Source organism: Streptomyces sp. NPDC001156, assembly GCF_053598275.1.
This window is the reverse complement of sequence record NZ_JBSFJX010000002.1, coordinates 1-57,671: the sequence shown is the minus strand read 5'-3', so window position 1 is coordinate 57,671 and position 57,671 is coordinate 1. Positions and strand designations below refer to the sequence as shown.

Genomic DNA, 57,671 nt, shown 5'->3' with positions numbered 1-57,671 from the left:
GCAGGGTGGAGTACGGCGTGAACGAGGTGCGCTGGGCGCTGGACGTCTCCGAGCACGTCCCGGTCATCGTCTTCGACGCCCGGGAGCGCGGCTCGGTGCGCGACGCGCTGCTCGTGGTGCTGGAGCAGGCGCTGGCCCGCAGCGAGGGATGACACAGCGCGGCGGGGCCCGGGAATCGTGGATTCCCGGGCCCCCGGTCGTTCCGTCAGGCGCTCCGGCGCACGCCCTGCGACACCGCGAAGCGCCCGGCCGCCCAGAACAGTCCGAGCGTCGCGAGCGCCATGGCGGCCACCAGCGTGGCGCCGCCCACCACCTTCTCGTAGTTCCTCTGGTAGAGGCCGTCGATGATGTACCGGCCGAGGCCGCCGAGGCCCAGGTACGCGGCGATGGTCGCCGTCGAGACGATCTGGATGGCGGCCGAGCGTAGACCGCTGAGGATCAGCGGGAGCGCGACGGGGAGTTCCACCTGGAACAGGATGCGCGACTCCTGCATTCCCATGCCGCGGGCCGCGTCCACCGGGGACGGGTCGACGGAGCGGACGGCCTCGTAGGTGGTGACCAGAATCGGCGGGACCGCGAGGACGACCAGCGGGATCATCACGGGCAGCAGACTGAACCCGAGCAGGATGACCATCAGCACCAGCAGGCCGAAACTGGGCAGGGCCCGGGCGGCGGTGGCGATCAGGGCGAGGGCGTTGCCGCCGCGCCCGAAGTGGCCGGTGACCAGCCCGACCGGCAGCCCGATCGCGGCGGCGACGACGAGCGCCTCCAGGGAGTACTGGAGGTGCTCCCACAGGCGCGTGGGGATGCCGTCGTAACCGTGCCAGTGAGCACTGTCGTTGAAGAAGGCGCTGACGAAATTGAGTACGTTCACCGGGCGGCGTCCTCCAGGACGGGCACGGCCGCATCGGGCCGGGCCGCGGCGGCCTTGGGCTTCGGGCGGCGCGCGCCGCTCGGCATCCAGGGGGTTAGCAGAACGCGGACGAGGACCAGCACGGCATCGGCGAGGATGGCCAGGACCGCCGTGGTGAGCACGGAGTTCCAGGCGAGTTCGGGCCGGTGGTAGATGTTCGCGTCGTTGAGCAGGTTTCCGAGCGCGCCCTGGTTGCCGATCAGCATGCCGACGCTGACCAGGCTGATGCTGGACACGGTGGCCACCCGCAACCCGGCGATGATGGCGGGCACGGCGATCGGCAACTGGACCTGGAGGTAACGGCGTACGGGTCCGAAGCCCATCGCGGTGGCCGCTGCGAGCGTCTCCTGCGGTACGGAGCGGACGCCGTCCACGATCGCGGGGACGAGCACGACCAGGCTGTAGACGGCGAGCGGGATCATCACCGTGGTCTCGGTCTGGCCGGTGTAGTCGATGAGGACGACGAAGAAGGCCAGCGAGGGGATGGCGTAGAGCACGGTCGTCACCCACAGCACCGGCGGATACAGCCAGCGGAACCGCACACAGAGCTGACCGACGGGCAGCGCGACCAGCAGACCCACCAGGACCGGGAGCAGGGACTCCCTCAAGTGCAGGCCGATCAGGCCGAGATAGCTGCTCTGCAGGTCGCTCGGGATGTCGAAGAACCTGTTCATCCGGCGACCTTCTCGTCCGGGTGCTCCTCGGCATGGGCGCTGCGGATGGCGTCGCCGACGGTCTGCTGCGACACGACCCCGACCACCCGGCCGTCGCCGTCCACGGCGACGGACCAGCCGGTGGGCGACAGCACCGCGCCGTCGAGCGCCGCGCGCAGCGAGTCCTTGCCGTACACGAACGGCCGTCCGTACGGCAGCAGTCGCTCCGGTGCGATGTCCCCGGCGACGAGGTCCCCGGCCTCGCTCCAGCCGAGCGGCTTGCCGTCGAGGTCCGTGACGAGCAGGTACGGCACGTCGGACGCTGCGCGGGAGGCGATCTGCTCGGCGGTGGAGTCGACGGCGACGATGGCCGTCTTCTTCAGCTCAAGGCCCTCGGTGGTGAAGAACGACAGCCGCCGGATGCCGCGGTCCGTGCCGAGGAAGTCCTCCACGAACGCGTCGGCCGGGGAGGACAGAAGCTCCGCCGGCGGCGCGAACTGGGCGAGTCTGCCACCGGTCCGCATGACGGCGACCATGGTGCCGAGCCGGATGGCCTCGTCGATGTCATGGGTGACGAAGACGATGGTCTTGCCCAGCTCCTCCTGGATACGGAGCAGTTCCTCCTGCAGGCCCTTGCGCACGATCGGGTCGACGGCGGAGAACGGCTCGTCCATGAGGAGCACCGGCGGGTCCGCGGCGAGTGCGCGCGCCACACCGACGCGCTGTTGCTGCCCGCCGGAGAGCTGGTACGGGTACCGCTTGGCCAGCGAGGCGTCGAGTCCGACCCGGTCCATCAACTCCCGCGCCCTGGCCCGGGCCCGGTCCTTGCTCCAGCCGAGCAGCCGGGGCACGGTCGCGATGTTGTCGACGATCGTGCGGTGCTGGAAGAGCCCGGCGTTCTGGATGACGTACCCCATCGACCGGCGCAGCGAGTTCACGGGCTGCTTGCCGATGTCGACGCCGTCGAGCGTGATCGTGCCCTCGGTCGGCTCGATCATCCGGTTGATCATGCGGAGGGTCGTCGTCTTGCCGCAGCCCGAGGGGCCGACGAAGACGGTGATCGAGCGGTCCGGTATCTCCAATGACAACCGGTCGACCGCCACCGTGCCGTCCGGGTACCGCTTGGTGACTGAATCTATCCGTATCAAAGCGCCGAATACCCTTCGGGTGTGGCAGGAGCGGCCTGATCCCGGCCGGTGTCGCAAGGGCCGTTGCGGGGAGAGTGTAGACGGCGCATGTTGCGGCTCCATGGCGGGTGACCTGCCGGTCGGACCACGGCGGTGCGCCCGGCATGCGAAATCGGGGCGGAGATGGCCAGGTTGCTGCCCCATATGGCCGCCCTTTCTTATGGGGTCCCCACATATGCCGTCCCATGCCTCCTTTGCCTAACGTGTCGCCGCACCGAGGAGCGTCGGGCACACGTCGGCAAGGGGGACAGGACATGCGGTACAGACATGGCCGTGCGGGCCGGTGGCGGCTTCTGCTCGCCCTCCTGATGGCGGTGGTGGCCGGACTGCCGGCCACCGGCGGCACCGCGTACGCCGCCGAGCCGCCTTCGTATCTCACTCTCGAGGCAACCTACGGGGCCGGTGTCGTCACCAACGGCTGGGAGCGCGTGGAGCGTTACCTCGACACCACCACCGGGTTCCGCACCGAGGGCTACCCGCCGGACGGCCGCGGTGACCAGGACGGCAAGCGGGTGACCTACTTCGGCGGCGTCTCGCGCCCGTACTCCGGCCGCTTCCTGCTCTACTCGGCCCCCGGCTGGAACACCGGGACCAACACCACGCCGGTCCTGCTCGTCCATGGCGCGAACGACACCGCGGACCGCGCCTGGGCCAATCCGGGTGAGGCGGGCGGCTACGGCTGCGGCGCCCTGTCCTGCCCGTCCACCGGGCTGATGCAGTATCTGTCGGGGCGTGGACACCGCGTCTTCGCCGTCGGCTTCGCGCACAAGCAGGGTGAGAACCTGATGCAGGCGCAGATCGTCGGCGACGCGATCGCGGTCATCAAGGCGAAGCTGGGCGTCACCAAGGTCGACCTCGTCGGCTGGAGCAAGGGCGAGATGTCGGCCCGCGCGTATGTGTCGTCCCTGAAGCCGAGTTGGGGACGGGCCTACGCCGGTGACGTCCGCAGGCTGATCACCGTCGGCGGGCCCAACGGCGGCTACGACTATCCGTACGCCCACGGCTGGGCGCACGACTTCTCCATCTGGCCCGAGTGCGGAGGCACGGTCAACGCCCCGTCCCCGCACTCGTACATGACGTGCTACGGCCAGTACACCTCGCACCCCGAGTTCTCCATGACGCCCGCCGGCGGCTACGACGACTATCCCGGTCAGCGCCAGATGCTGGCGCGCTGGGACGGGGTGTTCGGGGTCGACGGCTCCGCGCAGGACTGGTACACGACGTACTATGGCGGCCAGGGCTACTACACCGCGGGCAGTGGCATCCAGGCCGCCATCAACGCCGGCTCACTGATCACGCCCCTGCACAACGCCGGAGTACCCGCCTCCGTCACCACCTATCTGCTGGCCGGCGGTTCCGCGGACGTCGTCGGCATCTTCAACGAGAACCGCGGGCCCAGCGACGGTGTCGTCTTCATCGCGAGCGCGCTCGACACCACCGGTATCCCCACGGTCGGCGGCACGGCCACCGTGGTCGGCGCCAACCACCTCGAGCTGGGCTGGAACAGCTCGGCCGCCGCCCAGATCGCCACCTGGCTCTCCTGAAGGACCGCCCATGAGCACCAGCAGCATCCGCACCCGACGAGTTCCCACCGACCGGCTCACCGTCGGGGTCACCGACATCCGGGACGAGGGCGAACCGGTCGTCTTCGTCCACGGAAACGTCTCCTCCTCCGCCTTCTGGCGCACCACCCTGCCGCTGCTTCCGGAGCGGTACCGCCCCCTCGCACCGGACCTGCGGGGGTTCGGCGACACCGACCCGCTGCCCATCGACGCGACGCGCGGCCTGCGCGACCACGCCGACGACCTCGCCGCGCTGCTGGCGGCCCTCGGGCTCGACCGGGTACACCTGGTGGGCTGGTCGATGGGCGGGGGCGTCGTCCTGCAGTACCTGTGCGACCATCCGGCCGCGGTGCGCTCGGTGACCCTGGTCAACCCCGTCTCCCCGTACGGCTTCGGCGGCACCCAGGGGGTGGACGGAACCCTCAACTCCGAGGACGGGGCGGGCGCGGGCGGCGGCACCGCCAACCCCGAGTTCGTCACGCGGCTCGCGAAGGGCGACCGCGGTGAGGACTCCCCACTCTCCCCCCGGTCCGTCCTGGCGAACTGCTACGTCAAGCCGCCCCTGCGCCCCGAGCACGAGGACGAGTACGTCGAGTCCATGCTCACCACCCGCACAGGGGACGACCACTACCCGGGCGACAGCGTGGCGTCCCCCGCCTGGCCGGGCGTCGCACCCGGTACCCGCGGGGTCCTCAACTGCCTCTCACCGCTGGTCTTCCGTGTCGACGAGCTGCATCTGCTCGACCCGAAGCCGCCGGTGCTGTGGATACGCGGCGAGGACGACGTGATCGTCTCGGACACCTCGCTGTTCGACCTGGCGCACCTGGGCTCGATCGGCGCGGTGCCGGGCTGGGACGGGACGCCCGCCCAGCCGATGGTGGCGCAGACCCGCCACGTCCTGGACCGCTACGCGTCGGCCGGCGGCACGGTACGCGAGGTCGCCGTCCCGGGCGCCGGGCACGCCGTGCACCTGGAACGCCCCGAGGAGTTCGGTGCGGCTCTGCTGGAGGTCCTGTCGGCCTGACGGTGTGCGCCACCGAGCAGGCCTCTTCGCGGGGCGGCGTGGCGTCCTTCCCGGACGCCCGCCGCCCCGCCCTTCGGCCGGTCAGCCCTCGTTCGGCGCCAGACGCAGCGAGATCGAGTTGATGCAGTACCGCTGGTCCGTCGGGGTCGGGTAGCCCTCGCCCTCGAAGACGTGCCCGAGGTGCGAGCCGCAGCGGGCGCAGCGCACCTCCGTGCGGACCATTCCGTGGGAGCGGTCCTCGATCAGTTCCACGGCGTCACTGTCCTTCGGGTCGAAGAAGGACGGCCAGCCGCAGTGGGACTCGAACTTGGTGTCCGAGGTGAACAGCTCGGCGCCGCAGGCACGACAGGAGTAGACGCCCTGGGTCTTGGTGTCGGTGTACTCACCGGTGAAGGCGGGCTCCGTGCCCGCCTGGCGCAGGACGGCATACTCCGCCGGGGTCAGCTCCGTGCGCCACTGCTCGTCCGGCTTGTCGATGTCGTACGACATGAAGGCCAACCCCTTTACTTCTGTGCGAGACGGTCCAGGATCCGGGGGCCGAGGTCCGTGACGTCCCCGGCGCCCATGGTGAGAACGAGATCTCCGGGCTCCGTCATTCCCGCCACGACCGCGGGGACATCGGCCTTGTCGTGGACGGCCTGGACGTCCGCGCCCGCCGCCCGGGCCGCCTCGATGATCAGCTCGCTCGTCACACCCGGGATCGGGTCCTCGCGGGCCGGGTAGATGTCCAGGACGACCGAGGAGTCGGCCAGGCCGAGGGCCTCGCCCATCTCCTTGCCCAGCTCCTGGGTGCGGGAGAAGAGGTGGGGCTGGAAGACCACCAGGATGCGGGAGTCGCCGGCCGCGGCCCGCATCGCCTCCAGGTCCGCCGTCATCTCCGTCGGGTGGTGCGCATAGGAGTCGATGACCTGGACGCCGGCCTCCTCGCCCTTGAGCTGGAGGCGGCGCTTCACGCCCGTGTACGCCGCCAGAGCCGGGGCCAGCTCCGCCGCCGGGACGCCCAGCGCCGCACCCGCCGCCAGCGCCGCCACCGCGTTGTGCGCGTAGTGACGGCCGGGGACGGAGACGGTGAAGGTCAGCTCCGTGCCGTCCAGCACCACCGTCACCTCGCTCTTGAGGCCCTGCGGGACGACGGAGAGGATGCGCACATCGGCGTCCCGCGACTCGCCGTACGTCACCGTCCGCACCGAGCCCCCCAGCCGCCGCGTCAGCTCGCGTGCGCCCTCGTGGTCCGCCGAGACCACCAGCGTGCCGTCGGGCACGATCCGGCCCGCGAACGCCTCGAAGGAGTCGTAGATCTCCTCCATGGAGGCGTAGTTGGCGTGGTGGTCGAGTTCGACGTTGAGGACGATCGCCACCTCGGGCGCGTACTTGTGGAAGCTGCGGTCGCTCTCGTCGGCCTCGGCGACGAAGATCTCGCCCTCGCCGTGCAGGGCGTTGGAGCCGGGTGCGTCGAGATCGCCGCCGATCGCGTACGACGGGGCGAGACCCAGCTCGGTGAGGGAGACCGCCAGCATCGACGTCGTGGTCGTCTTGCCGTGGGTGCCGGCGACCGCGATCGGACGCAGGCCGTCCATCAGCCGGGCCAGCGCGTCCGAGCGGTGGACCACGGGGATGCCCAGCTCCGCCGCCCGGGCCAGCTCGGGGTTGTCCGCCCGGATGGCGGAGGAGACGACGACGCAGCTGGCGTCGTCGGCGAGGTGCTCGGCCGCGTGACCGAGGTGCACGGTCACGCCCAGCGCGCGCAGCGCCTCGGCGGTCGGGGAGTCCTTGACATCACTGCCCGCCACCTTGGCGCCACGCTGCGCGAGGATCTTCGCGATTCCCGACATTCCGGCGCCGCCGATGCCGATGAAGTGCGGTCGGTCCATGGCGGTGGGGAGGCCGGGTGCCATGCGTGTCTCCTGGATGCTGGTACGGCGTGCGTTCAGCGCCCCAGCCTATGCGGTATCGCGCGCGCCCAGTGACACCGACCGGTCACTGGCTCTTGCTGTGCGAGAACAGCTTGAGCACCGGTACGCCCACCTTGTGCCGGGCTCTCGAGGCCCAGTCGCGGTGGAAGAACTCCTCCACGTAGTGGGGGTCGGTCAGCACGATGACCTCGTCCGCGCCGACCTCGTCGACGAGCTTCTTGAGCGCGTCGAGCGGGTGGTCCTCGATGAGCCTGCCCTCCGCCTCGCTCCCCGCCCCGTGCAGCGCGGACAGGGAGACCTCCAGGGCCTGCTGCCCCAGCGCCACGGCGTCCTTGCCCTCCGGGGTCTCCCGCTCGTGCGCCGCCTCGTCCAGCTCGCCGAGGGCGATGTCGTCGATGGCGCGCAGCAGACGGTCGGCCTGGTCGCCGCGGGGCTGCAGCAGGACGTGGAAGGACACCGTTTCGTCACCATGCAGAGTGGTGACGAACTCCACGTCCGCCGATGTGAGGGCCTTCTCGATCATCAGTACGCTCGTGAACACGACGGGCGCCCCTTCTTTTCCGAGTCCGTCGAGGACCCCCGAGGGGCCTCTCCTCCGTGGGCCTCCAAGGCCCTGCGGAAACCATCCTGCCCCGTGATCGCACAGAGACCGCCTGATTTAGTGCGCCCATCCGGGGTCGCACGGAACAGGTGATTCCACAAAAATCCGGCTCAAGGCACGGGAACACACACAGCCCCGTGGCTCAGCTCCGGTGGTAGCGACTGAACAGGAATCCCTCTTCCTCCAGCAGCGACACGAGCGTAAACCGCCTGGGTACGGCCACCGACGGCCCCCCGGCGATCCGCTGCGCGTCACCCGCCGTGAGCATGGGGGACACCGTCAGGCACAGCTCGTCCAGCACGCCTGCCGCGACCAGCTGGCCCAGCAGCCGCGGCCCGCCCTCGGTGAGCAGCCGGGTCAGACCGAGATCCGCGAGGGCGCGTACGGCGCGGGCCGGGTCCACGCCCATGCCGTCCCCGGCGGTCACCACCCGGGCGCCCGCCTTCTCGGCGGCGGCCACCCGGTCCGGCGCCGCCGCGGCCCCGGTCAGCACCAGTGTGGGCACCAGCGGCGAGGTGAAGAGCGGCCATGAGAAGTCCAGCTCGAGACTCGCGCTGACGACCGCGATCGCGGGCACGGGCCCCTGCCCGGCCGCCGTGCGCAGCGCCGCGAAGGCCTCTCGCTCGCGGGCCGGACGGTATCCCTCCTGCCGTACCGTCTCAGCCCCCACGATCACGACATCGGCGAGCCCCCGCAGAGTGCCGAAGATCCGCATGTCGGCGGCGCCGGAGATGGGCTGGGAGCGCCCGTCGTGCTGGGCGGCGCCGTCCAGGGTGGAGACCATGTTGGCGCGCAGCCAGGGCTCCCGTCCGCCCGGCCCCGCCTCCGGATACGCGTACGCCGCGGCCAGCTCCTCCAGGCTCCACTCACGGTCGGCCTGGCCGGCACCGGGGAGCCCGCCGGCTGGACCCGCGCCCGCCGCCTGCCCGTCATCGGGGGCCGTGTCACCCGGCCGGGTCGCTGTCTCGTCGGTCACAGGGAACAGGCGTCGCATGTCGAGCAGTGTGGCACGGCCTTTAGAGTGGTGAACCGTGTCGTCCTCCACCGCCGCCTCAGGGATCGATCCGATAGCCGAGGCGGCCCCGCTGTCGCTCTGTTCCCGCGAGCCGTACGTCCCCGCCGACCGACTCGTCGCCGAGATGGTGCCGCCGCCGCGCTTCGACTCGGTCCGCTTCGCCACCTACATCCCGGACCCGAACCAGCCGAGCCAGAACGAGGCGGTCCGCGTCCTCGAGGGCTTCGCCGACGGCCTCGGCGGCGCCCACGCCGTCTCCGCCAAGCGCCCGTTCTTCGGCTTCGGCAAGGCGAAGTCCGCCAAGGTCCCGTCGGGCCCCCGCGGCGTCTACCTCGACGGCGGCTACGGCGTCGGCAAGACCCATCTGCTCGCCTCCCTGTGGCACGCGACCCCGGCGGCGCCCTCTCTCAAGGCCTTCGGCACCTTCGTGGAACTGACCAACCTGGTCGGCGCGCTCGGCTTCCAGCAGACGGTCCAGACGCTCTCCGAGCACCGTCTTCTCTGCATCGACGAGTTCGAGCTCGACGATCCGGGCGACACCGTCCTCGTCTCCACCCTGCTCGGCAAGCTGGTCGAGGCGGGCGTCGCACTCGCCGCCACCTCCAACACGCTGCCGGGCAAGCTCGGCGAGGGCCGCTTCGCCGCCGTCGACTTCCTGCGCGAGATCCAGGGCCTGTCCGCCCACTTCCGCACGCTGCGCATCGACGGCGAGGACTACCGCCACCGCGGGCTGCCCGAGGCTCCGGCGCCGTACAGCGACGAGCAGGTGACGAAGGCGGCGTACGCCACCGCGGGCGCCTCGCTCGACGACTTCCCGCACCTGCTCGACCACCTCGCGCGCGTCCACCCCAGCCGGTACGGCGCTCTGGCCGACGGGGTGCACGCCGTGTGCCTGACCGACGTCCGGCCCGTGCCGGACCAGTCGACGGCCCTGCGCCTCGTGGTGCTCGCGGACCGGCTCTACGACCGCGAGGTCCCGGTGCTCGCCTCCGGACTGCCGTTCGACAAGCTGTTCAGCGAGGAGATGCTGAAGGGCGGCTACCGCAAGAAGTACTTCCGTGCGATCTCCCGCCTCACGGCCCTCGCCCGTGACGCGCAGGGTCTCGTGAAGGAGTAACAACCCCAAACGGTCGTGCGCCGCCGCCGTGGACCCGATGCGCAGGGGTCCGCGCGCCCAGTAAGACAGGGAGCTGATGGCGCAGGGCGCCGGGAACGCGATCTGCGGGCTGCTCGGCAAGCTGCCGATGACCGCGGTGATCGTCCGCAGCGCGGCCGACGTCCCGGCGGGCGCCAGGACCAAGGCGTCCCCGGCGTTGCACTTCGCCGGCAAGGGGGCGGGCCTCGTCGAGGCCCGGCAGTCGGGCAACGCGACGCTTCTGCGGCTGCCGAGGATCCTCGACGGCCTGGAGGCACTGCCCCAGGACCGGCCGGTCGAACGGGACCTGTGACCGGGCTGCCACCTGGACCACGCCTGCCGTACGGCCCTGGAGAGCTGGGCGGAGCGGCACAGCGCGGCCGGGACGGAACCGGTGCGGATGGCATCCCGCGGCTGACCGCACGGGGCCACCGGGCTCGTCACGGGCGAGCGTCTGCCGGTGGGCCGGTCGGCCCTCGCTTGGTGGACACCGGCGGAATTATGGTGGCAGTGCAGACATATCGGGCCTCTCGACGAGGAGGTCGTCATGATCCAGGAGCTGGTGGGTGCCTTGGTGGCGGCGGGTGCCGCTGGACTCGTGTGCCTCGCCTCGGCAGCACGGATCGTCAAGCAGTACGAACGCGGAGTGGTCTTCCGCTTCGGACGGGTCCTGGGGTCGCCCCGGTCGCCGGGTCTGACCCTGATCGTTCCGATGGTGGACCGGCTGACCAAGGTCAACATGCAGATCGTGACGCTGCCCATCCCCGCACAGGAGGGCATCACACGGGACAACGTGACCGTGCGCGTGGACGCCGTCGTCTACTTCAAGGTGATGGACGCGACGAACGCGCTCATCCAGGTGGAGGACTACCGGTTCGCGGTCTCGCAAATGGCTCAGACGTCGCTGCGCTCGATCATCGGCAAGAGCGATCTGGACGACCTGCTCTCCAACCGCGAGAAGCTCAACCAGGGCCTCGAACTCATGATCGACAGCCCGGCCGTGGGCTGGGGCGTGCAGATCGACCGGGTCGAGATCAAGGACGTGTCCCTGCCGGACACGATGAAGCGGTCGATGGCCCGCCAGGCGGAGGCGGACCGCGAGCGCCGGGCGCGCATCATCAACGCGGACGCCGAGCTCCAGGCCTCGAAGAAGCTGGCGGAGGCTGCCGGGGTGATGTCGGACCAGCCCGCCGCGCTCCAGCTGCGGCTGCTGCAGACCGTGGTGGCGGTCGCGGCCGAGAAGAACTCCACACTCGTGCTGCCCTTCCCGGTGGAGCTGCTGCGGTTCCTGGAGCGGGCGGCGCCACAGGAGGTGACGCCCGGCCATGACGGCGCACGGCCGCCGTCGGCCACGGCAAAGCCCGCCCCGGAAGCCCTGGAGGAGGCTGCGGCAGGCCCGCTGCCGGAAGCCGCGCCACCCGTGCCGGAGTCCGCGCAGGAAGCCGCACCGGAGCCCGCAGCATCCGTGCAGGAAGCCGCACCGGAGCCCGCAGCATCCGTGCAGGAATCCGCACCGGAGCCCGCAGCATCCGTGCAGGAATCCGCACCGGAGCCCGCGGCACCCGTGCCGGAAACCGCGACGGCGGTGCCCACGCGAGAAGCCGCACCGAGCCCCACCCCCACACCCCCTTCGGAGCTGTGGGCCGACCCCTCACCGGAAGGCACACCGTCGCCTTCCCCGTAGGCGTCGACCGCCTCCGCCGGCTGTGACGACCGCGCCCGAGTGACTCTCTGCGGGCGGCCGGGCGGGTGACTTCACCCTCCCACCGGCTCGGCACACCCGGAAGATCTGCTTTTCTGATCATTTCGGTGGTTACGTTCGTGCGGTGAACGCTCTCGTACGGCACATCGCCACCCTCGGCGTCCTGGGCGCGGCGCTCGCCGCCTGCACGATCCCCGGTGCGTCGCACCACGCCCCGCGGCCCTCGGCGTCTCCTTCGGCGTTCCCCACGACGACCGTTCCCGGGCCGCCCACACTCGCGCCCGGGCCGCAGGGACTGGCGGCCGTGTTCAAGAGAGCCCCGACGCACGAGAAGGTCGTCGCCCTCACCTTCGACGCCGACATGACCGCGGCCGAGGGCCGCCGCGCGGCGGCGGGCGAACACTTCGACAACCCCGGTCTGATCGGTGCCCTGCGGGAGCTGCGGGTTCCGGCGACCGTGTTCCTGACCGGCCGCTGGGTCGACCAGTACCCGCGGCAGGCACGGGCGATCGGCCGGGATCCGCTCTTCGAGGTGGGCAGCCACTCCTACAGCCACTACTCCTTCGCCGGCTCCTGCTACGGGCTGCCGATCCTGCCGCCGCAGCGGATGCGCTCGGACGTGGAACGCGGCGTCACGGCACTCCACAGGGCGGGGGTGCCCCATCCGGTGCCGTACTTCCGCTTCCCCGGCGGCTGCTACGACAACCGGGCCCTGCGCACGATCAGTGCGCTCGGCATGACCGCGGTGCAGTGGGACGTGGTGAGCGGCGACGCGTTCGCGACGGACGCGGACGCGGTCGTACGGCAGGTACTGCGAGGGGTCCGGCCCGGTTCCGTGGTCATCATGCACTGCACCCGCGGCGGGGCGCCGGTGACGGAGAAGGTGGTCCGGGCCGTGGTGCCCGAGCTGCGCAAGAGGGGCTACCGGTTCGCCAAGGTCTCCGAGCTGATCGGAGCGTCCGGCGGACGGCGGCAGGACCCCGGCTCCAGTCCTGCGCCTACCCTGAGGCCATGAGCGATTACTGCGAGACGGAGCCGGCAGCACGGGAGCCCGTGGCGGGCGGGCCGCCGTTCGCCGAGTGCGTGCTGTGCCGGAAGCCGACGGAGTACCCGGAGTCGTACAAGGGACTCACGCTGTGCCCGGTCTGCGAGTGGCAGGAGGCGCAGCGCACCGCCTGCTCCGGATGAGCACGGCAGCCCGCCGGCGGCGTACGAGGCCGTCCTCTCCCGCACGATGACCCGATGTTCCGCCTGGCAGACTTGAGCCCGTGAGCAGCGACCAGACCACCGCCGCGCCGGCGGACGCCCCGCACGACGGCCAGGACAGCCCCTTCCGCGCCGAGCGCACCACACGCGACGAGGCACCGCAGTTCGTGCTGCCGCTCGTCGTGCGCATCGAGCGGGCCGCTCCCCCGGCGCGTACGGACGCGCTGGAGACGGCGGCGCGTGCGGTGCTCGAGATCCTGAGCGACGAGCGCTCACTGGGTGAAGGCGAGTGGGCCCAAGCGATGCGGGACTGGCAGGACGCACGGATCCGCAAGGTGGTCCGCCGGGCGCGCGGCGCCGAGTGGCGGCGGGCCGAGGCGCTGCCGGGCCTCACGGTCACGGGCAAGTCGGCCGAGGTACGGGTCTTCCCGCCCGTCCCGCTGGACGGCTGGCCCAAGGACCTGGCCAAACTACAGGTCTCCGGCACCGACCTGGAGGACCCCGAGCCGCCGGCCGAGGCCGATCCGGGGAGCCCGGTGCTGTGGCTGAACCCGGAGCTTGAGATGTCGGCCGGCAAGGCGATGGCCCAGGCCGGACACGGCGCCCAGCTCGCCTGGTGGGCCCTGCCGGACGAGGAGCGCGCCGCCTGGCGCGACGCGGGCTTCCCCCTCGCCGTGCGCACCGCACGCCCGTCCCGCTGGGCCTCACTCACCACCTCCGGACTGCCCCTGGTACGGGACGCCGGCTTCACCGAGATCGCCCCGGGCAGCTGCACGGTGGTCGCGGAGCATCCGGCACTTCGCGCTCGAAACGGTTCCTGACCAGGCAAGGTCCCCAAGGGCCTGACCGCTCGGGGCTACTGACCGGAGCGGGCCTCTGCGGGCTTGCGGTTGTGGGCGTGGTGGGGGCAGGTGCACCGCCGCACGAGCAGGAGTCCCACCACGTGAGGCTGTGGCACATCCTCGGTCTGGCGGCACGCGCATCGTGGTCCTCGCAGTGACAGGATCGGTGGTATGGACACCGAGACGGACTGGGTGTACCGGGTGTGCGAACCACACGGCTCGGAGGGATGGCGCCCCTACGGCCGCGATCCCGAGCGGTGGCAGGGCACCATCACCGCCGATGACTCGAGCGAGGGCCCCCAGTACGCCGTCGCCCTCGTCGTCGCCGACCTGATGACCGAGTGGAAGATGCTCGGCCTCCCCCGGGCCAGGCACGTGAGGGTCCTGCTGTGGCGGGACGAGGAGGGTGACGCGGCGGACGCGGACGTCATCGTGGAGGTCCGGCCGGACATCCACGCCGAGTTATCGGCGGGTGTCCGGATCGCCCGGCCTGACGGACGCCCCCCGGTCACGGGGACACGGTCACTCCGGCTCGCGTTCCGGCCCGGCGGCAGCCGGACGGGGCCCCGTGTACGCGTAGGCGGTGACCCAGGTGATGTCCATCTGCGCCCAGGAGCCGGGGGCCGCGTACGGCCCGTACAGCGCGCTCTCGTTCTGGAGGACCCAGCTCAGCGGGCGCGAGGCCACGCCACGGCGGTCGCCGAGGTACAGATGCCCGTCCAGGTAGTAGCGGGCCCGGCCGGGCGTCCACTCCAGGGAGACCGTGTGCCACTCGGTGAACGGCTCACCGGTGTCGGCGTGACCCTGGGGGCGCCCGTCGCACGGGTGGTGGAAGAAGTGGACGGTGTCGACCCACGACTGCTCGTACATGTCCATCTCGCAGCCGCCCCCGTAGAACAGCCAGGCGCTCTTGTAACCGAGGGCGGCCCTCACCACGCGGACCCGGGCGCTGTACTTCCCGTACGCCTGCTGCATCACCGCGCGCGGCACCACCGCCGCGACATGGAGGTCACCGCCGGAGGCCGGCCGGTACATGCGGATGTGCATACGGCCGTCCCCGCCGGCGGCGGGCCCGACCCACACCGTGTCGTCGGCACGGTACTCGCCACCGAGCACACGGTCGTTGGCGTCGGAGTGGTTGCGCGGGTCGGCGGTGTCGTACCAGCCGCGCGGGTAGGCCCACCAGTCGGCACGGTAGGAGCCGGTGAGACCACCGCAGTAGGCGCGGCGTGTGTCGGCGTCGTGGTCGCAGTCGCTGAAGGAACCGAGCGGCACCACGTCACCGTCGAAGTTCTCGGCGAAGACCTGGTGGAAGGGGCCGCAGTCGCCGCGGGGCAGCATGTCGCCGGTGGTGTGGCAGGCGTCCTCGGACGGCGTCGCGGCGTCGGTCCCCGGCACGGTGCAGGCCACCTCGAGGGCCGCCGCCAGGAGGGCGGCGGCGCGCAGGCGGCGCCGGTGAGCGCGGCGGTGTCGGCTCAATCTCCTGCTCCTGACTTCTGGGTCGCGACCGGCGCAGCGGTGGCCGGTCGCCCTGGGTCCGGGCAGGGTGCTGGACGGCCTCCTAAAAGATCTTCCTGGAAGCCGCGCGGGGAGGTTCCGCCATTGGGGTCGAAAAGCCTCGCCGGCCGGTGGTCGCGCGAGCCGGACCGGAGTCCGGCGGAACCTCAAATGTTGCTCTGAACGTCCCCCGGAAGGGGTTCGGCGCGAAGGGCCGGGGCCATGACTTCGTCACGCCGGCACCGGCGGTGCGCCGACGGGGACGGACGGGCGCACCGGGTGCGGCCGTGGACCGCACGAGAGCGGCCCGGCGGGCTCCGTGGCGGAGGAGGGGACGATGGAACGACTGGGAACCGGCATCGGATGGCGGCCTGAGATCGCCGCTGCCGTGGAGGCCATGCCCGGCGTCGACTGGGTCGAGACCGTGGCTGAGAACGTGTGTCCGGGGCACCTCCCCGAGTCGCTGCTGCGCCTGCGCGCGCGGGGCGTCACCGTCGTCCCGCACGGCGTCTCCCTCGGCCTCGGCGGCGCGGACCGCCCCGACGGGGGCCGGCTCGCCGATCTCGCCGCATGCGCCGAGGCGCTGGGGTCGCCCCTGGTCACCGAGCACATCGCGTATGTGCGGGCGGGCGGGCCGCTCACCGCCTCGGCGCTGCTGGAGGCGGGCCACCTGCTTCCGGTCCCGCGCACCCGCGACGCGCTGGACGTCCTGTGCGAGAACGTCCGGATCGCGCAGGACGCCCTTCCCGTGCCGCTCGCGGTGGAGAACATCGCGGCGCTGATCTCCTGGCCGGACGAGGAGATGACCGAGGGGCAGTTCCTGTACGAACTGGCCGACCGTACCGGCGTGCGGCTGCTGATCGACGTGGCGAACCTGCACACCAACCACGTCAACCGGGGCGAGGACCCGGCCAAGGCGCTGGACGAACTGCCCGTCGAGGCCATCGCGTACGTCCACGTCGCGGGCGGGTACGAACGCGACGGCGTCTGGCACGACAGCCACGCCCACCCGGTCACACAGCCGGTCCTCGACGTGCTGGCCGAACTCGCGTCCCGCGCCACCCCGCCCGGCGTCCTGCTGGAGCGCGACGACAACTTCCCCGAACCGGCCGAGCTGGAGGGGGAGTTGGCCGCCATTCGGGAAACGGTCGAGAAGGCCGGAGCACGGACCCGGGCGGGGGTGCGGCCAGGCCGTCCCCCGGCGCCGGCTGCCGCGCGGCAGCCGGCGACCGGGACCCGGCGCGGCACCGCGGCGCAGTCGGGCACGGGACTGCTCCCGGCGGGACGGCCCACCGGGACAGCCGGCCCGGCGGCACTGCCCGCCGACGCGCGGATGACGGACGGGCACGGCACCGCTTCCGCCTCCGCTCGGCAGCGGCTGGCGCTCGCACAGGCCGCGCTGCTCTCCTCCCTCGTGGCCGGTACGCCCGTGCCCGAGGGCTTCGACCGGGTGCGGCTCGGGGTCCAGGCCCGCGCCCTCGCCGCCAAGCGGTCCTCGATCGTGGCGAAGGTCGCGCCGGAACTGCCCGGCATCCTCGGGGAGGGGTACCGGTCCGCGTTCCTCGCCTATGCCCAGGGTCGGCCGATGTCGGAGGGCTACCGGCGCGACGCCCTCGACTTCGCCGAGCACCTGCTGCTCGCCGGGCGCCCCGAGGACGCCGAGCGGCGGCGCCGGCTGCGCGAGTGGTGGCTGGAGCGCTCCGGCCCCACACCGCCCTCCCGGCACCCCGCGGCCCGGCTCGCCCGCGCCACGCGCCGGGTCCTGCTGCGGCACTGACCGGAGCTCGCCCGTATCACTCCTGGCGTACTCCGAGGGCCGATTCCACGGAATGTGCCACGGTCGACACAGCAGTCGCACATCGCGCCCGCAGCGTCGATTCACCCCACTTCGCCAGGGGATGACGGCCTATTCGCCGAGCGTATAAGGCCTACGTTGCCCGCTATCCAACTATTTCCTCCTGTAGGGCAGTTGGTCGGTACGGCGCAGTAATATGCCAGCCTGCACCCGAAGCGCACGAGCATGCGGTGCCGGAAGCAGGAGGCACCATGCGATCCAGACCGGTCCAGGGCCGCGGAATCTTGAGCGGCACCGGGATCATCATCACCCTGCTCGCGGGAACCCTTGCCGCACTCGTCTTCCCCGTCTGGTCCTACGCGGACCGCTCCGGCACCGGCCTGGACACCCTGAACGCGCAGACCGTACCCACGAGCTACGGCCCGCTGTCCGCGCTGGACCGGGATTTCATCACCAGAGTCCGGCTGGCCGGGCTGTGGGAGCTGCCGGCGGGTCAGCAGGCCGAGCAGAAGGGCACCACACAGGCGGTGCGCACCGCGGGTGAGCACCTGATCGAGGGCCACACCTTCCTGGACGCCCGCGTCCGCGACGTCGCCGCCCGCCTCGGGCTCGCCCTGCCCAACCAGCCGAACGCACAGCAGCGCGAGTGGCTCTCGACGCTGGACGCGGCGCAGGGCGAGGAGTACGACCGCGACTTCGCCAACCTCCTGCGCCAGGCCCACGGCAAGGTCTTCGCCGTCGTCGCCCAGGTCCGCGCCACCACGCGCAACTCGCTCGTGCGTGTCCTCGCCGACGATGCGAACGCCACCGTCCTCGACCACATCAAGGTCCTCGAGGCCACGGGCTACGTCGACTTCGACGCCCTGGCCCAGGACGCGGCCACGGCCAGTCCGCCCCCGCTCACCCCGTCCCCGGCCCCGCCGGGCCCCACGAACGACCCCGGCACACCGGTGCCGGTGACGCCCTCGGCGACGTACTCGCTGCCGCCGGCGGCCTCCAGCCCCCCGCCGTGAGGGGCGCGGGCCGGGTGTCCCGGCCCGCCCCACGCGGTCAGGCGAGGCCCGCGACCAGCTCCGCGACCGACTTGCGGCGGCCGGTGAAGAACGGCACCTCCTCGCGGACGTGCATCCGGGCCTCCGAGCCACGCAGGTGGCGCATGAGGTCGACGATGCGGTGCAGCTCGTCGGCCTCGAAGGCGAGGACCCACTCGTAGTCGCCGAGCGAGAACGAGGCGACCGTGTTGGCGCGCACGTCCGGGTAGCCGCGGGCCATCTTGCCGTGGTCGGCCAGCATGCGGCGGCGGTCCTCGTCCGGCAGCAGGTACCAGTCGTAGGAGCGCACGAACGGGTAGACGCTGACGTAGTTGCGCGGCGTCTCGTCGGCGAGGAACGCCGGGATGTGCGAACGGTTGAACTCCGCCGGGCGGTGCAGCGCCATGTTGGACCACACCGGCGCGAGCGCACGGCCGAGCTTCGTACGGCGGAAGAGGTTGTACGCCTCCTGCAGCTCGTCACTGGTCTCGGCGTGCCACCAGATCATCACGTCGGCGTCGGCGCGCAGACCCGACAGGTCGTACGTACCCCGGATGGTCACGTCCTTCGCGGCGAGCTGGTCGAACAGCTCCTGGACCTCGTCGGCGTAACCGGTGCGGTCCTCCGGTAGCGCGTCCTTCAGCCGGAAGACGGACCACAGCGTGTAGCGGATGACCTCGTTGAGGTCCTTGGCCAGCTTGCCCTTGTTCGGAATCCTGCCGGGCTCGGTGGTGGGGGCGTCGTCACTCATGTGCCTATTCTCCCGCTCCGCCGTGCAGGCTCTGCACCGGGCTGGCCATGAGCTCCCGCACACCGCGCAGATCACCGTCGAGTTGGTCCACGGCGGCGTACGCGCTCGCGATGCACGCCGGGATGCCGACGCCGTCGTACGCCGCACCGCACACCGCGAGGCCCGGAAGCCCGGCCACGTGCCCGCGGATGCGGGCCACGCGCGCGTGGTGGCCCACGGGGTACTGGGGCAGACCGTCGATCCAGCGGGTGACGCGGGTCTCCACCGGGACGGCGTCCAGGCCGGTCGCCTCGCGCAGGTCGTGCCGGGAGAGGGCCACCAGGGCGGCGTCGTCGCGCTGCAGGATCTCCGTCTCGCCGTACCTCCCCACGGACGTCCTCACCACGAGCACGTCCGGGTCCTCGTCGGCGATCCAGCCCCATTTGCGGGAGGCGAAGGTCGACGCCTTGATCGTGCGGCCGTCGACCGGCGGCACCAGGAAGCCGCTGCCCTCGGGAAGGGCCGCGGCCTCCGCGCGGCGGTAGGCGAGGGTGACCAGGGCCATGGAGGCGTACTCGATCGAGCGCAGTTCGGCGGCGGCCCCGGGGCACGCCCCGGACAGCAGACGGGCCGCGTCACGAGCGGGCGAGGCGACGACGACGCCGTCGGCCTCCTCGACGTGGTCGTCGACCAGCACCTCCCAGCGAGCGCCACCGCCCCCGGGCTCAGCGGTGAAGCGCAGGCCATGGACGGGACTGTTCAGCCGGATCTCGCCGCCCCGCGCGAGCACCGACTCAGCCACCGCGAGCGGCAGCCGGCCCACGCCGCCCTCGATGCCCATGAACACAGGGCCGGTCTGCGCGGCGGCGGCCGCCTTGGCCTGGATCTCGCGGACCGCCTCCGTCAGCGAGTCGTGGGCCTGGGCGGCCTGGAAGAGCTGCGGGACGGCCGAGCGCATCGAGATGCGGTACGCGTCGCCCGCGTACACCCCGCCGAGGAGCGGCTCCACCAGGCGGTCGACGACCTCGCGGCCGAGGCGCGCCGCCACGTACTCGCCCACGGCCACGTCGTCGCCGGTCTCGGTGCGCGGCAGGTCCGCGTCCCGCTCGATACGGCGCAGGCCCTCGTCGGACAGGAGGCCGGACAGTGCGGACGCGGCGGAGGGCACGCCCATGACGTGCCCCTTTGGCATCGGGCGAAGGACGCCGCGCGTCCAGATCGAGGCGGTGGCCGTGGCCGGCGGCTGCAGGCGGTCCGCGAGGCCGACCGCGCGGGCCAGCGCCACCGCCTCGGGCCGTCGCGCGAGCATCGACTCGGCGCCGAGGTCGACCCGTGCGCCCGCGATCTCGCCGGGCAGCAGCTTGCCGCCGACCCGGTCCGAGGCCTCCAGCACCGTCACCCGCGCACCCCGGTCCAGCAGCCGGTGGGCGGCGGCCAGGCCCGCGATCCCGCCTCCGATGACGACGACGTGCCCCGCGGACGCGGGGGTCTCCCTTGCGCTCATGCCCCCAGCCTCTCAGACCCCGCCGGCACTCCCGCAGGGGCCGGGTGTCCCTGCCGAGTCCCGACCGTGACCGCATCGGAACCGGATCAGGCCAACGTCCGGTCCGGGTCCGGCGTCGAAGAGGCGTCCGTCACAACGACTCTCGGGGGTATGACCGCATGCGCATTCCACGCTCACCACGGCCGGTTCAGGTGCTGGCCGCGACACTGCTCGCCGCTTCGCTCGCACTCGCGGGCTGCAGCGCCGGCGCCGACGACATGAGCAAGGCCGGTGGCAGCGATGCCAAGGCCGCCGTACCCGCCGACAAGCAGGGCGCCGCCGACGGTGACGCCGGCAGCGCCGCATCCGGCGAAGCGAAGGCCCGGGACACCGCGAACCGGCTGACCGCGAACCGCATCATCCGTACGGCGTCCCTCACCGTGCAGGTCAAGGAGGTGCCCAAGGCGCTCGACGTGGCGCGGACGGCCGTCGAGAACGCGGGCGGGTTCGTCGGCAGCGAGAGCACCAGCCGCGACACCGCCGGCCACGAGCGCACCCGGCTCGTCCTGCGCGTGCCCGTCGCGAAGTACGAGGAGGTGCTCGGCGAACTCCAGGGCGCGGGCAGGCTCGTCGAGCGCACCGCCAAGGCCCAGGACGTCACCGACCAGGTCGTGGACGTCGACAGCCGCATCAAGTCGCAGCGCGCGAGCGTGGCACGGGTGCGCGAGCTGATGGACCGGGCGACCAAGCTCAGTGACGTGGTCGCCCTGGAAGGGGAGTTGAGCGCGCGCCAGGCCGACCTCGAGTCGCTACTCGCCCGTCAGGCCTCCCTCGACGACCGCACCAGCCTGGCCACCATCACCCTCGCGCTGTCCGAGACGCCGGTGAAGAAGGCCGCGAAGGACGACCGGCCGGGCTTCCTGGACGCGCTGGCGGGCGGCTGGCACGTCTTCGTCACGCTGCTGCGGTGGATCGCCCTGGCGATCGGCGCGGCACTTCCCTTCGCGGTGTGCGCCGCGCTGCTGGTACTGGTGTGGGTGCGGGGCGTACGCCCGCGGCTGCCGCACCGTCCGGCGCCCGCGACCGCCGCGGCCCCGGAGGAAGGGCGGGGCGGGCAGGACTGACGGACCCCCCGCGCCGTAGCGTGTTCGTATGAACCCGAGCCCGACGAGCCGTTCGACAGAGCGCCTGGTGGTCATCGGCGGCGACGCGGCGGGCATGTCCGCCGCGTCGCAGGCGCGCCGCCTCAAAGGTCCCGACGCATTGGAGATCGTGGCGTTCGAGCGCGGCCACTTCTCCTCGTTCTCGGCGTGCGGGATCCCGTACTGGGTGGGCGGCGACGTCGACTCGCGGGACGCGCTGATCGCCCGTACCCCCGAAGAACACCGGTCGCGCGGCATCGACCTGCGGATGCGGACCGAGGTCACGGAGATCGACGTGGACGGCGGCCGTGTGCGGGCGCGGGACCTCGACACCGGGGCCGAGGCGTGGACCTCGTACGACGAGCTGGTGATCGCGACCGGCGCCCGTCCGATCCGCCCCGACCTGCCCGGGGTCGACGCTCCCGGGGTGCACGGCGTGCAGACCCTGGACGACGGCCAGGCGCTCCTGGACGTGCTGACCGCCACGACGGGCCGCCGCGCGGTGGTCGTCGGCGCGGGCTACATCGGTGTGGAGATGGCCGAGGCGCTGATCAACCGCGGTTACGAGGTCACCGTCGTCAACCGCGGCAGGGAGCCCATGGCGACGCTCGACCCTGACATGGGCCTGCTGGTGCACCGGGCCATGGAGGGCCTCGGCATCACCATGGTGAACGACGCCGAGGTCACCAAGATCCTCACCGGCGACGACGGCAGGGTGCGGGCCGTGGGCACGGAGACCGCCGAGTTCCCGGCCGACGTGGTGGTCCTCGGCATCGGAGTGCGCCCCGAGACCTCCCTGGCGAAGGCCGCGGGGCTGCCGCTGGGCGGGCACGGCGGACTGCTCACAGACCTCGCGATGCGGGTGCGCGGTCACGAGAACATCTGGGCCGGCGGCGACTGCGTCGAGGTCCTCGACCTGGTCTCCGGGCGCGAGCGGCACATCGCACTCGGCACCCACGCCAACAAGCACGGACAGGTCATCGGCACGAACGTGGGCGGCGGCTACGCCACGTTCCCGGGTGTCGTCGGCACGGCGGTGAGCAAGGTCTGCGACCTGGAGATCGCCCGCACCGGTCTGCGCGAGAAGGACGCGCGGCGGGCGGGGCTGCAGTACGTGACGGTCACCATCGAGTCGACCAGCCGTGCGGGCTACTACCCGGACTCCGCGCCCATGACCGTGAAGATGCTCGCCGAACGCCGCACGGGCCGGCTGCTCGGCGTCCAGATCGTCGGCCGGGAGGGCGCGGCCAAGCGGGTCGACATCGCGGCGGTCGCCCTGACCGCGCGGATGACGGTGGAGGAGATGACGGCCCTGGACCTGGGCTATGCGCCGCCGTTCTCACCGGTGTGGGATCCGGTCCTGGTGGCGGCCCGCAAGGCGGTCACGGCGGTACGGGCACAGCCCTGATAAGGGGTGCGGGGGAACCACGCGATGAACCACGGGCGGCCACCGCGGCGCCCTCCGCTCAAGCCGTCTCGTGCTGACCGACCCCGTTGATCCGCTCGATCGCCTGCCGGGCCTGCTCGGCCGGCGGTCGCGGCGGCAGCGACGACACCGAGGCGCCGGCGGGCACGGTGGCCGGCTGCGGCTGCACCCCCGCGGGCTTGGCGTGCGCGGCGGGGCGCGTGGAGCGCAACCGGTGGCTGACCGCCTCGTCGAGGGTGACGGGACGCTGCATCTGGGAGGCCAGCCGGCCGGCCTCCTGGCCCAGCCTGGCGATGTCTTCCCAGGGCAGGTGGATCACCAGCGCGAGCTCGGCCTCGCCGTCGGGCAGAGCGTGTATCGGAGGGGTAACCCGGTCGTTCATCGCCTGCTCCTCACGTCGTGCCCGCGACACGCCTTCCCCGCGCCGCGGGCGGTTGACGAGACATACGGGCACCCGGACCCCCGTGTTCACCGATTCACGCGGCCGATCGAGGGCAGTACTTCCTTGTGGTGATCCCCGTCCATGACGTGAACCCGGTGCGCAGTACGCCCTATGTCACGTACGCGCTGATCGCGGCCAACTTCATCGTCTTCCTGTTCACCCCGGGGCTGGCCGGTTCGGTGGCGGGACAGAGCGACCTCTCGCAGCTGTGCCATCTCCAGGCGTTCCTGGACCACTACGCCGCGGTCCCGCGGGAGTTGATCCACGACCAGCTGCCAAGGCTCGTGCCCACGGGCGCCGTCGGCGTCGGACCGCACGGCGCGGGCTGCGTCGTGGCCCCGCCGGAATACCACAAGTCACCACCGACGTCGGTGTTCACAGCGATGTTCCTGCACGGCAGCTGGCTCCATCTGCTGGGCAACATGCTGTTCCTGCTGATCTTCGGCAACAACATCGAGGACCGCCTCGGCCATGTCCGCTACGCCGTCTTCTACGTCGTCTGCGGCTACGCGGCGGCGTACGGCTTCGCCCTGCTCAACGCCAACTCGGGCGACCCGCTGATCGGCGCCTCGGGAGCCATCGCCGGCGTGCTCGGCGCCTATCTGGTCCTCTATCCGCGGGCCAGGGTCTGGGTCCTGGTCCCCTTCCTGATCTTCCTGCCGCTGCGGCTGCCCGCCTGGATCGTGCTCGGCTTCTGGTTCGTGCTGCAGGCGGTCTACTCGTCCGGGGCCGCCGTCTCCCATGCCGGGACCGTGGCGTACGCGGCCCATATCGTCGGCTTCATCGTGGGCATGCTGCTGGCCTGGCCGCTGCGCCGCGGCACCCCGGCGCCGCCCGAGCCGCGCGGCCTGCTGTGGGGCAGGCAGGCACGGGCCCGGCAGGTCTGGTGACGCGGCTCGGCACGGGCTCAGACGCGCCCGTGCCGACCGGGCCGGAGAAAAAGGTGTCAGTGGGCCGTCTGTGTGTGGACGAACTCCACGAGCCGGGTGAGGGCGTCCGGGTCGGTGGAGGGCATGACGCCGTGGCCGAGGTTGAAGACGTGGCCCTCCAGACCGGCGGCGGCCGCCAGCACCTCACGGGTCTTGGTCTCGACGACCTCCCGCGGGGCGAAGAGGATCGCCGGGTCGAGGTTGCCCTGCAGAGCCTTGCCGGGGCCGACGCGGCGGGCCGCCTCGTCGAGCGGGACGCGCCAGTCGACGCCGACCACGTCCGCGCCCGCCTCGCCCATCAGGCCGAGCAGTTCACCGGTGCCGACACCGAAGTGGATGCGCGGGACGCCGTACCCCTCGACGGCCCGGAAAACCTTGGCCGAGGCGGGCAGCACCGAGCGACGGTAGTCGGCGGGGGCGAGGGCGCCGGCCCACGAGTCGAAGAGCTGGACCGCCGAGGCGCCCGCTTCGATCTGGATCTTCAGGAAGGCGACCGTGATCTCCGCGAGCCGGTCCACCAGGTCGGTCCACAGCTGCGGGTCGCCGTGCATGAGCGCCTTGGTGTTCTCGTACGTGCGAGAGGGGCCGCCCTCGATGAGGTAGCTCGCGAGGGTGAAAGGCGCGCCGGCGAAACCGATCAGCGGGGTCTCGCCCAGTTCGGCGGTGAGCAGGCCGATGGCCTCCGTGACGTACGAGACGTCCTCGGGGGTCAGGTCACGCAGCTGCGCGAGGTCGGCGCGGGAGCGGATCGGGTGCTGGACGACGGGCCCGACGCCGGGCTTGATGTCGAGGTCGACACCGATGGCCTTGAGTGGCACAACGATGTCGCTGAAGTAGATCGCCGCGTCCACCCCGTGCCGGCGGACCGGCTGAAGAGTGATCTCGGTGATCAGTTCCGGCCGCATGCAGGACTCGAGCATCGGGACGCCCTCGCGCACCTTGCGGTACTCGGGCAGTGAGCGCCCGGCCTGCCGCATGAACCAGACCGGTGTGTGCGGCACCGGTTCGCGCCTGCACGCCTTGAGGAAGGCGGAGTCGTACGTCGCTGTCGGCTGGCCCGTGGCGGGGCGGTCAGTGGCACTCACGCCGGAAAGTCTCGCACGCCGCACGGACCGCCGAGACCGGAGGCGAGCGCGCCGGAGGGCCGCTGGGACGCGCGCGTGCGGCTCGACGCCGCTATATCACAGGTACGGCCGGTGCGCACTCGCCCCGGCCGCAGCCACTCGGTTCCTTTCCCGGCCAACCACCGGCGGCAAGGGTGTCTCTCCCTGCGAACGTGCTTTCCTGCCCTTAATCTTCCCCGCATGGCTGCGGCTCAGGGACGACCGACGGACGGCGCTGGCGGAATGGACGACGCGGAGGAGGCAGACGGCGATGCGAGGGAGCAGGCGCCGCCGCCCTTCCGTGCCGCCGTGGACGCGCTGAAGGCCGCACGGCTGCGGCCGGAGATCGAGGTCGAGCCGACGCGGCCTCCGCAGCGGCTCGCCCCGTTCACGTACGCGCTGGAGGCCGCGGTCGTCGAGGAGGGCGAGGATCTGGCCGACGGGCGCCTCGTCCTGCTGTACGACCCGGCCGGGCACGAGGCCTGGCAGGGCTCGTTCCGTCTGGTCACGCTGGTGCGGGCCGAGCTCGAGCCGGAGATGGCGTCCGACCCGCTGCTGCCCGAGGTCTGCTGGTCCTGGCTGACCGGGGCGCTGCAGGCCCGCGGGCTGGCGTACGGCGAGCCGAGCGGGACGGTGACCCGCGCGAGTTCGCACTACTTCGGCGGGCTCGCCGCGCGCCCGGCCGCCTCCCAGATCGAGATCCGCGCCTCCTGGACGCCTCGCGAGGGCCTGGGGGGCGCCCCGGACACGGCCGCCCATTTCGCCTCGTGGTGCGATCTGCTGTGCCAGGTGGCGGGGCTGCCTCCGGCAGGCCCGGGTGACGCCTCCGTGGTGACGCTGCCGCAAAGGCGGGATCCCCAGTCCCGCTGATTTCGCCGCTTTCCCAGAAGACGGACAGCGTCAACCTCCGACTGACGTTTCTTGCCATCTCTTTGTCGATACGACCACTTTCAGCCTCATATCGACGCCAGAGTGATCCAACTCGGCCTCCCATTGATCGCTCGCGCGTCCGAATTGCCCGGATTGTTACTCACCAAATCGTGATCATTCTCTAAAGGACGAGAGGTTTGGTGCCGAAGACGACTGTGACCTTGAAAGCACGGTTCGTCCCGGCTTGATCCCCAGAGCCGGCCCCGTCCCGCACCCCAGGAGGCCTGGTGTCCGTTCTTCTCGAGCAGCCCGCAAGCCTGGTCGCCTACCGCCCGAACAAGCCGACCGCCATGGTCGTCGTGGCCGACCCGCGCGTCCGTTCCACCGTCACCCGCCACCTCTGGGCGCTCGGAGTGCGCGACGTGATCGAGGCGTCGTCCATCGCGGAGGCGCGCCCTCGCATCGGCAACCCCCGCGACATCTGCGTCGCCGATGTCCACCTCCCCGACGGCTCCGGTCTCACCCTGCTCTCGGAGACCCGTGCCGCGGGCTGGCCGAACGGTCTGGCCCTGTCCGCCGCCGACGACATCGGCGCGGTCCGCAACGCCCTGGCAGGCGGAGTGAAGGGCTATGTCGTCACCGGCACGCGCACCAACGTCGGGCTCCCCACCCGACCCGGCGCCGCTCCCATCGGCGCCGCCGCCGCGCGCCTGCACCGCCGCCCCCCGGGTGCCCCGAGCCACCCGGGCGGCTACCGCGAACTGTCCGGCCGCGAGGTGGAGGTACTCCGCCTGGTCGCCGAGGGTCAGTCGAACAAGGCCATCGGCGTCTCGATGGGCCTGTCCGCGCTGACCGTCAAGAGCCACCTCGCCCGCATCGCGCGCAAGCTGGGCACCGGCGACCGCGCCGGAATGGTGGCGGTCGCCCTGCGCACCGGCATCATCCACTGACCCCGCAGCCACCCTGTCCACCGTTCCCACCGCCCACCCCGATCCGCGTCCGCACCGAGCCGCCGCCGACCCGAGTCCGGGGAGATCACCGAGCGGGCCGGGCCCACCGACCCGCGTACAGCCGGCACCTTGATCCCTTTCCCGCGCATCTGTCACATGACTGGTTTACGACCCTCCATCGCCCGTCGACGGAACGATCCGTCGACGGGTGCAGTCCATACACGGATACCCTTGACAGGTGACCGACGCCCAAGAGACCGCAGAAGACAGCCCACTGCGAACCACCGGAGGCGCCCCTCCGGACGATGTCGAAGCGGCGCCGATCCCTTTGCTGGAGCCGCGTGACGGGATTCCTCCCGTGATCGCCGACGCGTCCTCCCTCGCCGAGATGATCTCGGCCTTCGCCGCCGGCACCGGCCCGGTGGCCGTCGACGCCGAACGCGCGTCCGGCTACCGGTACGGTCAGCGTGCCTATCTGGTCCAGCTGCGCCGTGAGGGCGCGGGCACCGCGCTGATCGACCCCGTCGCCTGCCCCGACCTGTCGGGCCTCGGCGAGGTGCTCTCCGGCACCGAGTGGGTGCTGCACGCCGCCACGCAGGACCTGCCGTGCCTGCGGGAAATAGGCATGATGCCCACTCAGCTGTTCGACACCGAGCTGGCCGGGCGCCTTGCGGGGTTCCCCCGGGTCGGGCTCGGCGCCATGGTCGAGGGCGTTCTGGGCTTCGTGCTGGAGAAGGGGCACTCGGCCGTCGACTGGTCGACACGGCCCCTCCCCGATCCCTGGCTGCGCTACGCGGCGCTGGACGTCGAGCTGCTCGTCGACCTGCGGGACGCCCTGGAGAAGGAGCTCGACCGGCAGGGCAAGCTGGAGTGGGCCCAGCAGGAGTTCGAGGCGATCGCCTCCGCGCCGCCTGCGGAGCCGCGCAAGGACCCCTGGCGCCGTACCTCCGGTATGCACAAGGTGCGCCGCCGCCGGCAGATGGCGGTCGTCCGTGAGCTGTGGCAGACCCGGGACCGCATCGCACAGCGCCGGGACGTCTCGCCGGGCAAGGTGCTCGGGGACGCGGCGATCGTCGAAGCCGCGCTGGCCCTGCCGCCGAATGTGCACGCCCTCGCCGCGCTCGGCGGCTTCGGGCACCGCATGGGACGGCGTCAGCTGGAGCAGTGGCAGGCCGCGGTGGACCGTGCCAGGACCCTGCCCGAGACCGGCCTGCCGCAGCCCGGCCAGCCGGTGACCGGACCCCCACCACCACGGGCGTGGGCCGACAAGGACCCGGTCGCCGCGGCCCGGCTGACCGCGGCGCGGGCGGCGATCTCGGCGCTCGCCGAGCAGCTGAACATGCCGCAGGAGAATCTGATCTCCCCCGACACCGTCCGGCGGGTGTGCTGGGAGCCGCCCAAACCCGCCGACGCCGAGTCCGTCGCGGCCGCGCTCACCGGTTACGGGGCGCGGCCGTGGCAGGTCGAGCAGGTCACTCCGGTGCTGGTGGCAGCGCTGTCGGTCCTGGGTTGAGGACCGAGAAGGGCACGGGGCGCGCCTGAGGGAGCCGGTCGCAGGACAGGGCGGGCGCCGTGGGTCGGTCGCGGGTCCCGCCCCGGCCAACGGTGCCCGCCGTATTTCCGAAGGGGCTCGCACGCTGCCTGAAGCGGGCGGCGGCGTCGAGATCGCGCCAAGATCAGCGTGGCGCTGCCGGGTGGGCGACGCCCGAGGGCTCACCCGATGGTGTGACCTTCACCGCTTGGGCCTGCGGGACTGGGCAGCTTGGTTACCCACAAGTAGCATGAGAGCTGAGCGCGCGCTCAGTGCGTCGCAGCAGTGCCATCCCGCACCCTGGAGGAGAGCCATCGTGCCTCGTACCGTCAGGGACGTCGTCTTCGTCGACGGCGTCCGTACCCCGTTCGGCAAGGCGGGCCCGAAGGGCATCTACCACGAGACCCGCGCCGACGACCTCGTCGTGAAGGCGATCCGGGAGCTGCTGCGTCGCAACCCCGGGCTCGACCCGAAGACGGTCGACGAGGTGGCCGTCGCCGCCACCACGCAGATCGGTGACCAGGGCCTGACCATCGGCCGCACCGCAGGCATCCTCGCGGGCCTGCCCACCTCGGTTCCCGGCTACTCGATCGACCGCATGTGCGCGGGCGCGCTGACCGCCGTCACCACGGTCTCCGGCTCCATCGCCTTCGGCGCGTACGACGTCGCCATCGCGGGCGGTGTCGAGCACATGGGCCGCCACCCGATGGGCGAGGGCGTGGACCCGAACCCGCGCTTCGTCAGCGAGAAGCTGGTCGACGAGTCCGCCCTGTTCATGGGCATGACCGCGGAGAACCTGCACGACCGCTACCCGCAGATCACCAAGCTGCGCGCCGACGAGTACGCGGTGCGCTCGCAGGAGAAGGCCGCCAAGGCGTACGCCAACGGCAAGATCCAGCAGGACCTGGTGCCCATCTCGGTGCGCCGCACCAACCCCGAGGGCGGCGAGACGGGCTGGGGCCTGGTCACCGCCGACGAGCCGATGCGCCCGGGCACCACCCTGGAGAACCTGGCGAACCTGAAGACGCCGTTCCGCGTCCACGGCCGGGTCACCGCGGGCAACGCGGCCGGTCTGAACGACGGCGCCACCGCCTCGATCATCGCGTCCGAGGACTTCGCGCGGGAGAACGGCCTGCCGGTCAAGATGCGCCTGGTCTCCTACGCCTTCGTAGGCGTGGAGCCCGAGGTCATGGGCTACGGCCCGATCCCGGCCACGGAGAAGGCGCTCGCCAAGGCGGGCCTCTCGATCTCCGACATCGGTCTGTTCGAGATCAACGAGGCCTTCGCCGTCCAGGTCCTGGCCCTCCTCGACAACTACGGCATCGCGGACGACGACGAGCGCGTCAACCAGTACGGCGGCGCCATCGCCTACGGTCACCCGCTCGCATCCTCCGGCGTCCGTCTGATGACGCAGCTGGCCCGCCAGTTCGAAGAGCAGCCGCAGGTCCGCTACGGCCTGACCACCATGTGCGTCGGCTTCGGCATGGGCGCGACGGTCATCTGGGAGAACCCGCACTTCGAGGGGGACAAGTGAGCACCACCGCCGAACTGTTGAAGGGCGCGGCCGAGCTGTTCCCGGACGAGGTCGTCACGCAGGCGCACGTACGCCACTTCGACCTGCCGCTGGGTGCGGGCAAGTTCGCCCTGATCACTCTGGACAACGGCTTCGACCACACCAAGCCGACCACCTTCGGCCCGCAGTCGCTGGCGAACCTCAACGCCGCGATCGACCAGGTCGAGAAGGAGGCCGCGGACGGCGAGATCGTCGGCGTCGGCATCACCGGCAAGCCGTTCATCTTCGCGGTCGGCGCCGACCTCAAGGGCGTCGAGCTGCTGAAGAGGCACGAGGACGCGCTGGCCATCGGCAAGGGCGGCCACGAGGTCTTCAAGCGCCTGTCGGCCCTCGCGGTCCCGACGTTCGCGTACTACAACGGCGCGGCCATGGGCGGCGGCGTCGAGGTCGGCCTGCACTGCACCTACCGCACGGTGTCCGCGGCCCTCCCGGCGTTCTCCCTGCCCGAGGTCTTCCTGGGCCTGGTCCCCGGCTGGGGCGGCTGCACCCTGCTGCCGAACCTGATCGGCGCCGACAAGGCCGTCTCGGTGATCATCGAGAACTCGCTCAACCAGAACAAGCAGCTGGGGGGCAAGCAGGTCTACGAGCTCGGCATCGCCGACGCCATCTTCGAGGGCGCCGACTTCCTCGAGCAGTCGCTGATCTGGACCGCCACCGTCCTCAAGGGCGAGATCCAGGTCGAGCGCCCGGTGATCGACCGCGGCGAGGCCTGGGACCAGGCCGTCGCCAAGGGCCGCTTCATCGCCGATGGCAAGGTGCACGGAGCGGCCCCGGCCGCGTACCGCGCGCTGGACATCATCGCCGCCGCGAAGAACGGCGACCTGCAGCAGGGCTACGACGCCGAGGACCAGGCCCTCGCGGACCTCATCATGGGCGGCGAACTGCGCGCCGGCATCTACGCGTTCAACCTCGTCCAGAAGCGCGGCAAGCGCCCGGCGGGCGCCCCCGACAAGAACCTGGCCCGCCCGGTCACCAAGGTCGGTGTCGTCGGCGCCGGTCTGATGGCCTCCCAGCTGGCCCTGCTGTTCCTGCGCCGCCTCGAGGTCCCGGTCGTCCTGACGGACATCGACCAGGAGCGCGTCGACAAGGGCGTCGGCTACGTCCACGCCGAGATCGACAAGCTGCTCGGCAAGGGCCGCATCAACCAGGACAAGGCCAACCGCCTCAAGGCGCTGGTCTCCGGTGTCCTGGACAAGGCGGAGGGCTTCGCGGACGCGGACTTCATCATCGAGGCCGTGTTCGAGGAGATGTCGGTCAAGCAGAAGGTGTTCGCGGAGGTCGAGGCGGTCGCCCCGACGCACGCGATCCTCGCGACCAACACCTCCTCCCTGTCGGTGTCGGAGATGGCGTCGAAGCTGCAGCACCCCGAGCGGGTCGTCGGCTTCCACTTCTTCAACCCGGTCGCGATCCTGCCGCTCCTCGAGATCGTTCGCGGCGAGCAGACGGACGACGCCTCGCTGGCGACCGCCTTCGCGGTGGCCAAGAAGCTGAAGAAGACGGCGGTTCTGGTCAAGGACGCCCCGGCGTTTGTCGTCAACCGCATCCTCACCCGCTTCATGGGCGAGATCCAGAATGTCATCGACGAGGGCACCCCGGTCGCGGTGGCGGAGAAGGCGATCGAGCCGCTCGGCCTGCCGATGTCCCCGCTGGTCCTCCTCGAGCTGGTCGGCCCCGCGATCGGCCTGCACGTCTCCGAGACGCTGCACGGCGCGTTCCCGGAGCGCTTCAAGGTCTCCCCGAACCTCAAGGCGGTCGTCGAGGCGGGCAAGCGCGGCTTCTACGTCTACGACAGCGGCAAGCCCGAGCTGGACCCGGAGGTCGCCGCGCTCCTGAAGCAGGGCGACACCGTTCTGAGCGAGGAGCAGGTCCGCGCCCGTGTCCTGGACGCGGTGGCCCAGGAAATCGGTCTGATGCTGGACGAGGGCGTCGTCGCCGAGGCCCAGGACATCGACCTGTGCCTGATCACCGGCGCCGGCTGGCCCTTCCACCTGGGCGGCATCACGCCGTACCTGGACCGCGAGGGCGTCTCGGAGCGCGTGAACGGCAAGAGGTTCCTCGAGCCGGGCATGGCCTCGGTCCCAGCGTGATCGTGGCTTGAGAAGGAGAGGGCCTCCGCCTCGGCGGGGGCCCTCTCCTCGTCTTCACGAACGCCAGAGCCCAACGCGCCGCCCGGCGCGGGTGATCCGCCGTCAGACAGGCTGCCACGCCTCCAGTGCGAGGCCCGTTCCGTCCGTGCGGCGGGCGAGGAGCAGCTCACCGGTGGACGGGGCGAATTCACGAACGCCAGAGCCCAACGGGCCGCCCGGCGCGGGTGATCCGCCGTCAGACGGGCTGCCACGCCTCCAGTGCGAGGCCCGTTCCGTCCGTGCGGCGGGCGAGGAGCAGCTCACCGGTGGACGGGGCGAACGCGGCGGCGACCACCCGGTTGTCCGCGTCCACCGTCAGCGACACCTCGGCGTCCGCGGGAAGCCGGGGGCCGGACTCGGTCCACGAGGCGCCGGCCGACTCCCGCCCGGTGGGGTAGGCGGCGAACACCGCGCGGCCCCCGGCCGAGCGCTGGGCGAGCAACGTGCAGTCGTGACCGTCCAGTTCGCAGCGCATGGCACAGACCGGGCCGGGGCCGGCGGAGGCCAGCACGGTGACCGGCTTGCCTCCGGGTCGCCAGGCGCACAGACCGCCGGACTCCTCGAGATAGAAGAGGGTGGTGCTGTCCGGCGAGGTGGCAAGGGCGTGGAGCGTTCCCGGGCGGACCTGGGCCTCCAGCGTCTCCTCCAGGACCGGCTGCTCGCCCGGCGCCTGCTGCCGCCAGTGCAGGATGCCGCCGGACACGGCCGCGTACAGTTCCACGCGCCCCGACTCCCCCGTCACCGCCGCCAACTCCTCGTGGACGGCGCTCCCCTCGAGGTCGCGCCAGGGGTCCCAGCCGCCCTTCTCCTTCTGGGCGACCATGCTGACGCCGCCGCCCTTGTTGCGCACGAAGACATGGGCACGGCCCTCGTCGTCGACGGCCACCGCCGGTACACCGGTCCGGTCCCCCTTCTTGTCCGGGTGGCCGATCGGTGTCCAGTCGAGGGCGGAGAGATGGGGCCGGAAGTGGGTGGAGTGCACAAGTCCCGATTCGCCGCGGACCGTGGGACGCCAGGCGACGAGATGGGCGTACCCGTCGCTGCCCTGTCCGATGCCGGGCCCGGCATGCAGACGCTGGTCCCCGCCCACGCGTCGTGAGGGCCCCCAGGGAAGACCCGGATGCCGCTCGGCACGGCACCACACCGCCTCGTCCCGCGCCGCGTAGGCGCTCAGGCTGCCGTCCCTGCCGCGCAGCAGCCAGCGGCCGTTGACCGTACGCACCGTTGACACTCCCCCACTCTAATCGGGCACGCGCATGCGGGCGGGCCGCTGTCGTGCGAGGCTATGGACATGAGTGCCCCACCCCTTGTCGTCGTCGATGCCGCGAACGTCGTCGGGTCCGTGCCCGACGGATGGTGGCGCGACCGGCGGGGCGCGGCGGAGCGACTGAGGGACCGGCTCGTGCGGTACGCCGAGGCGGGACTTCCGGGCTGTCCCGGGCCCGTGGAGATGGTGCTCGTGGTCGAGGGTGCGGCCCGCGGGGTGGAGTCGATGCCCCACGTACGGGTGGAGTCGGCGCCCGGCAGCGGCGACGACCGGATCGTCGAACTGGTCGCGGAGGCGGGGGGCCGTCCCGTCGTGGTGGTCACGGCGGACCGCGAGTTGCAGCGCCGGGTGGCGGAACTGGGCGCCGAGGTCGCGGGACCGCGCACACTGCGTGAGGAGGAGCCGCCGGCACAGCGCGGCTGAGTACCACCCGGCCGGTGACGTCCTCATCGCCCGGTCGGCCGTGGCTCTTCCTCGCGGCCGACGCGGCTGTGCGCGCGGCCGTAGAGGAAGTACACGAAGAAACCGACGACCAGCCACACGGCGAACCGCAGCCAGGTCTCCGTGGGCAGGTTCAGCATCAGCCACAGCGAGGCGCACACCGACAGGATCGGCACCGCCGGGAGGAGCGGAGTGCGGAAGGCACGGTGCAGGTCGGGGCGGGTCCGGCGGAGGATGATCACGCCGATCGCGACCACGATGAAGGCGAACAACGTGCCGATGTTCACCAGTTCCGCGAGCTCGCTGAGACTGGTGAAGCCCGCGACGACGGCGATGACCACGCCCAGCAGCACGGTCGGCCGATGGGGCGTCTTGAACCGCGGGTGGACCCGGGAGAAGAAGCGGGGCAGCAGCCCGTCGCGGCTCATCGCGAAGAAGACCCGGGTCTGCCCGAGCAGCAGGATCATGCAGACGGTCGTCAGGCCGACGGCGGCCCCGAAGCTGATCACACCTGCGAACCAGGGGTGCCCTACGGACTTGAAGGCGTCGGCGAGCGGGGCGTCCACGGACAGCTTCGAGTAGTTCTCCATACCGGTGACCACGATGGACACCGCCACGTACAGCACGGTGCAGATCAACAGCGAGCCGAGGATGCCGCGCGGCACGTCCCGCTGGGGGTTGCGGGTCTCCTCCGCCGTCGTCGCCACGATGTCGAAACCGATGAAGGCGAAGAAGACGACGGAGGCGGCGGTGAAGATACCCATCACGCCGAAGTCGGACGGTGCCCAGCCGAACATCAGCTGGATGAGCGGCGCCGAGAGCGTGCCGCCCGCCTCCACCGGTCGCGGCTTCGGGACGAACGGCCGGTAGTTGGCGCTGTTGATGAAGAAGGCACCCGCGATGATCACGATCAGCACCACGGCCACCTTGATGGCGACGACGAGTTCGGTGACCCGGGCCGAGAGCTTCACGCCGACGACGAGGATGGCGATGAGCACGAGGACCAGCGCGGCGGCCAGGATGTCGAAGCCGAAGCCGTGCGCCCCGTCCCGTCCCCCGAGATAGTCGGGCAGGTGCCAGCCCGCGTTGTCCATCAGCGAGCGGATGTACCCGGACCAGCCGACCGCGACCACCGCCGTGCCCAGCGTGAACTCCAGGACCAGGTCCCAGCCGATGATCCAGGCGGGCAGTTCCCCGAGGGTGGCGTAGGAGAACGTGTACGCGGATCCCGCGACGGGGACCGTCGAGGCGAACTCCGCGTAGCACAGCGCGGCGAGCGCGCAGACCACACCGGCCACCACGAAGGCCAGGGAGACGGCGGGGCCCGCGTTCTCCTTGGCCACCTTGCCGGTCAGCACGAAGATGCCGGTGCCGATGATGACACCGACGCCGAACACGGTCAGGTCCAGGGCGGAGAGGGTCTTTCTGAGCGCGTGTTCGGGTTCCTCGGTATCCCGCATCGACTGTTCGACGCTCTTCGTCCGGAAGAGGGTGCGGCTCACGGGCGGACCTCCCACGCTTGTCGTCCCCGACATGATCGAGAGGGGGCGTAGTCCGTATGCCCCGGCGCGAGGGGATCACGCAAACGGGCCGGTTCCGCCACCGTAAAGGATGGCGGAACCGGCCCAGGCAGCCCAGCGGGAAGAGGTCAGTCGCGTGCGGACTCCATCGGGTCCACGGCCCCGGGGGCATCCGCACGGTCGAACCGGCCGTCGAGCTTGGCGACGAGCCCGGTGACCTGCCGGGCGATGTCCGGCGCGGTCAGGCCGATCTCCGCCAGGACCTCCTTGCGGGAGGCGTGGTCGAGGAAGCGCGACGGGATGCCGAAGTCACGCAGCGGCACATCCACGCCCGCGTCGCGCAGCGCCTGCGCGATCGCCGAACCGACACCGCCGGCCCGCGAGTTGTCCTCGACGGTGACGACCACGCGGTGCTGCTCGGCGAGCGGGGCGAGCGCCTCGTCGACCGGCTTGACCCAGCGCGGGTCGACGACGGTGGTGGAGATGCCCTGCTTGTCGAGGAGGTCGGCGACCTCCAGGCACATGGGCGCGAGCGCGCCGACGGAGACCAGCAGCACGTCCGGTACGGGGGCGTCGGCCTTGCGCAGCACGTCCATGCCGCCGACGGTGCCGACCGCGGGGACGGCCGGGCCGACGACGCCCTTGGAGTAGCGCAGCACGGTCGGCGCGTCGTCGACGTCGACGGCCTCGCGCAGTTGGGCGCGCAGCTGTTCGGCGTCGCGCGGGGCGGCGATCCTGAGGCCCGGGACCACCTGGAGCATCGACATGTCCCACATGCCGTTGTGCGAGGCGCCGTCGTCACCGGTGACACCGGCCCGGTCGAGTACGAAGGTCACGCCGCACTTGTGCAGGGCGACGTCCATGAGGACCTGGTCGAAGGCGCGGTTGAGGAAGGTCGCGTACACCGCGAAGACGGGGTGCACTCCGCCGGTGGCGAGACCGGCCGCCGAGACCGCGCCGTGCTGTTCGGCGATGCCGACGTCGTAGATCCGGTTCGGGAAGGCGTCCGCGAACTTCTTCAGGCCCACGGGCTGGAGCATCGCCGCGGTGATGGCGACGATGTCGTCGCGCTCGCGCCCGAGCTTGACCATCTCGTCGCCGAACACGGAAGTCCAGCTGGCGGCCGAGGCCTTGATGGGCAGGCCGGTGTCGGGGTGGATGGGCCCGATGCCGTGGAAGCGGTCGGCCTCGTCCTGCTCGGCGGGCTTGTAGCCACGGCCCTTCTCGGTGAGGCAGTGCACGATGACCGGGCCGCCGAAGCGCTTGGCGCGGGAGAGGGCGGACTCCAGGGCCTCGATGTTGTGACCGTCGATCGGGCCGACGTACTTGAGCCCGAGGTCCTCGAACATGCCCTGCGGGGCGATGAAGTCCTTCAGACCCTTCTTGGCGCCGTGCAGGGTGTCGTAGAGGGGCCTGCCGACGACGGGCGTGCGCTCCAGGACCTCCCTGGTGCGGGTCAGGAACTTCTCGTACCCGTCCGTGGTGCGCAGGGTGGCCAGATGGTTGGCGAGCCCGCCGATCGTCGGCGAGTACGAGCGCTCGTTGTCGTTGACGACGATGACCAGCGGGCGGTCCTTCGCGTCCGCGATGTTGTTGAGCGCCTCCCAGGCCATGCCGCCGGTCAGCGCCCCGTCACCGATGACGGCCACGACGTGGCTGTCCCGCTCGAGCAGCTGGTTGGCCTTGGCGAGGCCGTCGGCCCAGCCGAGGACCGTGGAGGCGTGCGAGTTCTCGATGATGTCGTGCTCGGACTCGGCGCGCGAGGGGTACCCGGACAGGCCGCCCTTGCTGCGCAGCCCGGTGAAGTCCTGACGGCCGGTGAGCAGCTTGTGGACGTAGGCCTGGTGACCGGTGTCGAAGAGGACCTTGTCCCTGGGCGAGTCGAAGACGCGGTGCAGGGCGATGGTGAGCTCGACCACACCGAGGTTGGGGCCGAGGTGGCCGCCGGTCTTGGAGACGGCGCCGACGAGGAAGGTCCGGATCTCCTCTGCCAGCAGGTCCAGCTCTTCCAGGCTGAGCCGGTCCAGATCGCGCGGTCCCCTGATGCGGGTCAGCAGCGGCACCCGTGCCTCCTTGCAGTAGAGCTGAGTCGAGCTTTTGCCGGGCCCGTCGAGTCTAATGTTCCGTCTGTGCGGATCATGGGCGGCCCTCACCTTCCGCGCAACACGTCCGGCGGGACACGACCGGGCCCGGCACCACCATCGGTACCGGGCGCAGGTCAAGAGCGCGGGCCGCGCCCCCTCGGGGGGCGCGGCCCGGTTGCATCATGCGGTTCCGCCGCGTGGGCTTGATCAGCCACAGCGGACCCGCTGCCGGGGGGACCGCCGCCGTACCCGGACGGCGCTTCCCGCGGAGCGCTTACGCGCGGCCGGCCGACTTCTGCGTCTTACGGGTGACCGCGTCGATGACGACGGTCGCCAGCAGGACGCCACCGGTGATCATGTACTGGACCGGCGAGGCGATGCCCTCCAGGGCCAGGCCGTACTGGATGGACACGATGACCAGTACACCGAGCAGCGCGTTCCACGTGCGCCCGCGGCCACCGAACAGCGACGTACCACCGATGACCGCCGCGGCGATCGCGTTCATCAGCAGGTCACCGCCACCGGCACCCTGGTTGGCGGAGGCGATCTTCGAGGCGATGAACAGACCGCCGATCGCGGCGAACGTGCCGGAGATCGCGAAGACCGAGATCCGGACCATATCCACGTTGATACCGGCACGCCGAGAGGCCTCGACGCTGCCACCGAGGGCGAAGATCTTGCGGCCGTACGCGGTGCGGCGCAGCACGAAGTCGGTGATCAGCAGCACGCCGACGAAGATCACCACGGCCAGCGGCAGACCCTTGTACTGGTTGTAGACGGCCGCCACGGCGAAGGCGACGATCGCCAGCAGCACCGTGCGCAGGATGGTCTCGCTCAGCGGCCGGGACGGCACACCGGCGGCCTCGCGCCGCCTGTTGCCGAAGTAGGAGCTGAGGAAGAAGATCACCGTCACCGCGAGGGCGAGCCCGTAGGAGGCGGCCACGTCGGAGAAGTAGTAGCTGGTCAGCTTGGCGACGAGGCCCTCGCTGTCCAGGTTGATGGTGCCGCTGTCACCCAGGATCTGGAGCATGAAGCCGTTCCAGAACAGCAGACCGGCCAGGGTGACCGCGAACGCCGGCACACCGATCTTCGCGAAGAAGAAGCCGTGGATCGCGCCCGCGACGGTGCCCGTCAGGATGGCCAGCACGAAGGCGAGCCAGGCGTTCATGCCGTGGGTGACGGTCAGCACCGCGTAGGAGGCGCCCGCGACACCGGAGACCGAACCGACCGACAGGTCGATCTCGCCGAGCAGCAGCACGAAGACGATACCGACGGCGATCATGCCCGTGCCGACCATGGCGACGGAGATGTCGGAGAGGTTGCCGGCGGTGAGGAAGTTGGAGTTCAGGCTCTGGAAGATGATCCAGATGATCGCCAGACCGATGACGACCGGAATGGCACCGAGGTCACCGGCCTTCAACTTGCGCTTGAACTCGGTGACATAGCCCTTGAGGCCCTGCTCACGCACCAGCAGCCGGGGGTCGACGGCGGTGACGGCCTGGGCGGCCGCCTCGGGGTTCTCCACGACGTGGTCCTCGGCGGGCGTGGAGGTCTTGTCGATGCTCACTTCTTGATCTCCCCATTGCTGCGCGCCGCACGACGGGTCACGGCGTTGTCCGTGGCGCCGGTGATGGCGGAGATGATCTCTTCCTGCGAGGTCGACTTGACCTCGAAGACGCCGTTGTTGCGCCCCAGACGCAGCACCGCCACCTTGTCGGCGACGGCCTTCACGTCGGCCATGTTGTGGCTGATGAGGATCACGGCGTAACCGCGCTCGCGCAGGCGCTCCACGAGGTCGAGGACCTGGGCGGTCTGCTCGACACCGAGGGCGGCGGTGGGCTCGTCGAGGATGACCAGCTTGGGCTCGCCGAGCATGGAACGGGCGATGGCCACGGTCTGACGCTGACCGCCGGAGAGCGAGGCGATGGGGATGCGGACGCTGGGGATGCGGATCGACAGCTGGTCCAGCAGCTCACGCGAGCGCCGCTCCATCTCGACCTCGTCCAGGACACCGCGCTTCACGACCTCGCGGCCGAGGTAGAGGTTGCCGACAACATCGATGTTGTCGCACAGCGCGAGGTCCTGGTACACCGTCGCGATGCCCAGGCTCTGGGCGTCGTGCGGCTTGTTGATCTGTACGGGCTTGCCTTCCCATTCGATGACGCCCTCATCGATGGGGTGCACACCGGCGATCGTCTTGACCAGCGTGGATTTTCCGGCGCCGTTGTCGCCGACCAGGGCGACCACCTCACCGGCGTGGACCTCAAGCTCTACGTCGGTGAGCGCCTGAACGGCACCGAAACGCTTGGAGACCCCGCGCAACGCCAGCACGGGCGTAGCGGACACGTGAACCATCTCCTTCGCCGCCTGACCCGGCGGGAGGTTGTGCAGAAGATTAGGGGGATATTCCGTCCGGCGCCCCGCGACGAGCTTGCGGGGCTGGTGACTGCGGGGCGCCGGAGGAGCCTAGTTCGCCAGTCCCGTACGGGAATTCAAGAGGGAATTCCCGTACGGGGAAAGGGCTCGCGGTCTATTACTTCAGACCGATCTTGTCGCAGGCCGCCTTGAACTGGGCCGTGCAGATGTCGGCGACCGTGTAGACGCCGTCCTTGACGACGGTGTCCTTGATCTTGTCCTTGGTCAGCGACTGGACCGGGACCAGGACCGACGGGACCTGCTGGGTGGTCGGGCTGTCGACCTTGTCCTTGGCTATCGAGTCGAGCGTCTTGCCCTGGGCGAGCGCGACGGCCATCTCGGCGGCGGCGTCGGCCTCGGGGGCGTACGGCTTGTAGACGCTCATGAACTGCGTACCGGCGACGATGCGCTGCACACCGGCGAGCTCCGCGTCCTGGCCGGTGACCGGGATGTTGTTGATCCCGGCGGCCTTGAGGGCGGTGATGATACCGCCGGCCATGCCGTCGTTGGCGGAGTAGACGCCGATGATGTTCTTCTTGCCGAGGGCGGAGATGGCGCCCTCCATGTTGGTGTTGGCGTTCTCCGGCTTCCAGTCCTTGGTGTCGTACTCCTTGCCGACGTTCACCTTGCCGTCGAGCACCTCGTGGGCGCCCTTCTTGAACTGTGCGGCGTTCGGGTCGGTGACGGAGCCGTTCATCATGACGATCTTGCCGGACTTGGCCTTGGAGCCCAGCGCGTCGAGGAGGGCCTGACCCTGGGTCTTGCCGACGGTCTCGTTGTCGAACGAGGTGTAGGCGCTGATCGGGCCCTGCGCCAGACGGTCGTAGGCGACGACCGGGATGCCGGCGTCCTTCGCCTTCTGGACCGAGTTCTTGATGGCCGCGGAGTCCACCGCGTCCACGATCAGCACGTCGACCTTGTTGGTGATCATGGTGTCGACCTGCTGGTTCTGCTGGCTGGCGTCCTGCTTGGCGTTGGCGTAGACGACCTCGCCCTTGCCGTTCGTGAGCTCCTTGACCTTCTTCTCGATCAAGGGGCGGTCGAACTTCTCGTAACGCGCGGTCTGGTTCTCGGGGAGAAGCAGACCGACCTTGATGGCGTCGCCCTTGTTGGTGCTCGGGGACGACGAGGCGGAGCCACCACCGGACTCCTTGGCGCTGCCACAGGCGGCCAGCGAGACGGCCATGGCACCAGCAGCAACGGCGAAGGCCGCACGACGCATACGCGTGTTCACTTCAGAAACCTCCCTGACGAGGCCGCGTCGTTGCGGCCGAGGTGGCTGGAAGTCAACTCGGCCGCACGTGCGACGTCAAGAAGTAAATCCTTAACGAGATGGCAACGGTGCCATCCGTTCTCTAAGTGAAGGCAGGGGCAACGGCAGGTAGGGTTCCCTCCAAAAGGGTCGAATCGCCCATCTCGCTGAGTGCCAGAGCAAGCGCTCCCAGCACCTCCGCGCGGCCCCCGAGAGCCCCTGGCAACACCGAGAGCTGGCGGGCGGCACTGGGGATCGCGTACCGGCCGACCGACTCCCTGATGGGCCCGAGAACCAGCTCCCCGGCCTCGGCGAGATCACCGCCCAGGACCACCCGGCTCGGGTTCAGCAGATTGCAGAGATTGGCGACTCCACTGCCGATGTGGCGGCCGACGTCGGCGATCACCCGACGGCAGCCCGGATCACCGTCCCGAGCCAGCCTGACCACGCCTTCCATGGTCAGATCGGCGCCATGGCTGGGCTGGAGCAACGGCAGCACGTACCGCGCCGCCGCGAACGTCTCCAGGCATCCGCGGTTGCCGCAGCGGCAGACCGGACCGGATTCATCAAGGGTGATATGCCCGATTTCTCCGGCCGTGCCCCCGGGGCCCCGGTAGATCTTGCCCTCGATCACCAGACCGGCGCCGACACCGCTCGCCACCTTGATGTACGCCAGGTCCTTGACCCCTCGGCCGCTGCCCCAGACCAGCTCGCCCAGGGCGCCGAGGTTGGCGTCGTTGTCCACGTGCACCGGCACGCCGAGCCGCCCCCGCAGCTCCTCGGCGGGCCTGGCGCCGGTCCAGCCCGGCAGGATGGCGGTGGAGCCGAGTGTGCCCGACTCGACGTCGATGGGGCCGGGCACCCCGAGACCCACGCCGGCGATCTTGGAGCGGTCCACTCCGGTGGCCTCGATCAGCCTGCTGACCAGCTGTTCCGCCCGGTCGAAGCCCTGCGCGGCGGAGGCGTCCACGTCCAGCGGTTCGGCCTCCTCGGCGAGCACCTGGTGGGCGAGGTTCCCGATCGCGACGCGCAAATGGGTGTGCCCGAAGTCGACGCCGATGACGATGCCGGCGTCGCCGCTGAGGGAGACGCTGCGGGCCCTGCGGCCACCCGATGACGTGGGCGTGACCTCGACGGTTCCGCCGTCCTTGAGTTCCCGAACGATGTTGGAGACCGTCGCCGCCGACAGGCCCGTCGTCCTCGCGATCTCCGCCTGCGTGAGGGATCCGGCCAGCCGCACGGCGCGTACAACCCGCTCCAGGTTGGCTCGGTGCAGCGACGACTGCGACCCTGGAGTCTCCACGACGACCTCCTGAGCACGGGGCCGCCTCGATGAGGCCCCGCCTACGTCCAACTAGTGAACTCTAAGCTGAGCCGTTCGGGTTGCCTCCCGTCAAGAGGTTGAACCGCATCCGGGTCCTTGGACACAGCTACGCGCGCCGCCCCGGAGCGAGGAGCGGCGCGCGCACGGACCGCTGTGGAACGCTGGGCTCCGGCCGGGTCTACTTAAGCGTCGCGGACGTCAGTCCGGCCTGCACCTGACGCTGGAAGGACAGGTAGACCGCCAGCATCGGGATCATGGCGATTGTCACACCCGCGAAGAGAACGGGCAGGTCAGAGGCATACCCCTGTTGCTGCTGGAGCTGGATGAGGCCCTGGGTGAGGACATAGCGTTCGGGGTCGTCGCCGCTCTGCGGCTGCATCAGGACCGTCGGCAGGATGAACTGGTTCCACTGACCCAGGGTGTTGAAGATCCCGACGCTGATCAGACCCGGCTTCGCCATCGGAAGCATCACCTGGAAGAAGGTCCGGGTGTGCGAGGCTCCGTCCAGGACCGCCGCCTCGAAGACCGCCGTAGGCAGGGTCCGGAAGAAGGCATGCATGAAGAACACCGTGAACGGCATCGAGTAGGCGATGTAGACCAGGATCAGGCCCTGGTAGGTGTTCAGCATGTCCAGCCGTTTGACCATGAAGAACAGCGGGACGAGGGCGAGGAACACGGGGAACATCGCGCCCGCGACGAAGAAGTAGTAGAGCAGCCGGTTGCCCGGGAACTGGTAGCGGGCGATCACATACGCGGCCATCGAACCGAACAGCATCGTCAGCGGCACGGAGAAGACCAGCACGATGACGGTGTTCAGAAAGTAGTCGCCGATGCCCTTGTCCCACGCGCGCCGGAAGACGTCGAAGGACCACTCGTGCGGCCAGCCGAAGGCCGAGCCGCCGATCTGCGCGTCGGTCTTGAAGGAGCTGAGCACCAGCCACAGTAGCGGCAGCACGATCAGCAGGGCCCACAGGGCCAGGAAGCCGTGCGAGAAGACGTTCAGGACGACGCCTTCGCCCGGGCGGTGGCCGGCGCGGGCCGGCGCCTTGCTCACCGGGGCCCCGGAGGGGGCCGTGCCGGTGGCGGGGGTCTCCTTGAGGGGTGCACTCATCGTCGTTACTCCCGCTCAGAACTCGATGCGCTCGCGGCGGGTGGCGCGCAGCGTGACCACGGACAGGACGAGGGTGAGCAGCAGCATGACGACGCCCATGGCGCAGGCGTAGCCGCTCTTGCCGAAGTAGAGGAAGTTGCGCATCATCACGGTCGACATGACGTCGCTGTGATGGTCGGGGCCGCCGCCGTAGGCGCCCATGTTCTGGGTCATCGAGGAGACCAGGACGAACATGTCCATGGCCACGATGCCCAGGTACACCCAGGCCGTCTGCACGGTGTCCCAGAGCAGCGGCAGGGTGATGCGGAAGAACGACTGGGACCGGTTCGTCCCGTCGATCAGGGCCGCCTCGTAGATGTCCTTCGGAATGGACTGCATGGCGGCCGAGAACAGCACCAGGTAGAAGCCGACGCCGTGCCAGACCACGACCAGGATCAGTGCCCACAGGACCAGGTTGGGCTCGTTGAGCCATTCCACCGGGTTGTTCCCGTCGACCAGGCCCAGCTTGATCAGGAAGCCGTTGAGCAGACCGCCGCCGTCACTGCGGTACACCGCGTTGAACAGCACCGCGAGAATCGCCAGCGACAGAACCTGCGGAAAGAAGTACACGATCTTGTAGAACTTCGATCCGCCCACGCCCTGCACTCCACCGGCCCGTCCGCGGCCGCCCGCGTTCACCATGAAGGCGAAGAAGAGGGCGAGCAGAATGGTGATCACCGGGATGAACACCAGAAACAGGATGTTGTGCCAGATGGCCTGCAGGAAGACGTCGTCCTGCAAGAGCGCGCGGTAGTTGTCGAGTCCGACGAACTTGAAGGTCTGCGACTGGCCTTTCCAGTCGGTCAGCGAATAGCCGAACGTCTGGATGTACGGCCAGATCACGAAGATCAGATAGAGCGCCACGGGGACGAAGAGAAATCCCGCGACGAACCGGTACTGCCCTCTGCGCATAGGCGTGCCTGCCCCTGGTGTGCCGTGCGGGCCGGAAACCACCGAATACGACGGTTTCCGGCCCGGAATGCGGTCGGTCGAGCGAGCTCAGTCGTGGTGGTTCTTCTTGCTGGCCGGGTCCTGGGCCTGCTTGTCGACCGCGGCCTGACAGCGCTTCAGCCACTCCGCGGGCTGGATGCGCTTGGCCATGAGCTCGTTGGACGCGTTCTGGATGGCGGTGTCCATCTCGCTGTACCAGTCGGGGTAGAGGTAGCGGAAGGTGTTGGAACCGGCCGCCTTGGACGCCTCGACGGTGGACTGCGTACCCGGACGCAGCGTCACGCTCGAGTCGACCCCGTCCTGGAGGATGGTGAGCGAGTTGGCCTGCTTGGCAAAGAGCGTCGACCACTCCTTGGAGAGCATCCGCCGCATGAACTCCTTGGCCGCGGGCAGGTTCTTGGCCTTGGCGGGGATGATGAAGGGCTCGCCGGAGCCGGCCCGGATCGCCTCGAAGGGCATCTGGCTGCCGGACAGCAGCGGCATCGGCAGGAACTTCATGTCGAAGTCCGCCGGGGTCTGCTTGAGCTGCTCGTTCTCCAGCCAGGAGCCGCAGGTGATGAAGGCGGCCTTGTACTGGTTCCAGCGGGTCTGCGACTCGGTGTGGGTCAGGCCGTTCGTGCCGGGCATCAGCAGGCCCTTCTCCACGACCTCGTAGACCGCCTCGATGCCCGCCTTGGCGGCGTCGGACCCCACGAACGCCTTCGGGTCGAGGTTGTCGATCGCCTTGACGGCGTCGATGCCGCCCTTCTTGGCGATCATGTCCATGATGGCGACATTGATGTAGTACGGGTACTTGCCCTGGTGGGCGAGGCCGCCGATGCCCTGCTTCTTGGCGTCCTGACAGATGGCGAGGAAGTCGTCCCAGGTCTTCGGTGCGTCCCAGCCCTTCTCCTTGAAGAGCTTGCCGGAGTACCAGAGGCCCCACACCGTGTAGATGTAGTTGAGGGCGACGACCTTGCCCTCCTGCACGCCCGGGTCGAGGGTGCCGGGGATGAGGGTGTCGCGGACCTTCTTGCTCGGGTCGTCGACGGACGGCGCGTCGAGGACCTCGGCGAGGTCCAGCAACTGGCCGTTCTTGTACAGCACGTCGACCTTGATCTGCTGGGCGCCGGAGTCGTCCACGATGTCCGGCGGGTTGCCGGCGTTGAAGCGGGGCTGCAGCTTGCCCGTGATCTCCTGGGTGCCGGTGTGGGTCGAGGTGATGCCCAGCTTCGTCTGGTAATCGCCCTCCCACGCCTTGGCATAGTCGTCGCCGTAACCGCCCTTGAAGATGACGACGTCGAGCTTGCCGCCCTTCTCCACACCGAAGGGGTTCGTCTTGGACGTCGTCCCCTTGGTTTCCTTGTTACCGGAGTCGTCGCCCCCGCCACCGCTGGCGCACGCGGAAAGGAAGCTCATCGTGGGGACGGTGATCAGACCGAGCGCGGCGGACCGCTTGATCAGATCGCGGCGGCCGACGCCTTGGCGGGTGGTGTTCTCGCCGGAAGTGGATCCCATGCTCAAGTCCTCGCCTTCTCCAGGACTCAGGCGGTGAACCGGATCCTCCCCGGCACCGCGGTGATGGTGAAGCTGGGGTCGTGCACGAGGGATTAGTCGGGTGGTACGACAGTCGGCCATGTCCGAAACGCAGCCGCCCCCCGATTCCCACCGGTCATACCTGTCCATAGCCGCCGCACAGATGGCCGCCGGGACGCCGACAGGTATAGTCCACTTCCCGCCAACTGGGCAAGATCGAATGCAAGGTTGACGCTTTGCTTTTCCGAGTTGAGACCTCGCGGAAATAAGGGATGCTCGTGCGCCCCACGAATGGGATATCAACCGCAATGAGCCCGAATGCCACACCCAACACCCTTGACACCATGGGTCACTTGACTACCTACTGGTCCTTGCGCAGCGAGTTGACAACGTTGTCCATATTTTCTCAGCGCACGGAGGGTGCTTGCGTATGCAGCACAGATCTCGGCACAGATGGGCTCCGACGGCGGTCGTCGCAACGGCCGCCTTCGCTTTGCTCGTGGCCGCACAGGGCGCGGCCACGGCACTTCCCGCCCAGGCGGCGCCCGCCGACCGGGAGTTCGCCTCGTCGTTCGAATCGGGTGAGCCCGCGCCGACATGGCTGAACACCGTCGACACGGCGGCGGACGGTTCGAAGAGGGCGTCCGGCGTGGACGGCGGTTATACGACCGGCATCCCGGGCAATGTGACGGACGAGGTCAGCGGTGTCCGGGCCAGCGCGGAGAACACGGGCGGCGGTGAGGTCAAGGAGAACCTGATCGACGGCGAACCGGGCACCAAGTGGCTCACGTTCGTCCCGACCGGCTGGGTGGAGTTCGACTTCGACGCGCCGGTCAAGGTCGTGACCTACGCCCTGACGTCGGCCAACGACGTCGCGGAGCGCGACCCGGCCGACTGGACCCTGCAGGGCTCCACGGACGGCAAGGACTGGAAGACCCTCGACACCCGCACCGGCGAGTCGTTCGGCGAGCGCTTCCAGACGCATTCCTACGATCTCGCCGAGCCGGCCGAGTACCAGCACTTCCGGCTGGACATCGCCAAGAACCACGGCGCCGACCTCCTGCAACTCGCCGACGTGCAGTTCTCCACGGGCAACAGCACCGAGCCCACGCCCAAGGACATGCGCACGTTGGTGGACCGCGGCCCGATCGGCTCCCCCACCGCCAAGGCGGGCATGGGCTTCACGGGCAAGCGGGCGCTGCGGTACGCCGGGACGCACACGACGAGCGGGCGGGCGTACTCGTACAACAAGGTCTTCGACGTGAACGTGCGCGTCGAGCGGGACACCGGGCTGTCGTACCGGATCTTCCCGTCGATGGCGGACGGGGACCGGGACTACGACGCCACGAACGTCTCCGTCGACCTGGCCTTCACCGACGGGACCTATCTGAGCGGCCTCGGGGCGCTCGACCAGCACGGGTTCGCGCTGACCCCGCAGGGGCAGGGCTCGGCCAAGGTCCTGTACGTCAATCAGTGGAACAACGTGGCGTCGCGGATCGGGTCGGTCGCGGCCGGCAAGACCGTGGACCGGATCCTGGTCGCCTACGACTCGCCCAAGGGGCCGGCCAAGTTCCGCGGCTGGCTGGACGACGTGGCTCTGAAGGTCGCACCGCCGGACAAGCCCAAGGCGCACCTGTCCGACTACGCGCTGACGACCCGTGGGACCGACTCCAGCGGCGCCTTCTCCCGGGGCAACAACTTCCCGGCGACGGCCGTGCCGCACGGCTTCAACTTCTGGACGCCGGTGACCAACGCGGGGTCGCTGAGCTGGCTGTACGACTACGCCCGGGCCAACAACGACGACAATCTGCCCACCATCGAGGCGTTCAGCGCCAGCCATGAGCCGAGCCCGTGGATGGGCGATCGGCAGACGTTCCAGGTGATGCCGTCGGCTGTCTCCGGCACCCCGGACACCGGCCGTGCGGCACGGGGGCTGGCCTTCCGGCACGAGAACGAGATCGCGCGCCCGTACTACTACGGGGTCACCTTCGAGAACGGACTGAAGGCGGAGATGACGCCGACGGACCACGCGGCGGTGCTGCGGTTCACCTACCCGGGTAACGACGCCAGTGTGATCTTCGACAACGTGACCGAGCAGGCGGGGCTGACGCTCGACAAGGATAACGGGATCGTCACCGGCTTCTCGGATGTGAAGTCCGGGCTGTCGACCGGGGCGACACGGCTGTTCGTCTACGGCGTGTTCGACGCGCCCGTGACCGACGGCGCCTCCTCGGGGGTGAAGGGGTACCTGCGCTTCAAGCCGGGCGCCGACCACACAGTGACCCTGCGCCTCGCCACCTCGCTCATCAGCATCGACCAGGCGAAGGACAGCCTGGGCCAGGAGATCCCCGACGGGACCTCTTTCGACTCGGTCAGGAAGTCCGCGCAGCAGGCGTGGGACAAGCTGCTCGGCAAGGTCGAGGTCGAGGGGGCGTCGGCCGACCAGCTGACCACGCTGTACTCCTCGCTCTACCGGCTCTACCTCTACCCCAACTCCGGTTTCGAGAAGGTCGATTCCACCTACCGGTACGCCTCCCCCTTCTCCCCGATGACGGGGCCGGACACGCCCACGCACACCGGCGCGAAGATCGTCGATGGCAAGGTGTACGTGAACAACGGCTTCTGGGACACCTACCGGACGACCTGGCCGGCGTACTCGTTCTTCACACCGAAGCAGGCGGGCGAACTGGTGGACGGCTTCGTCCAGCAGTACAAGGACGGCGGCTGGACCTCCCGCTGGTCCTCGCCCGGCTACGCGGACCTGATGACGGGCACCTCGTCGGACGTCGCGTTCGCGGACGCCTATGTGAAGGGTGTGAAGTTCGACGCGCAGGCCGCCTACGACGCGGCGGTCAAGAACGCGACGGTCGCACCGCCCGCGTCCGGGGTGGGCCGCAAGGGCATGGCGACCTCCCCGTTCCTCGGCTACACCAGCACCGCCACCGGTGAGGGCTTGTCGTGGGCGATGGAGGGCTACGTCAACGACTATGGCATCGCGCAGATGGGCCGGGCGCTCTACGAGAAGACCGGCAGGAAGCGCTACCAGGAGGAGTCGACGTACTTCCTCAACCGAGCCCAGGACTACGTCGACCTCTTCGACGCGAAGGCCGGCTTCTTCCAGGGCCGGGACGCGCAGGGCAACTGGCGCTTGGACTCGTCCACGTACGATCCGCGGGTGTGGGGCTACGACTACACGGAGACCAACGGCTGGGGCTACGCCTTTACGGCCCCGCAGGACAGCCGGGGCCTGGCGAACCTGTATGGCGGCCGCACCAAGCTGGCGGACAAGCTCGACGAGTACTTCGCGACGCCCGAGACGGCCTCCCCGGAGTTCGTCGGCTCCTACGGGGGTGTCATCCACGAGATGACCGAGGCGCGCGATGTCCGTATGGGCATGTACGGGCACTCCAACCAGGTCGCCCACCACGTGATCTACATGTACGACGCGGCGGGCGAACCCTGGAAGGCTCAGGCGAACGTCCGTGAGGTCCTCTCCCGGCTCTACACCGGCAGCGAGATCGGCCAGGGTTACCACGGCGACGAGGACAACGGCGAGCAGTCGGCCTGGTACGTCTTCTCGGCCCTCGGCTTCTACCCGCTGGTGATGGGCAGCGGCGAGTACGCCATCGGATCGCCGCTGTTCACCAAGGCGACGGTGCACCTCGACAACGGCGAGAAACTCGTCGTCAACGCGCCGAAGAACAGCACCAGGAACGTGTACGTCCAGGGCCTGAAGGTGAACGGCAAGCAGTGGACGTCGACGTCGCTGCCGCACTCGCTGCTGTCCAAGGGCGGGGTGCTGGACTTCGACATGGGTCCGCGGCCGTCGGCCTGGGGCACGGGGAAGAACGCGGCCCCGGTGTCGATCACTCAGGACGACAAGGTGCCCTCTCCCCGTGCGGACGTGCTGAAGGGCGACGGAGCGCTGTTCGACAACACGTCGGCGACGGAGGCCGACGTGACGAGCGTGGACCTTCCGGTCACGGGCGCCACCAAGGCCGCGCAGTACACGCTGACGTCGCCGGCGGACCACACGAAGGCACCCACGGGCTGGACCCTGCAGGGCTCCCAGGACGGCGCGCAGTGGACCACCCTGGACGAACGCTCGGGTGAGTCCTTCGCCTGGGACCGGCAGACCAGGGCGTTCTCGATCCCGCGCACCGGCTCGTACACGCACTACCGCCTGGTCCTGATCGGGGCGTCGACCCTGGCGGAGGTGGAGCTGCTGGCCTGACCCACCGCACGGACAGGGCGGGCGCGGAGTTCCCTCCGCGCCCGCCCCTCGTTTTCCCGCGACCGCCGCTCAGCCCACCGCGAGAGTGTCGGTGATCTCCTGGGCACCGTCCTCACCGCGCCCTCTGCGGGGCTCGCCGTGGCGCGGCCGTCGACCTTCAGCGACTGCACGTACGGGACCTCATGGCCGCGCCCTCGGCGCGTATGTCGATGTCGCCGCCGCGCGGCCGGTCGATGTGGACACGCGGGAACAGGGGTGACGCCAGGACGAGTTCGGCCCGGGACGGCACCTGCGGATACATGCCGAGCACCGAGAGGACGTACCAGGACGAGATCGCCGAGGCCGTCGTGGCCCGGGATGCCCCGGGCTTCGTCGACCAGAGCCTGCTCATCGCGGCCGCCTGCGGCACCTGGACGGAGTGGGTCCGGGCCCGTTCCCGCCCAGTGTCAGCCTTACGGGCGAACGACCTTGACATCGTTGTCTGTTCAGGGAGTACAGTCATGTACAGACCATCCCGACAACGTTGTCGCCGCCGCGGGCAGCGCACAAGCCACTTATCACCCGGTCCGACCCTCTCCCCCCGGGTCGGACCGGCTCGCGGACCGGGTGGCTCACACACCGGCCACCCGGTCCGCCCGAGTACCTCGAACCACGCGGCTGGCACTGGATGTTGACGTTCCGTCATCCACGGTGCGGAGCGAGGACGCCGGCCCGCAAGGTGCCCCCTTCGCCATGCGCACCCCCGCCGCCCCCGCACGGACGACGCCGGCGAATCAACCCGACGTGTTCCCCGAGCCGCGAAACGTCACTCGTGGGAGCGGTGTTGGCCGCCCTGGGGGGCGCGCGGGGCAACCCGAGTGCTCCCCTGGTCATCTATCTGTACGAACACGGCGAGCGGGGAGAGGGCGCACTGTGCACGGTTCCGGTACGGACGGTGGCCACAAGGAGGGCACCGCCGGTTCCTGGTGGGCGGCCGCGGTGGCGAACCTCCTCATCGGGATGGCCGCGATCGTCCCGGGCGTGTGCGTGCGCTGGCTGCTCAGCCGCTATGCGCTGATGCCCTGCGGCGGGGGGTTCGGCTGCGCCAAGCAGTCGCCCGACCATGCGATCGGCATGATGCTCGGCGCGGTCCTGGGAGGCGCGTTCGTCCTCGGCATGATCCTGGTCGTGGACATCCTCATGCCCTGGCAGGAGGGCAGACCGCTGAACCTGTGGCTCGGCATGACCACCCTGGTCCCGGCGCCGTTCGCGATAGCTCAGGCCGCGGGGTGGATCTGAGGGACCCCGCACGGGCGGGCAAAGGCATCGGGCCGCAACCCCTTGCCGGGGTTGCGGCCCGATGGCGACCGTACCGGACCGCCAACGGGCGGCCCTGACCGCTTACTTGCGGATCAGGTTGCGCAGCACGTACTGCATGATGCCGCCGTTGCGGTAGTAGTCGGCCTCACCGGGGGTGTCGATGCGGACGACCGCGTCGAACTCGACGCCGCTGTCGGTGGTGACCTTGACCGTGCGCGGCGTGGTGCCCTCGTTCAGCTCGGTGACGCCGGAGATGGAGAAGGTCTCCTGACCCGTCAGGCCGAGGGACTCGGCGCTCTGGCCCTCCGGGAACTGGAGCGGCAGAACGCCCATGCCGATGAGGTTCGAGCGGTGGATGCGCTCGTAGGACTCGGCGATGACGGCCTTCACGCCGAGCAGCGCGGTGCCCTTGGCCGCCCAGTCGCGGGACGAGCCGGAGCCGTACTCCTTGCCGGCCAGGACGACCAGCGGGATGCCCTGCTCGATGTAATTGCGCGAGGCGTCGTAGATGAACGACACCGGCGCGTCGGCCTGGGTGAAGTCGCGGGTGTAGCCGCCCTCGGTGCCCGGCGCGATCTGGTTGCGCAGCCGGATGTTGGCGAACGTACCGCGGATCATGACCTCGTGGTTGCCGCGGCGCGAGCCGTAGCTGTTGAAGTCACGGCGTTCCACACCGTGCTCGGTGAGGTACTTGCCGGCCGGGGTGTCGGCCTTGATCGCGCCGGCCGGGGAGATGTGGTCGGTGGTGACCGAGTCGCCCAGCTTCGCGAGGACACGGGCACCGGCGATGTCGGTGACCGGGGCCGGCTCCATCTGCATGCCCTCGAAGTACGGGGGCTTGCGGACGTACGTCGACTCCGCGTCCCACTCGAAGGTGTTGCCGGTGGGGATCGGCAGCGACTGCCACTGGGCGTCGCCGGCGAAGACGTCCTGGTAGGACTTGTTGAACATGTCCTCGCCGATGGCGTTGGCCACGACGTCGTTGACCTCGGCCTCGGTCGGCCAGATGTCCTTCAGGTGGACCGGGTTGCCATCCTGGTCGGTGCCCAGGGCGTCCCTGGTGATGTCCACCTTCATGGAGCCCGCGAGGGCGTATGCGACGACCAGCGGCGGGGAGGCCAGGTAGTTCATCTTGACGTCGGGGTTGATGCGGCCCTCGAAGTTCCGGTTGCCGGAGAGGACCGAAGTGACCGCGAGGTCATGGTCGTTGACGGCCTTGGAGACCTCCTCCGGCAGCGGGCCGGAGTTGCCGATGCAGGTGGTGCAGCCGTAACCGACCAGGTTGAAGCCGACCTTGTCGAGGTACGGGGTCAGGCCCGCCTTGTCGAAGTAGTCGGTGACGACCTTGGAGCCCGGAGCGAGGGTGGTCTTGACCCACGGCTTGCGGGTCAGGCCCTTCTCGACCGCCTTCTTCGCCACGAGCGCCGCGGCGACCATGACGTACGGGTTGGAGGTGTTGGTGCAGGAGGTGATGGCCGCGACCGTCACCGCACCGTGGTCCAGCGTGTAGGTCGTGCCGTCGGGGGCGGTGACCTGGACCGGGTTGGACGGCACGCCGTTGGCGGACGCCGGGGCGTCGGAGGCCGGGAAGGACTCCTTGCCCGCCTCGTCGGCGGTGTCCACGTAGTTGCGGACGTCGACCTTGAACTGCTCGGCGGCGCCTGCCAGGACGATGCGGTCCTGCGGGCGCTTCGGGCCGGCGATCGACGGGACGACCGTGGACAGGTCCAGCTCGAGCTTCTCGGAGAAGTCCGGCTCGGCCTTCGGGTCCAGCCAGAGGCCCTGCGCCTTGGCGTAGGCCTCGACCAGCGCGACCTGCTGGTCGCTGCGGCCGGTCAGGCGCAGGTAGTTCAGGGTCTCGTCGTCGATCGGGAAGATCGCGGCGGTGGAGCCGAACTCCGGCGACATGTTGCCGATGGTGGCGCGGTTGGCGAGAGAGGTGGCGGCGACGCCCTCACCGTAGAACTCGACGAACTTGCCGACCACACCGTGCTTGCGGAGCATCTCGGTGATGGTCAGCACCAGGTCGGTGGCGGTGGTGCCGGGCTTGAGCTCACCGGTGAGCTTGAAGCCGACGACGCGCGGGATGAGCATGGAGACCGGCTGACCGAGCATCGCGGCCTCGGCCTCGATGCCGCCGACGCCCCAGCCGAGGACGCCGAGGCCGTTGACCATGGTGGTGTGGGAGTCGGTGCCGACCAGGGTGTCGGGGTAGGCCTGGCCGTTGCGCACCATGACCGTGCGGGCCAGGTGCTCGATGTTCACCTGGTGGACGATGCCGGTGCCCGGCGGGACGACCTTGAACTCGTCGAAGGCGGTCTGGCCCCAGCGCAGGAACTGGTAGCGCTCCTTGTTGCGGCCGTACTCCAGCTCGACGTTCAGCTTGAAGGCGTCGTTCGTGCCGAACTTGTCGGCGATGACGGAGTGGTCGATGACCAGCTCGGCGGGGGCCAGCGGGTTGATCTTGGCGGGGTCGCCGCCCAGTTCCTTCACGGCCTCACGCATGGTCGCGAGGTCCACGACACACGGGACGCCGGTGAAGTCCTGCATGATCACGCGAGCCGGCGTGAACTGGATCTCCTGCGACGGCTGGGCCTGGGAGTCCCAGCTGCCGAGGGCGCGGATGTGGTCGGCGGTGATGTTCGCGCCGTCCTCGGTGCGGAGCAGGTTCTCCAGCAGGACCTTGAGGCTGTACGGCAGGCGGGCCGAGCCCTCCACCTTGTCCAGCCGGAAGATCTCGTACGACTCGTCGCCCACCTGCAGCGTGCTGCGGGCGTCGAAGCTGTTCGCCGACACGACAGTCTCCTTCATTGATGTGCGCGTACCACCGCAATCCTGCCGCCACGACGACTTGGCCGATCAGCTAAGGTAAGACTAAGTTAGGTAAGCCTTACTAAGTCGGCGGCTGCGGGGCGCCCCGGCAGATATCTCGATGTCGAGATAACTCTAGTACATGGGGGCGTGATGGTCATGCCCGGCCCTGCTCTGCCCTGCCCTCGGCGTGGCCGAGCACGTACCGCCACCCCGTGTCACGCTTGCCGGAAGGGCCGAGGCCCTCCGACGGCACGGCAGCGAAGGAGTGCGGGCATGGACGCGAAGGAGTTCATCCGGACGGTTTCCGAGCGCACAGGGCTCACCCGGCAGGAAGCGGCCGACCTCACCCGGGCCACCCTCGAGACACTCACCCACCGGCTGAGCACGGTCGACGCCCGGGACCTGGAGGCGGAGCTCCCGGACGGCCTGGCGGAGTCCGTGCACCGGGGGACCACGACACGCATCGAGCACTTCGGCTGGGAGGACACGGTGCTCCGTGTGGCCGAGCGCAACATGCTCAAGGAGGACGAGGTGGACCGGGGCATCCGCGCCGTACTGGTGGTCCTGCGCGAGGCCGTCGCCGAGAAGGAGTTCACGCATCTGATGTCGCAGCTCGGAGCCGAGTTCTCCCGCACCCTCGAGTCCGCCGGCTGAGCACTTCCCCGCCCGCTCCGCGCCCCCGACAGCCTTCGGTATGCCATCAGTTCGGCGAGTCGGGGTATCCGGACCGAGTCGGCAACCAAAGGAAACCCTCGCATGTCACTCACGTTCCGCAAGACTTTCCGGATCCTGCCCGGAGTGCGCCTGAACATCAACAGGCACTCCTGGTCCATCACCACCGGCGGGAAGAGCGGGCCCCGCCACACGCGCAGCAGTACGGGACGTCGTACGACATCAATGGATTTGCCGGGACCTTTCGGGTGGCGTCGCACCCGTTCCACCAGGAGTCACTGACGGTCACTCACCCAAACGGACCCCTCAAGGGGCGCCATCTCATATCTGAGATAGCCTCGACCTCATGTCAGACGACTACCTCGTACGCATCGGCAGGCTCATCCGTGACGCCCGGCAGCACCGTGGCTGGACTCAGGCCCAGCTCGCCGAGGCGCTTGGCACCAGCCAGAGTGCCGTGAACCGCATCGAACGTGGCAATCAGAACCTCAGCCTTGAGATGATCGCCCGAATCGGTGAAGCCCTGGACAGCGAAATCGTCTCCCTCGGTTACGCGGGTCCCATGCACCTGCGGGTGGTCGGCGGTCGCCGGCTGTCCGGCGCCATCGACGTGAAGACGAGCAAGAACGCGTGCGTGGCCCTGCTGTGCGCGTCGCTGCTCAACAAGGGCCGCACGGTGCTCCGCCGGGTCGCGCGCATCGAGGAGGTGTACCGCCTGCTCGAGGTGCTCGGGTCGATCGGTGTGCGCACCCGCTGGATCAACGACGGCGTCGACCTGGAGATCGTGCCGCCCGCCGACCTCGACCTGAACGCCATCGACGCCTCGGCCGCCCGCCGTACGCGCTCCATCATCATGTTCCTCGGTCCGCTGCTGCACCGCATGGACCGTTTCAGGCTGCCGTACGCGGGCGGCTGCGACCTGGGCACGCGCACGGTCGAGCCGCACATGATCGCGCTGCGCCGGTTCGGGCTCGACGTCACCGCCACCGAGGGGTACTACCACGCCGTGGTGGACCGGTCCGTCGCCCCCGGACGGCCGATCGTGCTGACCGAGCGCGGGGACACCGTGACCGAGAACGCGCTGCTGGCGGCCGCGCGCCACGACGGGGTCACGGTCATCCGCAACGCCTCCTCCAACTACATGGTCCAGGACCTGTGCTTCTTCCTGGAGGCGCTCGGCGTCGAGGTGGAGGGCATCGGCACCACCACGCTCACCGTGCACGGCGTGCCGAACATCGACGTCGACGTCGACTACTCCCCCTCCGAGGACCCGGTCGAGGCCATGAGCCTGCTGGCGGCCGCGGTCGTCACCGAGTCCGAGCTGACGGTGCGCAGGGTGCCGATCGAGTTCCTGGAGATCGAGCTCGCGGTGCTGGAGGAGATGGGGCTCGACCACGACCGCACGCCCGAGTACGTCGCCGACAACGGCCGGACCCGGCTGGTGGACCTGACCGTGCGGCCCTCCAAGCTGGAGGCGCCGATCGACAAGATCCACCCGATGCCGTTCCCGGGCCTGAACATCGACAACGTCCCGTTCTTCGCGGCCATCGCGGCCTCCGCGCAGGGCAAGACGCTGATCCACGACTGGGTCTACGACAACCGCGCGATCTACCTGACCGACCTCAACCGTCTCGGCGGACGGCTGCAACTCCTCGACCCGCACCGGGTGCTGGTCGAGGGCCCGACGCGCTGGCGCGCCGCCGAGATGATGTGCCCGCCCGCGCTGCGGCCCGCCGTGGTCGTGCTGCTGGCGATGATGGCAGCGGAGGGCACGTCCGTGCTGCGGAACGTGTACGTCATCAACCGCGGCTACGAGGACCTGGCCGAGCGGCTCAACTCGGTCGGCGCGCAGATCGAGACGTTCCGGAACATCTGACGGCGGCGACCGGCGTCCGGACCGGCCGGCCGGGGGCGTGCGGGCCGCACGTCCTTGGCCGGCGGCCGCCCGCGTACCAGGCGGCCGCCGGGGGCACTAGGGCGTGTATTGAGTCGTGATCAATTTGTGGGATGTGCCTTCGCGGCGGGGGCCCGATCCGGTAGACCCTCTTGCGTGACGCGAGTGCAACTGACGGACCCGGAGTGGGAGTTCATCGAGCCGTACCTGCCGATCGGCGCGTACGGCCCGTACCCCGAGCGGCTGCGGCAGCAGTTCGAGGGCGTGATCTGGCGGTTCAGGACCGGTGGACAGTGGCGGGAGATGCCGCAGGAGTTCGGTGCCTGGTCGACCGTCCACAACCGCTTCCGTCAATGGCGTGATGCCGGGGTCTTCGAGGCCCTGCTGGAGGGCTTGATCGCGGAAGCCTCGAAGCGGGGTGAGGTGGACCTGTCCCTGGTCAGCATCGACTCCACCAC

The 57,671-nt window shown here is 70.1% G+C and carries 48 protein-coding genes and 2 pseudogenes (1 of these 50 running past the window's edge); 26 read left to right on the top strand and 24 right to left on the bottom strand.

The window, feature by feature from the left end; all coding sequences use genetic code 11:
• On the top strand, positions 1–152 hold the 3' portion of the coding sequence (locus tag ACWDA7_RS01595; RefSeq protein WP_450602206.1) for a GTP-binding protein. It extends 448 nt beyond the left edge of the window; 152 of the gene's 600 nt are visible here — the last part of the coding sequence; its start codon lies off the left edge, out of view; it ends in the stop codon at positions 150–152.
• 53 nt (positions 153–205) lie between these two features.
• Here ACWDA7_RS01595 and ACWDA7_RS01590 read toward each other — a convergent pair whose 3' ends face one another.
• Genes ACWDA7_RS01590 through ACWDA7_RS01580 form a run of 3 tightly spaced genes read right to left on the bottom strand, consistent with a single transcriptional unit; the run spans position 206 to position 2,714 of the window.
• A complete protein-coding gene (locus ACWDA7_RS01590; protein ID WP_359394345.1) occupies positions 206–874 on the bottom strand; it encodes an ABC transporter permease in 669 nt (222 codons plus the stop codon).
• A complete protein-coding gene (locus ACWDA7_RS01585; protein ID WP_359394343.1) occupies positions 871–1,587 on the bottom strand; it encodes an ABC transporter permease in 717 nt (238 codons plus the stop codon). The genes ACWDA7_RS01590 and ACWDA7_RS01585 overlap by 4 nt, the downstream gene beginning before the upstream one ends.
• Positions 1,584–2,714: an ABC transporter ATP-binding protein gene (locus tag ACWDA7_RS01580; protein WP_450602205.1), complete on the bottom strand. Its 1,131-nt coding sequence runs from the start codon at positions 2,712–2,714 to the stop codon at positions 1,584–1,586. Before ACWDA7_RS01580 ends, ACWDA7_RS01585 begins: the two co-directional genes overlap by 4 nt.
• Before the next feature lie 293 nt (positions 2,715–3,007).
• Between ACWDA7_RS01580 and ACWDA7_RS01575 the strand changes: the two genes are divergently transcribed.
• Positions 3,008–4,297, top strand: a complete 1,290-nt coding sequence (locus ACWDA7_RS01575) for an esterase/lipase family protein (protein WP_450602204.1) — start codon at positions 3,008–3,010, stop codon at positions 4,295–4,297.
• A 10-nt stretch (positions 4,298–4,307) separates the two neighbouring features.
• Positions 4,308–5,339 (top strand): alpha/beta fold hydrolase, encoded by a 1,032-nt coding sequence (locus ACWDA7_RS01570; RefSeq protein WP_450602203.1) that lies wholly within the window; start codon positions 4,308–4,310, stop codon positions 5,337–5,339.
• Between the two features lie 81 nt (positions 5,340–5,420).
• Here ACWDA7_RS01570 and msrB read toward each other — a convergent pair whose 3' ends face one another.
• The 4 genes from msrB to ACWDA7_RS01550 all read right to left on the bottom strand — a co-directional run bounded on the left by msrB (position 5,421) and on the right by ACWDA7_RS01550 (position 8,847).
• Positions 5,421–5,828: a peptide-methionine (R)-S-oxide reductase MsrB gene (gene msrB / locus ACWDA7_RS01565; RefSeq protein ID WP_450602202.1), complete on the bottom strand. Its 408-nt coding sequence runs from the start codon at positions 5,826–5,828 to the stop codon at positions 5,421–5,423.
• A 14-nt stretch (positions 5,829–5,842) separates the two neighbouring features.
• Positions 5,843–7,234 (bottom strand): UDP-N-acetylmuramate--L-alanine ligase, encoded by a 1,392-nt coding sequence (gene murC, locus ACWDA7_RS01560; RefSeq protein ID WP_450602200.1) that lies wholly within the window; start codon positions 7,232–7,234, stop codon positions 5,843–5,845.
• A gap of 82 nt (positions 7,235–7,316) precedes the next feature.
• On the bottom strand, positions 7,317–7,793 hold the full coding sequence (locus ACWDA7_RS01555; protein WP_450602199.1) for an indole-3-glycerol phosphate synthase: 477 nt from the start codon (positions 7,791–7,793) through the stop codon (positions 7,317–7,319).
• Positions 7,794–7,995: 202 nt separating this feature from the next.
• Entirely contained in the window at positions 7,996–8,847 is an 852-nt protein-coding gene (locus ACWDA7_RS01550; RefSeq protein WP_450602198.1) for a pyrimidine reductase family protein, read from the bottom strand.
• Between the two features lie 37 nt (positions 8,848–8,884).
• Between ACWDA7_RS01550 and zapE the strand changes: the two genes are divergently transcribed.
• The 6 genes and pseudogenes from zapE to ACWDA7_RS01520 all read left to right on the top strand — a co-directional run bounded on the left by zapE (position 8,885) and on the right by ACWDA7_RS01520 (position 13,732).
• A complete protein-coding gene (gene zapE, locus ACWDA7_RS01545) occupies positions 8,885–9,985 on the top strand; it encodes a cell division protein ZapE (RefSeq protein WP_450602197.1) in 1,101 nt (366 codons plus the stop codon).
• 19 nt (positions 9,986–10,004) lie between these two features.
• A pseudogene (locus tag ACWDA7_RS01540) lies at positions 10,005–10,421 on the top strand (SulP family inorganic anion transporter); the annotation flags it as partial.
• Positions 10,422–10,550: 129 nt separating this feature from the next.
• Positions 10,551–11,687 carry an SPFH domain-containing protein gene (locus ACWDA7_RS01535; RefSeq protein WP_450602195.1) on the top strand — a complete coding sequence of 379 codons (1,137 nt, stop codon included), beginning with the start codon at positions 10,551–10,553 and terminating at the stop codon, positions 11,685–11,687.
• Positions 11,688–11,829: 142 nt separating this feature from the next.
• Positions 11,830–12,720, top strand: coding sequence for a polysaccharide deacetylase family protein (locus ACWDA7_RS01530; protein WP_450602194.1), 891 nt, complete (start codon positions 11,830–11,832; stop codon positions 12,718–12,720).
• Positions 12,717–12,893, top strand: coding sequence for a hypothetical protein (locus ACWDA7_RS01525; RefSeq protein ID WP_359394319.1), 177 nt, complete (start codon positions 12,717–12,719; stop codon positions 12,891–12,893). Before ACWDA7_RS01530 ends, ACWDA7_RS01525 begins: the two co-directional genes overlap by 4 nt.
• A gap of 80 nt (positions 12,894–12,973) precedes the next feature.
• On the top strand, positions 12,974–13,732 hold the full coding sequence (locus ACWDA7_RS01520; protein ID WP_450602193.1) for a peptidyl-tRNA hydrolase: 759 nt from the start codon (positions 12,974–12,976) through the stop codon (positions 13,730–13,732).
• Positions 13,733–14,275: 543 nt separating this feature from the next.
• Here ACWDA7_RS01520 and ACWDA7_RS01515 read toward each other — a convergent pair.
• Positions 14,276–15,232 carry a glycoside hydrolase family 16 protein gene (locus ACWDA7_RS01515; RefSeq protein ID WP_450602192.1) on the bottom strand — a complete coding sequence of 319 codons (957 nt, stop codon included), beginning with the start codon at positions 15,230–15,232 and terminating at the stop codon, positions 14,276–14,278.
• 355 nt (positions 15,233–15,587) lie between these two features.
• Between ACWDA7_RS01515 and ACWDA7_RS01510 the strand changes: the two genes are divergently transcribed.
• Positions 15,588–17,027, top strand: coding sequence for a DUF692 domain-containing protein (locus ACWDA7_RS01510; protein ID WP_450602190.1), 1,440 nt, complete (start codon positions 15,588–15,590; stop codon positions 17,025–17,027).
• Between the two features lie 269 nt (positions 17,028–17,296).
• Positions 17,297–18,058: a DUF4142 domain-containing protein gene (locus ACWDA7_RS01505; RefSeq protein ID WP_450602189.1), complete on the top strand. Its 762-nt coding sequence runs from the start codon at positions 17,297–17,299 to the stop codon at positions 18,056–18,058.
• A gap of 37 nt (positions 18,059–18,095) precedes the next feature.
• Here ACWDA7_RS01505 and hemQ read toward each other — a convergent pair whose 3' ends face one another.
• Together hemQ and hemG are read right to left on the bottom strand one after the other, a co-directional pair.
• A complete protein-coding gene (gene hemQ / locus ACWDA7_RS01500; protein WP_450602188.1) occupies positions 18,096–18,827 on the bottom strand; it encodes a hydrogen peroxide-dependent heme synthase in 732 nt (243 codons plus the stop codon).
• Between the two features lie 4 nt (positions 18,828–18,831).
• On the bottom strand, positions 18,832–20,310 hold the full coding sequence (hemG, locus tag ACWDA7_RS01495; protein WP_450602187.1) for a protoporphyrinogen oxidase: 1,479 nt from the start codon (positions 20,308–20,310) through the stop codon (positions 18,832–18,834).
• Between the two features lie 158 nt (positions 20,311–20,468).
• Between hemG and ACWDA7_RS01490 the strand changes: the two genes are divergently transcribed.
• Positions 20,469–21,413, top strand: coding sequence for a DUF4349 domain-containing protein (locus ACWDA7_RS01490; protein WP_450602186.1), 945 nt, complete (start codon positions 20,469–20,471; stop codon positions 21,411–21,413).
• A 28-nt stretch (positions 21,414–21,441) separates the two neighbouring features.
• Entirely contained in the window at positions 21,442–22,839 is a 1,398-nt protein-coding gene (locus ACWDA7_RS01485) for an FAD-dependent oxidoreductase (RefSeq protein WP_450602185.1), read from the top strand.
• Between the two features lie 58 nt (positions 22,840–22,897).
• On the opposite strand, the gene ACWDA7_RS01480 is transcribed toward ACWDA7_RS01485, so the two are convergent.
• Entirely contained in the window at positions 22,898–23,239 is a 342-nt protein-coding gene (locus ACWDA7_RS01480) for a hypothetical protein (protein ID WP_450602184.1), read from the bottom strand.
• 125 nt (positions 23,240–23,364) lie between these two features.
• Here ACWDA7_RS01480 and ACWDA7_RS01475 point away from each other — a divergent pair, with 125 nt between their 5' ends.
• The gene (locus tag ACWDA7_RS01475; protein ID WP_450602183.1) at positions 23,365–24,189 is read left to right on the top strand and encodes a rhomboid family intramembrane serine protease; all 825 of its coding nucleotides are present in this window, start codon (positions 23,365–23,367) and stop codon (positions 24,187–24,189) included.
• Between the two features lie 56 nt (positions 24,190–24,245).
• On the opposite strand, the gene hemE is transcribed toward ACWDA7_RS01475, so the two are convergent.
• Positions 24,246–25,313 carry a uroporphyrinogen decarboxylase gene (gene hemE / locus ACWDA7_RS01470; RefSeq protein ID WP_450602182.1) on the bottom strand — a complete coding sequence of 356 codons (1,068 nt, stop codon included), beginning with the start codon at positions 25,311–25,313 and terminating at the stop codon, positions 24,246–24,248.
• Between the two features lie 219 nt (positions 25,314–25,532).
• Between hemE and ACWDA7_RS01465 the strand changes: the two genes are divergently transcribed.
• The 5 genes from ACWDA7_RS01465 (at position 25,533) to ACWDA7_RS01445 (ending at position 32,342) form a co-directional block, all read left to right on the top strand.
• A complete protein-coding gene (locus tag ACWDA7_RS01465; RefSeq protein ID WP_450602181.1) occupies positions 25,533–26,201 on the top strand; it encodes a DUF3000 domain-containing protein in 669 nt (222 codons plus the stop codon).
• Between the two features lie 287 nt (positions 26,202–26,488).
• Entirely contained in the window at positions 26,489–27,151 is a 663-nt protein-coding gene (locus ACWDA7_RS01460; protein ID WP_003993737.1) for a response regulator transcription factor, read from the top strand.
• Positions 27,152–27,389: 238 nt separating this feature from the next.
• Positions 27,390–28,664 carry an HRDC domain-containing protein gene (locus ACWDA7_RS01455; RefSeq protein ID WP_450602179.1) on the top strand — a complete coding sequence of 425 codons (1,275 nt, stop codon included), beginning with the start codon at positions 27,390–27,392 and terminating at the stop codon, positions 28,662–28,664.
• A gap of 334 nt (positions 28,665–28,998) precedes the next feature.
• The gene (locus ACWDA7_RS01450; RefSeq protein WP_450602178.1) at positions 28,999–30,216 is read left to right on the top strand and encodes a thiolase family protein; all 1,218 of its coding nucleotides are present in this window, start codon (positions 28,999–29,001) and stop codon (positions 30,214–30,216) included.
• A complete protein-coding gene (locus ACWDA7_RS01445) occupies positions 30,213–32,342 on the top strand; it encodes a 3-hydroxyacyl-CoA dehydrogenase NAD-binding domain-containing protein (RefSeq protein WP_450602177.1) in 2,130 nt (709 codons plus the stop codon). Before ACWDA7_RS01450 ends, ACWDA7_RS01445 begins: the two co-directional genes overlap by 4 nt.
• 235 nt (positions 32,343–32,577) lie before the next feature.
• Here ACWDA7_RS01445 and ACWDA7_RS01440 read toward each other — a convergent pair whose 3' ends face one another.
• Positions 32,578–33,612 carry a hypothetical protein gene (locus ACWDA7_RS01440; RefSeq protein ID WP_450602176.1) on the bottom strand — a complete coding sequence of 345 codons (1,035 nt, stop codon included), beginning with the start codon at positions 33,610–33,612 and terminating at the stop codon, positions 32,578–32,580.
• A gap of 54 nt (positions 33,613–33,666) precedes the next feature.
• Here ACWDA7_RS01440 and ACWDA7_RS01435 point away from each other — a divergent pair, with 54 nt between their 5' ends.
• Positions 33,667–34,071 (top strand): NTP pyrophosphohydrolase, encoded by a 405-nt coding sequence (locus ACWDA7_RS01435; protein ID WP_450602175.1) that lies wholly within the window; start codon positions 33,667–33,669, stop codon positions 34,069–34,071.
• Between the two features lie 23 nt (positions 34,072–34,094).
• Here the strand turns inward: ACWDA7_RS01435 and ACWDA7_RS01430 are convergent, their stop codons facing one another.
• The 9 genes from ACWDA7_RS01430 to ngcE form a co-directional block, all read right to left on the bottom strand.
• Positions 34,095–35,591: an amino acid permease gene (locus ACWDA7_RS01430; RefSeq protein ID WP_450602174.1), complete on the bottom strand. Its 1,497-nt coding sequence runs from the start codon at positions 35,589–35,591 to the stop codon at positions 34,095–34,097.
• A gap of 146 nt (positions 35,592–35,737) precedes the next feature.
• Positions 35,738–37,672, bottom strand: a complete 1,935-nt coding sequence (dxs, locus tag ACWDA7_RS01425) for a 1-deoxy-D-xylulose-5-phosphate synthase (protein WP_450602173.1) — start codon at positions 37,670–37,672, stop codon at positions 35,738–35,740.
• 295 nt (positions 37,673–37,967) lie between these two features.
• Positions 37,968–39,260, bottom strand: coding sequence for a sugar ABC transporter permease (locus tag ACWDA7_RS01420; protein ID WP_450602172.1), 1,293 nt, complete (start codon positions 39,258–39,260; stop codon positions 37,968–37,970).
• Positions 39,257–40,048, bottom strand: a complete 792-nt coding sequence (locus ACWDA7_RS01415; protein WP_359394273.1) for an ATP-binding cassette domain-containing protein — start codon at positions 40,046–40,048, stop codon at positions 39,257–39,259. The genes ACWDA7_RS01420 and ACWDA7_RS01415 overlap by 4 nt, the downstream gene beginning before the upstream one ends.
• Positions 40,049–40,226: 178 nt before the next feature.
• The gene (locus ACWDA7_RS01410) at positions 40,227–41,330 is read right to left on the bottom strand and encodes a substrate-binding domain-containing protein (protein ID WP_450602341.1); all 1,104 of its coding nucleotides are present in this window, start codon (positions 41,328–41,330) and stop codon (positions 40,227–40,229) included.
• Between the two features lie 133 nt (positions 41,331–41,463).
• A complete protein-coding gene (locus ACWDA7_RS01405) occupies positions 41,464–42,663 on the bottom strand; it encodes an ROK family transcriptional regulator (RefSeq protein ID WP_450602170.1) in 1,200 nt (399 codons plus the stop codon).
• A gap of 199 nt (positions 42,664–42,862) precedes the next feature.
• Positions 42,863–43,795, bottom strand: coding sequence for an ABC transporter permease subunit (locus ACWDA7_RS01400; protein WP_432933943.1), 933 nt, complete (start codon positions 43,793–43,795; stop codon positions 42,863–42,865).
• A gap of 15 nt (positions 43,796–43,810) precedes the next feature.
• Positions 43,811–44,746: a carbohydrate ABC transporter permease gene (locus ACWDA7_RS01395; protein ID WP_450602169.1), complete on the bottom strand. Its 936-nt coding sequence runs from the start codon at positions 44,744–44,746 to the stop codon at positions 43,811–43,813.
• 87 nt (positions 44,747–44,833) lie between these two features.
• The gene (ngcE, locus tag ACWDA7_RS01390) at positions 44,834–46,282 is read right to left on the bottom strand and encodes an N-acetylglucosamine/diacetylchitobiose ABC transporter substrate-binding protein (protein WP_359394267.1); all 1,449 of its coding nucleotides are present in this window, start codon (positions 46,280–46,282) and stop codon (positions 44,834–44,836) included.
• Positions 46,283–46,730: 448 nt separating this feature from the next.
• Here ngcE and ACWDA7_RS01385 point away from each other — a divergent pair, with 448 nt between their 5' ends.
• Positions 46,731–50,534 (top strand): GH92 family glycosyl hydrolase, encoded by a 3,804-nt coding sequence (locus ACWDA7_RS01385; RefSeq protein ID WP_450602167.1) that lies wholly within the window; start codon positions 46,731–46,733, stop codon positions 50,532–50,534.
• Between the two features lie 128 nt (positions 50,535–50,662).
• Here ACWDA7_RS01385 and ACWDA7_RS01380 read toward each other — a convergent pair.
• Positions 50,663–50,931: pseudogene (locus ACWDA7_RS01380) on the bottom strand (glycoside hydrolase domain-containing protein); the annotation flags it as partial.
• 515 nt (positions 50,932–51,446) lie between these two features.
• Here ACWDA7_RS01380 and ACWDA7_RS01375 point away from each other — a divergent pair.
• On the top strand, positions 51,447–51,812 hold the full coding sequence (locus tag ACWDA7_RS01375) for a hypothetical protein (RefSeq protein ID WP_450602166.1): 366 nt from the start codon (positions 51,447–51,449) through the stop codon (positions 51,810–51,812).
• A gap of 102 nt (positions 51,813–51,914) precedes the next feature.
• On the opposite strand, the gene acnA is transcribed toward ACWDA7_RS01375, so the two are convergent.
• On the bottom strand, positions 51,915–54,629 hold the full coding sequence (gene acnA, locus ACWDA7_RS01370) for an aconitate hydratase AcnA (protein ID WP_450602165.1): 2,715 nt from the start codon (positions 54,627–54,629) through the stop codon (positions 51,915–51,917).
• Between the two features lie 291 nt (positions 54,630–54,920).
• On the opposite strand from acnA, the gene ACWDA7_RS01365 reads away from it, so the two are divergent.
• The 4 genes from ACWDA7_RS01365 to ACWDA7_RS01350 form a co-directional block, all read left to right on the top strand.
• Complete coding sequence (locus tag ACWDA7_RS01365; protein WP_450602164.1) at positions 54,921–55,301, top strand: DUF2267 domain-containing protein; 381 nt, start codon at positions 54,921–54,923, stop codon at positions 55,299–55,301.
• Between the two features lie 102 nt (positions 55,302–55,403).
• Positions 55,404–55,601 (top strand): DUF4236 domain-containing protein, encoded by a 198-nt coding sequence (locus ACWDA7_RS01360; RefSeq protein ID WP_360989866.1) that lies wholly within the window; start codon positions 55,404–55,406, stop codon positions 55,599–55,601.
• A gap of 64 nt (positions 55,602–55,665) precedes the next feature.
• A complete protein-coding gene (locus tag ACWDA7_RS01355) occupies positions 55,666–57,195 on the top strand; it encodes a helix-turn-helix domain-containing protein (RefSeq protein ID WP_450602163.1) in 1,530 nt (509 codons plus the stop codon).
• A gap of 174 nt (positions 57,196–57,369) precedes the next feature.
• Positions 57,370–57,671: transposase (locus ACWDA7_RS01350; RefSeq protein WP_450602162.1), on the top strand; the 302-nt coding region annotated here is incomplete at its 3' end.

Bases quoted from the DNA above. Each gene is read 5' to 3' on its own strand.
- ACWDA7_RS01585 (WP_359394343.1), bottom strand. From the start codon at position 1,587: ATGAACAGGTTCTTCGACATCCCGAGCGACCTGCAGAGCAGCTATCTC.
- ACWDA7_RS01575 (WP_450602204.1), top strand. From the start codon at position 3,008: ATGCGGTACAGACATGGCCGTGCGGGCCGGTGGCGGCTTCTGCTCGCC.
- ACWDA7_RS01570 (WP_450602203.1), top strand. From the start codon at position 4,308: ATGAGCACCAGCAGCATCCGCACCCGACGAGTTCCCACCGACCGGCTC.
- msrB (WP_450602202.1), bottom strand. From the start codon at position 5,828: ATGTCGTACGACATCGACAAGCCGGACGAGCAGTGGCGCACGGAGCTG.
- murC (WP_450602200.1), bottom strand. From the start codon at position 7,234: ATGGCACCCGGCCTCCCCACCGCCATGGACCGACCGCACTTCATCGGC.
- ACWDA7_RS01550 (WP_450602198.1), bottom strand. From the start codon at position 8,847: ATGCGACGCCTGTTCCCTGTGACCGACGAGACAGCGACCCGGCCGGGT.
- ACWDA7_RS01535 (WP_450602195.1), top strand. From the start codon at position 10,551: ATGATCCAGGAGCTGGTGGGTGCCTTGGTGGCGGCGGGTGCCGCTGGA.
- ACWDA7_RS01525 (WP_359394319.1), top strand. From the start codon at position 12,717: ATGAGCGATTACTGCGAGACGGAGCCGGCAGCACGGGAGCCCGTGGCG.
- ACWDA7_RS01510 (WP_450602190.1), top strand. From the start codon at position 15,588: ATGGAACGACTGGGAACCGGCATCGGATGGCGGCCTGAGATCGCCGCT.
- ACWDA7_RS01505 (WP_450602189.1), top strand. From the start codon at position 17,297: ATGCGATCCAGACCGGTCCAGGGCCGCGGAATCTTGAGCGGCACCGGG.
- hemQ (WP_450602188.1), bottom strand. From the start codon at position 18,827: ATGAGTGACGACGCCCCCACCACCGAGCCCGGCAGGATTCCGAACAAG.
- hemG (WP_450602187.1), bottom strand. From the start codon at position 20,310: ATGAGCGCAAGGGAGACCCCCGCGTCCGCGGGGCACGTCGTCGTCATC.
- ACWDA7_RS01490 (WP_450602186.1), top strand. From the start codon at position 20,469: ATGCGCATTCCACGCTCACCACGGCCGGTTCAGGTGCTGGCCGCGACA.
- ACWDA7_RS01485 (WP_450602185.1), top strand. From the start codon at position 21,442: ATGAACCCGAGCCCGACGAGCCGTTCGACAGAGCGCCTGGTGGTCATC.
- ACWDA7_RS01480 (WP_450602184.1), bottom strand. From the start codon at position 23,239: ATGAACGACCGGGTTACCCCTCCGATACACGCTCTGCCCGACGGCGAG.
- ACWDA7_RS01465 (WP_450602181.1), top strand. From the start codon at position 25,533: ATGGCTGCGGCTCAGGGACGACCGACGGACGGCGCTGGCGGAATGGAC.
- ACWDA7_RS01435 (WP_450602175.1), top strand. From the start codon at position 33,667: ATGGACATGAGTGCCCCACCCCTTGTCGTCGTCGATGCCGCGAACGTC.
- ACWDA7_RS01415 (WP_359394273.1), bottom strand. From the start codon at position 40,048: ATGGTTCACGTGTCCGCTACGCCCGTGCTGGCGTTGCGCGGGGTCTCC.
- ACWDA7_RS01410 (WP_450602341.1), bottom strand. From the start codon at position 41,330: ATGCGTCGTGCGGCCTTCGCCGTTGCTGCTGGTGCCATGGCCGTCTCG.
- ACWDA7_RS01400 (WP_432933943.1), bottom strand. From the start codon at position 43,795: ATGAGTGCACCCCTCAAGGAGACCCCCGCCACCGGCACGGCCCCCTCC.
- ACWDA7_RS01395 (WP_450602169.1), bottom strand. From the start codon at position 44,746: ATGCGCAGAGGGCAGTACCGGTTCGTCGCGGGATTTCTCTTCGTCCCC.
- ngcE (WP_359394267.1), bottom strand. From the start codon at position 46,282: ATGGGATCCACTTCCGGCGAGAACACCACCCGCCAAGGCGTCGGCCGC.
- ACWDA7_RS01385 (WP_450602167.1), top strand. From the start codon at position 46,731: ATGCAGCACAGATCTCGGCACAGATGGGCTCCGACGGCGGTCGTCGCA.
- ACWDA7_RS01365 (WP_450602164.1), top strand. From the start codon at position 54,921: ATGGACGCGAAGGAGTTCATCCGGACGGTTTCCGAGCGCACAGGGCTC.
- ACWDA7_RS01360 (WP_360989866.1), top strand. From the start codon at position 55,404: ATGTCACTCACGTTCCGCAAGACTTTCCGGATCCTGCCCGGAGTGCGC.
- ACWDA7_RS01355 (WP_450602163.1), top strand. From the start codon at position 55,666: ATGTCAGACGACTACCTCGTACGCATCGGCAGGCTCATCCGTGACGCC.